The following is a 57,671-nucleotide window of genomic DNA, read 5'->3' on the forward strand; positions in this document are numbered from 1 at the left end:
AATTAAGAGATCAAATCGGTGATGAAATTACAGAATTCAACAGCCTCTCTACCAATGCAACTTATAGATTTCCTATTACTGCAAAGAAGTTCTTTATCGATTTTAGATATAGTTACAGAAAAGACAAAAGAGAGAACGAACGAAATACTTATGATATAGACCCTACAACGAATGATCAAACATTCAACACGGATCTTAGTACAGATTTCACATTCTTTAATACACGTTCTACACCAAGTATAGATCTTACGTATAGAAGAGACAAATGGTCGATGAGTTTTGAAACAGGATATGTATCTAGAACATTAGAAAACAGTGATGTCTTAAGACCTACTCAAAGTTTAAAAAGAAAATTTAATGCTATAGAGTTAAGCGGAAATTTCAATTATCGTTTTAGTCCAAAAACATCAATGTATTCTGGATATAGTTTATCTAACAGACCTCCACAATTATCTCAATTGAGACCTTTTACAGACATTTCCAATCCTTTAAATACCATTACAGGAAACCCTGCTTTGAAGCCCTCAAATCAGAATCGTTTATATTTTGGTTTTAATAACTTTAATTTTCAAAAAGGAACAGGAATCTACAGTTACTTTAGTGGTACACTAACCAATAATCAAGTGGTTTCTAAATCTACCATTAATGATGATTTAATTCGTAACACAACCTATGAAAATGTAAATGGAAACTATAACATTTATGCAAACGTAAATTATAGTAAAGAGATTAAACTAGACACTGTCAGAAAAATTAAGTTTAGACTAAGCTTTGGATCTGGAGTTAACAAAGCTGTAAACTTCTTTAACGATGTAAAATACACTTCACTAAACACCTCTTTCACTCCAGGTTTAGGGTTAAAATTCACTTGGAAAGATGTGTTTGAAATAGATCCTAGATATACAATTTCAATAACCAAATCTAATTTCAATATTGATCAATTTACTGATCAGAATTTTACAAGACATCAATTGCGAATTAGAACCAAAACATTTGCTCCAAAAAAACTAGAATGGCGAAACGACATTCGTTTCCAATACAATCCTAATGTAGCAGATGGTTTTCAAAAAAGCTCTTGGTTCTGGAATTCAACACTTGCTTATAGCTTGTTGAAAGACAAAGCAACACTATCTTTAAAGGCTTATGATTTATTAAATCAAAACACCAATGCAAGAAGAAGAGCAACAGCCAACTACATTGAAGACACCCAAAGTACTGTACTTACTCAGTATTTCATGTTGAGTTTTAGTTGGAAATTTAACACCCTTGGAACCAAGCGTAAAAGATCGCATACCAACTTCGTTATTTTTGATTGATTTGAAAGCTTAAAACACAAAATCCGACCAACTGGTTACAATTTTGTAAATTTGCAGTCTAATTGTTAGACTTTAAATCGTCTAACCTATTTGATTATGAGAATAGTAAAATCAACAATGGATGAAAATGCTGAGTTGCCTTTGCAACTCTTCGTTTCCTTTGAGAAGGTGTTTTCCTTATTTGAAAAATATGCAAGTAAAGAATACAAAGAACACCCTTATCATAAATCTGCCAAAGATATGGTTGAGGAATTTCGTAAGTATCCTGAGTTGATTGAAGGGTTTTCTGATCTTTCTCTGCTTGAGAAATATCAAGAACAGATAGACTTTTTAATGGAACCTTTGTTTCCAGAGCCTTTATTGTTAAATGAAATTAAGGCTGCAAGTATTCCGTTTTCGTTTACTTCTTTCAAGTTTACAGATCGTTTTGAAAACATTATAGATAATGCAGGTGATGATTTTGAACTCAATGTTCGAAACTTTGAAGACGATATGATGTACATCATGTCATGCACCTATATCCTAAGTTATAAATACGGTTACAATATTGACCTAAAACGTCCTTTCTTCTTTGATATCCCCGATAAGCAAGCTGGAATCACAAGACATTATAGAGCTGCTTTTAATGGCGATTTTACTGACGTTATTGCCACAGAAAATGCTCCAGAAATTACTGAAGAAGATTACAAAGAATTACTTGATAATTTTGACAATATAGATGTTTGGAAAGAAAAATTTCCACCTAATAGTTACATCTTAAAAGGTTTTGGATTGATGAATCTTTTTGATGTAACTGCCGATGAAACTATCGCATCAATTAGAACCAACCTATTAAAAAGTGGTGACAATCTAGTTGAAGAGCTTCAACACAATCTTCGAGAATTTTTCAACATTAAAGACTTGATGTTAGGATTTTCACTTTTTTGTATTGAAGAAGATCAAGATCTTTCACAAATTAAAATGTCTCAAAGCTTAGTGTTTTCTGAAGCTAATGATTTTGCTTGTTCAGATTTCTTTTGTAGTCACATTACCGATCAGGTTTTTAAACAAAATGAAACCATTGCTATTTCGGATGTAGAAAAATATGGGAAAGCAACTCACGGAAATTCCTTTTACAAAGCTCTTAATAAAAGAGATATAGGTAGCATTATCTTAATACCAATTAAAGCTTCAGATGATGAAACTTTAGCTGTTCTTGAAATTGCTTCACCAAGACCTTACGAGTTAAATTCTATCAATCAGAATAAACTTAAAGATATTTTACCTGCTTTTGAAGCAGCAGTAGACAGAGCTTCAGAAGAACAAAAAAACATCATTGAAGCAACCATTCAAGAACATTATACTTCCTTACACGAATCGGTAAAATGGAGGTTTATTGACGCTGCCGAGAAATATCAAAATGAATTGCAATCAGGTGTAGAAGATGCTAAACCTGATCAGATTGTATTTGAAGATGTATTTCCTTTATATGGGCAAGCAGATATTAAAGGTTCTTCTACTGCTAGAAATGAAGCCATTAAAGAAGATCTTACCACACAACTTTCTCTAGCAATTACTGTTTTAGACAAGGCTTGTAATACAGAGAAACTGCCCATCTACGATGAATTAAAGTTTAGAGTAGAAGAATATTTATCAAATGTAAAAGAAGGACTTAATGCAGGTGATGAAATAGGAATTCTAGACTTTCTAAAACGTGATATTTATCCTGTATTTAAACATATCAGAGACTTAGGAAAAGGACTTTCAAAAGAAGTAGATATTTACATGAGCAGATTGGATGAAAATCTTCATGTGGTTTATGAAAAACGAAAAGCTTATGAAGACAGTGTTTCTATGCTGAATGACAAGCTAGCTAAGTTCATCGACAAAAAACAAGTAGAAGCTCAAGAGATGTTCCCACATTACTTCGAGCGTTATAAAACAGATGGTGTTGAGCACGATATGTATATTGGTCAGTCTTTAGTAAAGAATAAAAAGTTTGACCCTATCTACCTTTTCAACTTACGTTTATGGCAATTGCAATTGATGTGTGAAATGGAAAATGTTGCTAATTCTATGAGGCAATGTATGCCGCATGATTTGAGAGTTGCTTCCTTAATTCTAGTACACAGTAACTCGTTAGCAATTAAGTTTAGAATGGATGAAAAGCAGTTTGATGTAGATGGTGCATATAACATTCGTTATGAGATTATCAAAAAACGAATTGACAAAGCTCATATCAAAGGCACTGATGAGCGCCTTACGGTTCCTGATAAAATTTCTATTGTCTACTCTCAAGATAAAGATGCTAAAGAATACATAAAGTATATCAAGTATTTGCAATCCAAGAATTTCCTCGGGAAAGTAGAAACTTTAGAATTAGAAGATTTACAAGGAGTTTCAGGATTGAAAGCTTTACGTGCAGAAGTAATCTATCAAAAAGATTTTGATGAGAAAAATACGATTACATTCCAAGATCTAATAGAGGAAATTAAATCGTAAAACATTTCATTACTTAAATCAAGTCCCTTGCATCTTAAAAGACAAAGCAAAGGCAATTACAGAGATTACAATTCCAACAATAAACACAGTATACGTAGTACGTAACAAACTATACTTTCTATTCAATACCAATCCTAAAAAATAAAGGTCCTTGGTCATAGAACTGTATAAATAGTCTTTGTCTTTCATCATCTCACTCATCGCCCATTCAAAATCATCAAGCTTCATTTTATGAAAATTCCCAAAGAATAATAAATTCACTTTCTTTTGTCGAACATCTTCTTTTGTAAACTTACCACTAGTAACATTAGGACGAGTAGCTAAAACTGAAAGAATCATTGAAGCAATTGTAAACAAAACAAAAATAATGGTCGGAACAATCAAATAACCATTCGAAGGGTTGTCTAGCTTCGGCAATAAATTAGAAAGCGCAAGAGACACAATAATAGCATTTACAGACAGTAAAATATTGGCTTTTGTATCTGCGATGTCGCTTAACGTAATATGATTTCTTAACGTAACACGAAACATGGTTTCTATACCACGTTCTGGCAATCTTGCTTTGTCTTTTTTTAAGGCTAGCTCTTCAGCTTTCTTTTCGCTTTTCTTCTTCTCTTTTTCAAGTTTATTTAAACTTTTAAATAACGAAGCTAGGTTCTTATCTTTTCCTCCTTGCCAGTTCTCCAAAGCAAAATCTGTATAGTATCTATGATGCTTGGTAAAAAAAGAAATATTCTCTTCTATCCATTGAATATCATCGTAGGTTTTATCCTGACTTAATTCCCATTCATGTCTTAACAACTCGCTTACTTGTGAATAATCTTTGTCTTTAAAATGAGCACAATCTGCATCTCTAATCACTTTTTCTAAATGATTCAATGGTTCATACCCCATTTTGGTCGCCATAATCAAGTGAGAAACTCCATCAACAAAATCGTCTGAAGCTTTATGCTCTTTTAAAAAAGCTTTGGCAATCTCAACACTCATTTCTTCATGATTGTTGATAGACTTTGTATATCCTGCATCATGAAACCAAGCGGCAATAATCAGTTTGTTAGCATCCTCTTCTCCTATTTGTTCTCCTTCAATAATTTCTTTGGTAGCCGCAACCACACGTTGTGTATGCCCTAAATTATGATACACAAAATGATGTTTCAACTCATTGTTCAATAAAGAAGAAACATGTTTCTCAGCTTCTAAAAGTAAAGTCTCCATACAACGATTATTTGTTACGAATTTAGGAATAAAATTAACGTCTCACAGAAATTGTAAGATTCGCCTTTCCAAAACGTCTAATCAGTCGTACTTATTGCTAGATTATTTCAGTAAATTTATAACACAAAAAAATCGACATGATTACATGGAAAGATGTCATTCATTTTGCCGTGAATGGAAACCCTACTCCTGACAAAAGAGTAGAAAAAACAGATGAGGAATGGAGTCAAATTTTAACTCCAGAACAATTTAGAATTACTCGCCATAAAGGAACAGAACGTCCTTTTTCCGGAGAGTTGTGCTCTATTTTCGAAGAAGGCACTTATAGTTGTGTTTGTTGCAACACACCTTTATTTGATTCTACAATTAAATTTAATTCTAGTTCTGGATGGCCAAGTTTTACCCAACCCATCAAAGAGAACGCAATTAAATATGAAAGAGATACTTCTCACGGAATGGTTCGTGTAGAAGTGATGTGCAATACCTGCGATGGTCATTTAGGGCATGTCTTTCCTGACGGACCAGAACCTAGTGGTTTACGATATTGCATCAATTCAGAATCAATGAAATTAAATAATTGAAAGGAGAAAGGAGTAAAGAGTAAAGAGAAAAGAATCAAGAGTAAAGAGTAAAGAGAATGGGAAAAAATAACATACAAGTAGCCACATTTGGTGGAGGATGTTTTTGGTGTACAGAAGCCGTTTTTTTAGAAGTAAAAGGAATCGAAAAAGTGGTTTCTGGGTATTCTGGTGGAAATGCTCCAGGAAAACCCACCTATCGTGAAGTTTGTTCAGGATTAACTGGACATGCAGAAGTGGTGCAAGTAACTTTTGATGCCGATATCATTTCATATGAAGATGTCTTGATTATTTTTATGACCACTCATGATCCTACTCAGTTAAACAGACAAGGTGCTGATGTAGGCACACAGTATCGTTCTGTCATTTTTTATCATAATAATGAGCAAAAGAAAATCGCAGAAGTAGTGATTCAACAATTGGCTGATTATTTCGATCAAAAAATTGTAACTGAAGTAAGTCCTCTTGACATTTTTTACGATGCTGAAGATTATCATCAAGACTATTATAACAACAATCAAGAAAAAGGATACTGTAGCTTTGTAATTACACCTAAATTGCAAAAGCTCCGAAAGTTACATGCTGATAAATTAAAATAATGATTATCAAACTATATGGCGCAGATAGATGTCATAAAACGCAATATTACATGCGCTTCTTCGAGGTGCATGAGTTGGGTTTTGAATTCTTAGATGTAGAAAAAAACGAAGAATATGCAGAAGAATTACGAAATTTATACACCAATCGCAGATTGAATTTCCCAACGATAACTCTCAATTCAAAAAAATTGAGAAATCCTTCTGATACTGAATTATTGAAATGGATTGATAAATTGAAATGAATGCTAAAATCTAAACTAACAAATACATTTACAGAAATTCTACCTGGCGACCCAAACCTAGAAAATTCAAGGCGTCAGGTTTTGGAAGCTGTCTATTCTTTTGTAAATCCAATTCAAACTTCTAATCCAAGTTTGCTACATGTCTCAAAAGAAATGCAAGAAGAGCTGGATTTTTCAGATAATGATATTCGTTCCAAAGAGTTTTTAGATTTCGTTACCGGTAATGTTGTTTTCCCAAATTCAAAACCTTATGCAATGTGCTATGGCGGTCATCAATTTGGAAATTGGGCAGGACAATTAGGAGACGGAAGAGCGATTAATTTAGGAGAAATCAATCATTGGGCGGTGCAATTAAAAGGAGCTGGGTCAACACCCTATTCCAGATCTGCCGACGGACTGGCTGTATTACGATCTTCCATCAGAGAATATCTCTGTAGTGAAGCCATGCACCATTTAGGAGTTCCAACAACACGTGCTTTGTCATTAAGTTTAACCGGTGATGAGGTTTTACGCGACATGTTGTACGATGGCAATTCAGCCTATGAAAAAGGAGCCATTGTATCTCGTGTTTCGCCTTCTTTTTTACGCTTTGGAAATTACGAGATTTTTGCCGCTAGAAACGATATTAAGAATTTAAAGACACTTGTTGATTACACGCTGAAAACTCATTTTCCAGAACTAGGAAAGCCCAGTAAAGACACCTATATCAGCTTCTTTCAAGAAGTTACAAACAGAACTCTAGATATGATTATTCATTGGCAACGAGTTGGCTTTGTTCATGGAGTTATGAATACCGATAACATGTCTATCTTAGGATTAACTATTGATTATGGCCCTTATGGCTGGCTAGAAGGCTTTGATTTTGGATGGACGCCAAACACCACAGACCGTCAACACAAAAGATATCGATATGGAAATCAGCCAAACATCGGATTGTGGAATCTATATCAATTGGCCAATGCCTTATATCCTTTAATTGAAGATGCAAAACCATTAGAAACCATCTTAGAAAGCTATAAAACAAACTTTGAGACAAAATCTCAAAACATGATGCGATTAAAATTAGGTTTAGCCAAAGAATTAGATTCTGATATTGATTTAATCATGGCTTTAGAACATAATTTACATGCTTCTGAAACCGATATGACTATTTTCTTCAGAAAATTGAGCGAGTTTCAAAAAGAACATCCAGAAGATGGAATTCAATTAATTCAAGATGCCTTTTACGTTCCTTCAGAAATCAAAGACACCATTTTAAGTCAGTGGAACCAATGGTTTTTAGATTATGCAACTCGATTGAAAGATGAAGACACTTCTTACGACCAACGAAGAGAACAAATGAATAAAGTCAATCCAAAATATGTGTTAAGAAATTACATGGCACAGATGGCAATTGACAAAGCAGACAGTGGCGACTATACTTTGATTGACGAGTTGTACCAACTCCTAAAAAAACCATATGAAGAGCAACCCAATTCTGCACAATGGTTTGCAAAAAGACCCGAATGGGCCAGACACAAAGTAGGCTGTTCTATGCTGTCTTGTAGTTCATAAAAAGTAAAACATTTTGTCATTCCGACTGCAAAGGAGGAATCTCTAAAACACATGTCGGTTCATTGAGATTTCTCGACAAGCTCGAAATGACATTTAACTAAACAAAGATGAAAGCAATTTGGAATAACCAAGTCATTGCCGAAAGTGATGAAACTATTGTTGTAGAAAACAATCATTATTTCCCAGCAAGTAGCATTAAGAAAGAATATTTTCAATCCAGTGATTTACATTCTGTTTGTCCGTGGAAAGGAGAAGCATCGTATTACCATGTAAATGTAGAAGGAAATCAAAACGATAACGCCGCTTGGTATTATCCTAAAACTTCTGAACATGCAAAACACATTGAAGGTTATGTAGCTTTCTGGAGAGGAGTGAAAGTTGAACAATAAACTTCAAAAAATTGGCTTCGGAGGAGGTTGTCATTGGTGTACAGAAGCTGTATTTCAATCAATTATTGGTGTTGTAGAAGTAGCTCAAGGATTTATTGCATCCTCGAACAAAGAGGCTTCTTTTTCAGAAGCTGTTATTGTCCACTTTAATCCTTCGCAAATTTCACTAAAAGAGTTAGTAGAAATCCACTTGTATACTCATAAGAGTAGCAGCGATCATTCAATGAGAAAAAAATATCGTTCTGCTATCTATTTTTTTGACAAGGATCAGCAAATGATGGTCAATCAAATTTTGAATTCGGTTCAGAAAGATTTTAAAAAGAAAATCATTACCAAAGTACTTCCTTTTCATGAATTTAAATTTTCAGATGAGCTATTTCATAATTACTATTATACCAATCCTGAAAAGCCTTTTTGCGAAACCTACATTAATCCTAAACTTTCATTATTAATGCAAAAGTTTAGCAAACATGTAGATAAAAATAAAATAACAAAAAACGAGTTAGTCTCATGAAAACTATCAAACTCAAAATACCTAACAGAAAGGGAATTGTTTTAAATGCTGTATTGGAGCTACCTGTAAATCAACGCCCAAATTACTATGCCATTTTCGCACATTGCTTTACTTGTAGTTCTAGTTTAATGGCCGTAAGAAATGTAAGTCGTTCCTTAGCCAAAGATGGTTTTGGTGTTATACGATTTGATTTTACAGGTTTAGGAAGAAGCGAAGGAGAATTTGCAGATAGTCATTTCTCTGCAAACGTAGAAGACCTAATAGACGTTCATAAATTCATCAAAAAAGAATACGAAGCTCCAAGCTTGTTAGTTGGACATTCTCTAGGTGGCGCAGCGGTTCTTGTAGCAGCTTCTCAATTAGATGACGTAAAAGCAGTCGCTACCATTGGTGCTCCTGCTAACGTGAGTCATGTAAAACACTTATTCTCTCATGATACTGATTCGATTCCTGAAAAAGGAAACATCAAAGTGAATATTGGCGGAAGACCTTTCAATATCAACAAAGAATTTGTAGAAAATTTTGACAAAACAGATCTCCCTAGTATTGTAAAAAACCTACGAAAGCCTTTACTAATAATGCATGCTCCTTTCGACAAGATTGTAGGTATAGAAAATGCCCAACAACTGTATCTCAGTGCACACCATCCAAAAAGTTTTGTAACCTTAGACGACGCAGATCATTTGTTAACTGATGCAAAAGACAGTCAATATGTAGGTACTGTTATTGGAACTTGGGCTCAACGTTATTTTCCAGCAAAGGAGAATGTTTTACTAGATACAGAAGGTGAAAAATTAGTAGGTCATTTGAATTTGGTGGAAGATAATTTTACCACTTTCTTACAAACAAAAAATCATTCGCTGGTTGCTGATGAACCAGAATCTGTTGGAGGTGATAATTTTGGACCATCCCCTTATGATTTGCTAAATGCATCTGTGGCGGCTTGTACGGTAATGACTCTTAAAATGTATGTACAACGCAAAAATTGGGATCTGAAAGAAGTCTTCGTATACATTACCAATTCAAAAAAACATAGTGATGATCTTGGACTTGATACTGAAAACCCAGGTTATTTAGATCACATGAGTAAAAAATTAAAATTTGTTGGTAACTTAGATGCAAAACAAAAACAACGATTAAAAGAAATTGCATCTCGTTGTCCAGTTCACAGAACTTTAGAAAAAGGAGTTGTATTTGACACTGCTGTTTTAGAATAAAGACCTCAACAATTTTGAAAAACCAAACTTTACTCGACAGATTTTTGTCGATTCGAAAACATACTGAAGATATTTGTGCTGAATTGAATAACGAAGATTATTCGGTTCAACCTGAGATATTCGTTTCTCCTATCAAATGGCATTTGGCGCATAGCACATGGTTTTTTGAGCAATTTGTCCTGACAGATTTTGCCAGTGATTATTCTGTTTATGACCTAGATTTTGCTTTTCTCTTCAATAGCTATTACAACAATGTAGGCAAACGTGTACTACGCCCCAATCGTGGTCTTATGACTCGTCCATCAGTTCAAAAAGTCTATGAATATAGAGCCTTTGTAAATGAAAAAATGGAGACTTTTTTGAGTAACGATCTTTCAAAAGAGGTTGTAAACATTATTGAAATCGGCTTGCAACACGAGCAGCAACATCAAGAGTTGATGCATTATGATATCAAGTATATTTTAGGAAACCAAGCTACATTTCCTACACTCAAGAACTCCTTCAATTTTAATCAAGAAAACACCGCCTTAAACTTTTTAACTTTTAATGAAGGAGTTTATGAAATTGGCCATCAAGGAGACGGTTTTTGTTTCGATAATGAATTGGGAAAACACAAAGTGTATGTTCATCAATTTGAGATCTCAGACAGATTGGTAACCAACAAAGAATATTTAGAATTTATAAATGCTGGCGGCTATCAAGATTTCAATCTTTGGCATGCTGAAGGCTGGGATTTCATCCAAGAGAACAACCTTAAAGCACCTCTTTATTGGCATCAAGTTGATGGAGAATGGCATCATTACAATCTACATGCATTTGAAAAAATAAACCCTAACGAATTAGTAAAACATCTCAGTTTTTATGAAGCAAGTGCGTTTGCAGCTTGGAAAGGAATGCGTTTACCCACCGAATTTGAATGGGAAATAGCTGCAGACCAAATGAATTGGGGGAAACTTTGGGAATGGACTAATAGTGCCTATTTACCCTATCCAAATTTTCAAAAAGCAGAAGGAGCCTTAGGGGAATACAATGGAAAATTTATGGTCAATCAAATGGTGTTGAGAGGCGCCTCTTTAGCAACATCACCAAACCACAGTAGAAAAACTTACCGAAACTTCTTTCATCCGGATATGCGATGGTTGTATTCGGGTATACGATTAGTAAAACATGGATAAAACATTTGCACAAGATGTGCTCAAAGGCTTAACCACTAAAAATAAATACCTATCCTCAAAGTATTTTTATGATGACAATGGCAGCAGAATCTTTCAAGAGATTATGCATATGCCAGAGTATTACTTGACCGATAGTGAGTTTGAAATTCTATCTCTACAAGCCCAACAGATTATTGAAGCCGTTCATTTCAATCGTCCTTTTAATATTATAGAATTAGGAGCAGGTGATGGATTTAAAACTTTCAAGTTGCTAGAGTACCTCATTAATAAGAATATCGAATTTCATTATGTCCCAATCGATATTTCACAAGAAGCCATAGACACTTTATCAAACAAACTGTTAGAACGACTTCCCAATTTATCTATACAACCCAAAGTGGGTGATTATTTTGAAATGCTTAAAGACTTCAAGCTAACCGAAACACCCAGTTTGTTGTTATTTTTAGGAAGCAATATTGGCAACTACCTCGAAAATCAAGTAAACAAATTATTACAACTTTTTAATGAAAGCATGAAAGTTGGTGATAAACTTTTGATTGGAGTTGATCTGAAAAAAAATCCATTAATCATTCAAAAAGCATATTTGGATGACCAAGGAATTACTAAAAAATTCAATTTAAACCTATTGCTACGAATCAATAGAGAATTGGATGCCGACTTTAAAATCGATGATTTTGATTTTTACAGTTATTACAATCCAGATACTGGAGATGTAAAGAGTTATATCGTGAGTTTGCGTAATCAGAAAGTAACAATAAAAAAGCTAAACGCAACCATTGATTTTAGATACGACGAACTTATTTGGACCGAACTTTCTAAAAAGTATGCTCTAGAAGAAATTGAAAACATGGCAATATCCAACGGATTTAAAGTGCAACAGAATTTTCTAGATTGTAAGCATTACTTTGTAGATAGCCTTTGGGTCAAATAACAATTCGCTATTTTTGTTAGAACACCAATTAATTTTCCAATCTTATGAGAGTTTTTAAAACCATTTCCATTTTTGCTAGCCTCTCACTTTTTGTTGCCTGCGCTACTTATCAAGCTCAGTTTAATACAAAGAGCAGAAGCACTATTTCTTCCAAAGAAATAGCACATACGTTTTATTTAATTGGTGATGCTGGTAATGCAGCTATGAATGAATCTACACCAGCTTTAAACACATTGAAAATTGAATTAAGCAAAGCGGATAGAAATGGAACGCTTTTGTTCTTGGGAGATAATATATATCCTCATGGTTTGGAAAAGAACAATCTTTCCAAACATCGCTTACAAACACAGATTGACGCTGCAAAAAACTTTCAAGGAAATACCATTTTTATTCCCGGAAATCATGATTGGTATAGCGGCTTAGATGCTTTGAAGGATCAAGAAAAGATGGTTGAAAAAGCATTAGGCAAAAACACTTTTTTACCTGAAAATGGATGCCCCATAGAGAAAGTGAACATTTCTAAAGATATTGTTTTAATTGTTGTAGACACGCACTGGTATCTAACCAATTGGGACAACCACCCAAAAATGAATGACGATTGCGAAATCAAAACCCGAGCAAAATTCTTTGATGAATTTAAAAGCCTACTTAAAAAAGCGCAAGGGAAAACTGCAATTGTTGCCATGCATCACCCAATGTTTACATCAGGACCACATGGTGGAAATTACTCTTTTGGAAGCCACATGAGTCCTCTTCCTATATTAGGAAGCCTTAAAAACATCTTGAGAAAAACAACAGGTGTTTCTAATGCCGATCTTCAAAACAAAAAATACAACGAGTTAAAAAAACAGATTGTTACTTTGGCACAGCAAAATGAAAAAACCATTTTCGTGTCTGGTCACGAACATAGTTTGCAATACATCGTTCAAGATAATATTCCACAAATTGTAAGTGGTTCTGGCTCTAAAGAAAGTGCTACGAAATTAGGTAGCACTGGTTTGTATTCAGAAGGAAAACAAGGATACGCCAAGCTAATTATCTATAAAGACGGTTCTTCTCACGTACAGTTTTTTACAACAGACAAAAAAGAACCTAGTTTTGAGACCACAGTCATTAATCCAAACAAACCCGTTCAATTAATCAATTATCCAGATCAGTTTCCGAATACTCAAAAAGCTTCGGTATATACCCAAAAAGAAGTAACCAAAGGAGGTACTTATAAATTCTTTTGGGGAGATCGTTATCGAAAATATTATGGCACTCAAGTCAATGCTCCAACCGTAAACTTAGATACTCTGTTTGGCGGATTAAAACCCACTAGAAAAGGAGGCGGAAATCAATCAAAGTCTTTACGTTTAGAAGATAAAGACGGTCGTGAGTTTGTCATGAGAGCTTTGCGTAAAAACGCACTTCAATATTTACAAGCCGTGGCTTTTAGAGATCAATATATAGAAGGACAGTTTAATGACACCTATACCGAAGGACTCTTGCAAGATGCTTTTACTGGGGCACATCCGTATGCACCTTTTGTGATTGGAACCTTAGCAGACGCTATTGGAGTATACCATACCAATCCTGTGTTGTATTACATACCCAAACAAAACGCTTTAGGAAAATACAATGCAGATTTTGGAAATGAATTGTATATGATAGAAGAACGAGCCGCTGATGGTCATGGAAACCAAAAGAGTTTTGGGTATTCTAATAAACTCATCAGTACAGATGATTTACTAAAAGAACTTCACAAAGACGAAGACAATACTGTGGACGAAAAAGCCTATATCAAAGCACGTTTGTTTGATATGTTGATTGGCGATTGGGACCGACATGAAGATCAATGGCGTTGGGCTAAATTCAAAGAAGGAAAAAAGACAGTCTACAGACCTGTTCCTCGTGATAGAGACCAAGCATTTTCCATCATGGCAGATGGTTTATTATTAAGTTTTGCGACCAAAGTGATGACAACCTTGTCTTTGATGCAATCTTATGACGAAGAACTCAAAAATGTTCCTGGATTTAATCTAGAGCCTTATCCTTTAGACATGGCTTTGATTAATGAAGCTACAAAAGCCGATTGGGATGCGCAGGTAAATACTATTGTAAATGGCATTACCGATGATGTGATTGAAAAAGCTTTTGCCTTCTTCCCTACTGAAGTTCAAGATGAAACGATTCAAGAAATCAAAAGAAAATTAAAAGGACGCAAAGCCAATCTGCAAAAGATTTCAGACACTTACTTCAAACACATGAGTAAGTTTCAAGTAGTGAAAGGAACCGATAAAGACGATTGGTTTGATATCGAACGTATGCCTAACGGACAAACCAAAGTAAATGGGTATCGAATTAAAAAAGGTGAGAAAGCAGACATCATTCATCAAAAAACTTACAGTAGAGAGCATACCAGAGAAATTTGGGTATACGGTTTAGATGATGACGATCAGTTTGTGGTGAGCGGAAAAGGCAATAACTACATCAAAGTTCGCATTATTGGAGGGCAAAATAAAGACACGTACGACATACAGAACGGAGCAAAAGTTGTTGTGTATGATTACAAATCAAAGAAAAGCGAATTCAAAACCAACAAAGGGAAAAAGCGCTTAACAGACGATTATGAAACCAATGTATACAACCACAAAAAACTGAAACTAAACTCACGTCAGTTTTTACCAAGTATAGGCAGCAATCCTGATGATGGTTTAAAAATTGGATTTGCGCATACTTATATTGCCAATGGTTTTGAACGAAATCCGTTTACCTACAAACACAGTATTAATGGTGCAGTGTATTTGGCAACCAGTGGTTTTGAATTGAACTATAATGGAGAAATTGCCAATGTGGTAGGACGCGCCAATTTGGGAATAAACGCCTCTTTTACCAGTCCGAATTTTGCAACCAATTTCTTCGGATTTGGAAATCAGTCTGTGAATTTAGATCCAGATGATGATGCTATAGACAGAGATTTCAATCGAGTGAAAATGCGTCAGCTTCGCTTTGGAACTTCCTTAAATTGGAAAGGAGATTTAGGTTCTTTGGTAAAGCTATCTGCAACTTACGAAGCCATTGAAGTAGAAAGAACCACAGGTAGATTTATAGAAACTGCTTTTGCTGTTAACAATCCTGTTTTTAACAATCAAAACTTTATTGGCGCAGAACTCAGTTACCATTTTGCCAATACAGACAATGCTGCATTTCCTACTTTAGGAATGGCTATTAATTTGGCAACGGGTTACAAGTCTAACATAGATGAATCTACAGGTTTTGGATATCTAAAACCATCCATTGCTTTCGATTATAAACTCACCAACAATGGACGCATCGTATTTGCAACCAAGTTAGCAGGTCAGTTGAATTTTGGTGACGATTTCGAGTTCTATCAAGGAGCAAGATTGGGCGCAAGAAATGGATTGAGAGGATATCGTTTTGACCGTTTTATTGGAAAAAGTTCTTTTTACCAAAGCTCAGATATCCGTTTTAATGTGAAGAAATTTAAAACAGGATTGATTCCCTTAACCATTGGTTTGTACGGTGGATTTGATTACGGAAAAGTATGGGCGCCAAACTTACCTACAGGTGATTGGAACACTTCTGTAGGAGGCGGATTTATCTTTGATGCCGCTGATATGATGTCGGCAAGTATTGCTGCTTTTTCAAGTGATGATGGCATGCGTATTGCCTTTGCACTTGGGTTTGGATTTTAAAAACTAGAGCCATGGCAAAAAATATTGTTTCAGAGTTTGATGACTTTTCAAAGAACTACACTCAAGACATGGTTGGGTGTGTACCTCATTACCTTGAACTCATCTCTAGTTTTGCCAAACATCTTCCTGATCATTTCAATCCAAAAAGAATCTTAGACCTTGGCTGTGGCAATGGAAATGTTACAGCGCAATTGGTGTCTCGTTTTCCAAATGCTGTCTACACTTTATTAGACGCCTCTTCTGAAATGATAGAATTGTGCAGCCAACGATTTAAAGACTATCATGTGAATTATGAGCAAAAGTTTTTTCACGAGTTTTCATTTGAAGAAAACAGTTATGATTTGGTTGTTGCAGGGTTTAGCATTCACCATTGCAATGAAAAAGAGAAGCAAGAATTATTTCAAAAAATTCATCATTCATTAGAAGAAGGCGGTTTCTTTTTGTGCAGCGATTTAATGATGAGCAAAAGCAATCCAAATCATCCTAGCTTACTGAAAGAATGGGAAGCTTTTGTGAAAACAACGTTCTCAGACGGCCAAAAATGGACTTGGTTGATGGACCATTATGAAGATTTTGACAAACCTACAGATTACACCAAGCAAATAGCATGGTTGCAAGATGTTGGATTTACAAGCATTCAACTTCCTTTTCAAGAAGAATGTTGGGTACATTTTCAGGCTAGAAAATAACCCTTGTAAAAATAAGTACATTTTACTATCTTCGGAATGTAAGTCAACGTGTTACGTCCCCAATGTAACGAATGGTTGTTCTAAATTGTCATACTGAGCTTGCCGAAGTATCTCAAGAACCACAAATTGCTATTCTTATTTTTTCTGGTTTGGCTTTACATCAAGAAACTAACGATAAACTGCGATGGTGTATAGCTGTTGGTTTGAGAAATAATTAAAAATTAGTCAATGGAAGTTAAATTTTGGATTCCGATAACCCTTTCAATTATTCTTGCTCTATGGAATTTTTACCAGCAAATACATCTTCAACAACTCAAGAAAATTGCGGATAAAAAATTACATATTCATCGTCTGCAATTCGATAAAGAGTTCCAAATCTACTCCGAGGTATGGGCAGAATTAGTGAACTTGAGAAATATCGTTGCAAAACTTAGACCTTCAGGAGATATGATGGATGACCCTAATCTATCTTATGACGAAAACATAAATAGGCGTATGAATACTGCGATTGAAGTTGGCAATTCAGTTATTGGCAAAGTTTACAATAACAAACCCTTTTATTCTAAAGAAATCTATGAAAGTTTGCATGAAATAATTAAGTTAGTAGGAAATGAGATCTCTGATGTTCATTTAAGAGACCGAAAAAGCCGTGAATATTGGGAAAAGGGCGAAAAAACAAGAGAAAAGCTATTTAGACTCTCAGAAGAAGTCTGTGAGAAAATAAGAGATAGAATTGGAATTCTCGAAAAATAATTACTTCTCACTACAATGACTATAATTCATTGGGGCTTAACCGCACCAAAATAAAAGTATTAATCAATGGTTGATTTCTCAACGGAATAATCCTGTAAATGATTCCACAACTAAATCATAACCGAGACCATTATTAGGTAATAGAAGAGCATGGCAAAAAAGAAAATAATCACAGCAAGTAGATTTGTTACATTCATCGACATATTAGGTTTTAAGAATCTGGTAGATAATAATACTCATGGGTTCGTTCTAAAAAAACTAGATGAGTTAAAAATTGCTTTGGATGAAATCGAAAAAGATGGTTATGTGAATTTAAGAACCTGGATCTTCTCGGACTCCATTTTAATTGTTTCAGATGACGACACCTATGAATCTGCTGATTCAATAATGTTTAATACATCCAAACTAGTTGGCGCAGCACTCAAAATTGGGTTAATGGTAAAAGGCACTATAGCTCACGGCAAATTTACTGCGGACTATGAGAAATCTATTTTCTTTGGTAAACCATTAATAGATGCCTACATTATGGAAGAAGAAATTAAACTGTCATCAATTCTTCTTCATCATACCTTTGAAAAGAAAATTAAATCTTATAGGAGGGTAGTTAAGTTGCACGAAGGCTCTAGATGTATTGAATATTTAACTCCTATGCAAAAAGGAGCAGTTAATCATTTACATCTTAACTGGATGGAGTATTATCATGTTTATGACCTTGAAGGAGTAAAAAATAAAAATAAGGCCATCGATGATTACTCAAAAAAATTGAAAAAACTTTACCTATCTGTGTCTGGGCAACCGAGAGTATATATAGACAACACTCTAAAGTTTATTGAAAAATGTCGAGAGTGTTGTATTCGAGGCGTCGGCACGAAAACATAGCCCAGCCCGCTCGCGCGGAACTTGCCAGATGGCAGTCAGATATGATATCCGTGCACAACAACTACTATTAATTGCCTTTTACAAGTAATTGAATCTAATTCCGTAACTTTCAGCAATGAACAAAATACTTGTCCTATTTGTATTTGCTGTTTTGTTGTCTTCTTGTAACAACGACACATATAGATTTGACCCAAATTCTTCTGGTGAGCGACTGGTTGTGACAAGTGCCAGTGGCGTAGAATATCCAGATTTGGATCCATCAATTATCTACTGCGGCCCAGGTTGGGGAAGAAAAATGTGTCATTTTTTAACCAAATATGATGAGACTATCTGGACAGATGCAGATAATTATTACAGTAACTTTTCAGATATAAAATTTTCAAATTTCGCTCATAATGAATATTTCATATCCTTCTTTACCCTTGACAGTGTTACGTCGCATTGCAAAGCATGGAAATTAGGTGAAACAACTGAAAACGGGTTAAAATGGAATATAAAACTCAAAAAAGATCGAGCAGATGTTTTGTGGTTTGATTATGAATATTACGGGTCTAGTGAGGAAATTGAATACACAATAACCTATAAATATGAAGTAATTGATGGTTTACTTCATTTTTCAAGTAGTGATGGTCAAGCATTTATTTTCAGTCCTTCTCAAAGAACTTATTCTGTAAATTCTCTAGACACAGACGAAATAATTAGAGCTGAAGGATGTCTCTTCTAAGAACTTTGCCAGCTAGCACGGATACCAAATCAAGCTTGTAAAGAACTACAAACCTTGAAGTTTTTTAGAAATACTGTCTTTATAGGTTCTACTCGAAAGAATCACATCATCGTTTTCCATAGTAATCATAAACGTACTGTTGTTTAGGTATTTTACCTTCTTCACAAAAGACGTATTTACAATATAAGAACGATGTACTCTTATAAAATTGGAAGGCAACTGCTGTTCCAATAAATGTAAGGCAGCTCTGTACAAATCTTTCCCACTATTTTGATGCAACACTGCATAAATGGTGCTGGCTTCTATATACAAAACATTGTTGGTGTGAATTACACGCTCTACTCCTTTTTCTTTGATTACAAATTCGGTAAGATGAGGCGTGAGCGATTGATTGTATTCTTTATATAACTCGTGAATTTTTCACCAAACTTTGCCTGCTGAAAACGCTCTACTGTTGATTTTGCTCTTTGCAAGACATCCGTAAATCGTTTTTGATCGTAGGGTTTTAGCAAATAATCAAAGGCTTCTACTTCAAACGCTTTTAAAGCATATTGGTCATAGGCCGTAGAGAAAATAATTAACGAACCCGTAGATTTAATTTTAGCAGCCACTTCTACTCCTGTGAGTCCAGGCATATTGATATCCAAGAAAATAATACTAGGAACCTTATTCTTTAAAAAGTTCAAGACTTCCTGACCGTTTTTACATTCATACACAATCTCAACATCCTTGTCTTCAGACAACAACTCTTTGATATAGCGTCTTGCATGTGGCTCGTCATCGGCAATTAAAACAGAGAGTCTCATGATTCTATTTTTATGGTTAACCTCGCCTCAAAAACTCCTTCTTTTTTCTGAGTAGAAAACTCGTAATCCTCTCCAAAAATTTGCTGCAATCTATTTCTTAGATTATTCAATCCTACTTTAGTAGACACTACAGAAAGTTGCCCTAACCTTGGCAATGTGTTGGATAAAACTATCACTAAATTTTCATCTTGAATGTACGCCGACAATTTAATCTCGCCTTTGCCTTCAATTAATGAAATGCCATGTTTAAACGCATTTTCTATAAGTGGTTGTAAAATCAATGCAGGAACCACAATGGGTTTTGTGGCTTCGTCAATTTCTAGTTGCACGTCTAACCTATCGTGAAAACGTTCTTCCTCTATTTCCAGATAACTTCTAAAATAGTCTAACTCTTCTTCGAAAGTAATAAGGTGTTTGCCTTTCTGATCTAACATTTTACGCAGCAGATGCGTAACCTTGATGACCATCGATTTTGCTTTATCGTTATTGTAACCAATCAACGTGTGCAAAGTATGCAGTGTATTGAACAAGAAATGAGGATCTAACTGAGAACGCAAGGCTTCTAATTGAGATAGATGCAATTCGTTCTCTAAAGAAACCATTTTAAGCTTTTGTTTCTGAATGGTCCAGTATGCATCTATGGCCTTCATCAATACAATAATAATGATGAGATCTAAACCTCTACTCAGAATAGATTTGAGTATAAAAGGTTTAAAATCATGAAGGGCTTCATCGAATGTCATGCCATGAACTCCCATCAAATACGCATAGTAAATAAGATTGGTTATCAGTAAGTGAAAAACCAGTAATATGAACAAAGAAAGAATGGCTTCAATTACAATTTTGAATTGATTCTGCTCTTTGTTGATGGGTTTGATTGCTCCGTAGATATAGTCCGCCAGAAAAATCCAAGTAAAATAATTGACTAAGAAAAATACTGTATAACGAAGCACTCCATAAATACTGCTTACTCCATTTGTATTGCTCACTTGTAAAATGAGAATACAACTAAAGACCAAAGCAGCCAAATACAAATAGCTTCTTCGAATACTAAGCGGATGTTTTCTTAAAATTTGCACAGGGTAAATGTAACGAATATTTAAACCCCCTGTTTACTTCTGCATTGTCATTCAAATCTTTAAATGTTACTCACAACAAAAAGCTAGTAAGTCTCTTAGTGCTCTTCTAATTTTGAATCAGAATTTGAAATTTAAATAGTATGAAAAAATTATTCTTATTAACTGCTATCTTACTAATCTCAGTAAGCGCTAGCAACGCACAAAAAAAATACGCTTCTAAAGAAACTCAAGAAGTTGTAGAAAAAATGATACAAGCTCACGGTGGGTATGAAAAATGGAAAAGCCTAAAAACTCTAACATTTACAACCGCCATGCATAGTAAATCTCTCGGATTTTTGAGATTCTGGATCAAAACACAAACTACTGACATGAAAACCAGACGCTCTTATCAAGATTGGCCATTGGTGGGTTCTAAAATGTCTTTTGATGGGAAGAAAGCATGGTCTGTAGATTGGCGAGTTGGAAATCCACCCAATCATCAACACTCAGTTTTCTTTTACTACGTGAATTTGCCTTGGCTTACACAAGACCCAAATGTAAAATTGGGCAAAGCAGAAAAAATTAAGCATCCTGCATTTAAAACAGAGGTATACAAAGTAAAGATGAGTTTTACGAAATCTCCCACATTAGGAAAATCTAAATTAGACACATATACACTTTACATTAATGCGAACACTTATATTTTAGATGGCTATGAATATACTGTAGGATATGGTCCGTTGTTAGACATCTTAAATGTGCCAAAAGATCAAAAAGTTTTTGGTCCTGTGTTACGAATTAACAATTATACTGGGGATGTAAATGGATTAAAATTCCCAATGCTGTTTACTACCAACAGTCTTGATTTAAAACAACAATATGGCGATCATGCGATTTATGATTTTAAATTAGATGGTACGTTTGATGAACAACGAATGGTCATGCCAAAAAATGCTGTAATAGATACTTCAAAAGATGTAAGAAAATAGTTGGTTTTTGGAAATTTGTTTTGTGAGAAGTCGTTGCTTTGAAAGCAACGGCTTTTTTGTTACTGCTTGTGCTGAAACTAAACCAAATTCAACACATATTTTAAATCGAATTAAACATTTGCTACTTAATTAGAATTTTATTCAGAGTTCAAACCTCACTTATACTAAAATTAAGGAGACTTTTTTATCTTAGCTGTAAAATTGACAATCTTCTTTGTTTAGGAGACTTAACACAAAATTGCTTACTTATGTTTAAAAAAATTTTATTAGCTGTCTTTCTTTTAGCATTCTTTCAAATAGAAGCTCAAACAATAGATGAAAAAATAGAAGAACTACTTATTGTTGACGGAACAGTTAACGATATTGAAAAGTTGCTTAGAGAAACCATAAATTATCAAAAACAAAGTCATAATGAAATTACTGATAACTTTTGGGAAAACTTAGAAGAAAAAGTGAAAAACAAATCGCTTCCCGAGTTTATCTCTATTATGAAACCTATGTACCTTGAAATCTATAGTGAATCAGAAATCGATAATCTACTTGCTTTTTTTAAGTCAAATACTGGGGAAAAATTAGTTAACAGCAAACATAAATTAATTGAAAAGCTTACACTTCCTATCACACAATGGACTCAGAATGTAAATTCACATATTATTCAACAAATAGAAAATCTTAGCAAAGGTACTTCTTCATCTGATGAAATTGAGAGTTTTAAAACTCAGTTTATGGAAAAGCATGGGTTACAAATCCTCAATTTTGAAGACTTGTCTATTGATCAAGAGCACAATGTTGGAACAATCTTACTTGACTTCGGAAAAACAGATGGAAAAACTGATGTTACAAAAATCATTACAGTAAAAAACAATTCAGGAAAGGAGCTTTTATTTGAAAAACCTTTCTTCCCTAACGAAGTTATCAATTTTGATTGGGGGAATACACCTATCAAACCTAAAGAAATTAGGAAGTTAAAATTTACGTTAAACTCTAAAAAGGCAGAACATGAAAGTTATTCTTCTCTTCACCTTAGAACAAATACGAAAAGAAATATAACGGTAGGTGTTAAATATAATGCACCGCGTAAAAAAATTAGTTTTGAAGTTTCAAAGAAGAAATTAAAATTTAAGAAACTAAAGCTCAATTTTTCTAAACCTTATGTTTTCAAGATAAAAAATACTGGTGAAAAAGATTTTTTTATTTCCGGAATAAAAATAAATCACCCTATTGTTTATTTAAATTATTCCAAAGAATCTATAGAGTCTAATGAAGAGTCAGAAATCAGAGTTATCTTTTCAAAGGACTTAATCAAAAATCAAGATTTAAAAGAAGTAAAACTTAAATTGTCTGTAGATTTGGTAAAAGGAAATTCAAATAATCATTTCAACACTTTTGCTGATGAGACAATAGAGTTGATGATTGAGTAATTAGGGTTCTATGGTAATTCTATGTATCAAGCCAGTTAAATCGAACATCAAATCATGTTGAACACAGGTTCTAAATCCTTGTATAACAACTACTCTTTTATCTCCAACTGGTATAAATTCCTTCCTTCCATTCCGTTTTCTTCATCAGCAATAAAAAGTGAAGTCTTGTTTTGAAAGGTGATGGATTCTTTTTGAGATTCATACTCAAAAGGATATTCTTTGACACTTCCAGAGAAAAAATTATCGCCTGTAAAACCCGTAAAGACCCATGCAGATTTGTGATTTATTAAGACCACTTTTTTTCCATCTTTAGAAATATCGGCTGCGGTAATCCAGCAATACTGATCTGGACAGGTTGTAAAATCAGCAATAAGCTCAGCTTCAAAAACTCCATAAGTTTCCGAAGATTTGTAATTCTGTATGTTGTTTACTCTGTATAAAAAAGTTCTTCCTATTTCATTTTTTACACGGCTCTTGGTAAAAATGTAAAAGCTTCCTTTCCACTCAAAAAAAGCTTCCACATCGTAATACTTTTTCTTCTTTTTAGGCGGAAACTTTTTTTGCTCGGGAAATGAAAAATAGATTTTTTCTACTTTGATTTTCCCTTTATTATCAAGGTCTTCTTTCTTAACCTTTAAGATGTGTAAATCCTTTCGTTTGTTTTCATTATTTCCAAAATCACCCACATACAAATTACCTTCAGCGTCCATCGTAATGTCTTCCCAATCGTTGTTTTGAGCATCTATTTTGAGTTCGCGTACTATCTTTCCTTGTTTAGAAACTAGATACACAGATGGTTTATTTCCACTATCATTAAGCATCCAAAAAGCATCTTCTTTAGCATCATACTGAATGCCTGAAACTTCTTCTAAAACACTAGGCAAGTCTGCTTGTAATTTAAGATTTCCGAAGTTGGAACAACTGGTTAAAAAGAGTAAAGAGCAAAGAGAAAGGAGTAAAAACTTGTATGTGAAATGTTTTTTCATAGCAACATCAATAAGTAGATTCAGCACTTATAGCTGATTCTTAATCTTAATCAATTCCGCTTTTACAGATTCCAATCTACTAATGATTTCGTGATTGTTCACAATGCCTTCGGGATTGTTCTTTAGTTTTTGTTTCGCTCCTTCTAAGGTAAAACCTCGCTCTTTTACCAGATTGTAAATGAGTTTAAAATTGGAAATATCATCCGGAGTAAACAATCGGTTTCCTTTGGCGTTCTTTTTAGGCTTGATGATATCAAACTCCTTTTCCCAAAAACGTATCAACGAAGTATTTACAGAGAAGGCTTTGGCCACCTCACCTATCTTGTAGTATCTTTTTTCAGGTAAATCTATATGCATCGCAAAGAATTAATCAAAAGACTGCCCTTCTTTCTCTGCAGCAATTTGCATGGCTAAGAATTCTTCAGGGGTTAAATCTCCGTAATAGAAGTTAATTGGATTTAAAGCACGTCCGTTTTTATGCACTTCATAATGCAAGTGAGAAGCTACAGATCTTCCTGTGTTTCCAACATATCCAATAATATCTCCTCTTTTAACTTTTCTACCTCTTCTTGTAGCAATTTTACTCATGTGTGCATAAATAGTTCTATAACCATAACCATGATCTATATATACTACTTTTCCAAAAGTTGCGCTTCGTTGTGCCAACACCACTTTTCCATTTCCAGAAGCATAAATAGGTGTTCCTTTAGGTGCTTTAAAATCCATTCCTTTATGAAACTTACGAATCTTTAGAATAGGATGCATTCTCCATTTGTAGCCAGAAGCTACATAGGAAAGATCTTCTTTCTTGATAGGCATAATGGCAGGAATAGACGCCAACATATCTTCTTTTTCTTTTGCTAGAGAGACAATTTCATCTAAAGATTTCGACTGAACCACCATTTGTTTTGATAAAACATCAATTTTTTTGGTAGCGCTTTTAATCATGTCAGAATTATCAAACCCATCTAAATATTGATATCTGTTCACACCTCCAAATCCAGCTTTGCGTTGTTCTTCCGGAATTGGGTTGGCTTCAAAATAAGTTCTGTAAATATTATTATCTCGTTCTTGAAGTTGCGATAATATTTGAGAACTCTCATCCAAACGCTTGTTCAATACTTTGTAGTTTAGTTTCAAATTTTCCAATTCTCTTTCCTGAGCCAACTGATCAGGTGTTTTTAAGAACTGACTTAACACTATAAAGCCTAAAAACATTACCAATAGAACACTTAATGTAATCAAAAGAACCATCTTGGATATATATCCTTTATTGGCTTCAATCTTTCGATAGCTAAGCGTCTCAGAATCGTAATAATATTTTACTTTCGCCATACGACTAAATGTGCTACTTTTGTGAGCTGTAGAGCGTTTGAAAATTTGGATAGCTCTACACTAATAACTGACAAATTTACAAAATGTTTTAGGAATCGGTTTTCTATCATATTTTTTAAAGAAAAGTTAACACAAAATAACAAGACGCTAGATTCATGAAATCTCAAGAAATACGTTCTAAATTCTTAGACTTTTTTAAGGAAAAATCGCACGAGATTGTTCCTTCTTCACCTATGGTTTTAAAAGATGATCCAACCCTGATGTTTACCAACTCTGGAATGGCCCCTTTTAAAGAGTTTTTCTTGGGAAATGCAGTTCCTAAAAACAATCGTATTGCAGACACACAAAAATGTTTGCGTGTTTCAGGAAAGCACAACGATTTGGAAGAAGTTGGTTATGATACCTACCACCATACCATGTTTGAAATGCTTGGAAACTGGAGTTTTGGCGATTATTTTAAAAAGGAAGCAATTGCTTGGGCTTGGGAGTTGTTAACCGAAGTGTATAAAATTCCTAAAGATATCTTGTATGTAACTGTTTTTGAAGGAAGTTCAGACAATGATAACTTACCGATGGATAAGGAAGCCTATGACTTTTGGAAAGAAATCATTCCAGAAGATCGAATCCTGATGGGAAATAAAAAAGATAATTTCTGGGAAATGGGAGATCAAGGTCCTTGTGGTCCTTGTTCAGAAATTCATGTCGACATCCGTTCTGAAGAGGAGAAATCGAAAGTAGACGGTAAAGAACTGGTAAACATGGATCACCCAGAAGTTGTAGAGATATGGAACTTGGTTTTCATGCAATACAATCGCAGAGCTTCAGGCGATTTAGAGGATTTACCTGCAAAACACATCGATACCGGAATGGGATTTGAGCGTTTGTGTATGGTATTGCAAGGAGTAAGTTCTAGTTATGATACCGATGTTTTTACGCCATTAATTAGAGAAATTGAAGCGATTTCTTCTCTAAAATACAACAAAACTCAAGAGACCGATATTGCCATGCGCGTGATTGCAGATCATGTAAGGGCTGTAGCTTTTTCTATTGCTGACGGACAATTACCTAGTAATACAGGTGCTGGTTATGTCATTAGAAGAATCTTACGTAGAGCTGTGCGTTACGGGTTTACTTTCTTGAATAAAAAAGAGCCTTTCATTTACAGATTGGTTGATATTCTTTCTAAAAAGATGGGGAAAGCTTTCCCAGAAATGAAGGCGCAAAAACAACTCATTGAAAATGTAATTCGTGAAGAAGAAAGCTCTTTCTTACGAACTTTAGAGCAAGGATTGATTTTACTAAATCAAATGATTTCTAATGCTTCATCCAAAACAATTTCCGGAGAAAAAGCATTCGAATTGTATGATACTTATGGTTTTCCAATCGATTTAACTTCTTTAATTCTCCGTGAAAAAGGATTGAATCTTGATGAAAAAGGTTTTCATCAAGAAATGGCTAAGCAAAAGGAACGCTCTCGTTCTGCAAGTGAAAGTTCTACAGGAGATTGGACCGTTTTAATGGATGATTCTGAAGAAGAATTTGTAGGTTACGATACTTTAGAAGCAAAAGTAAAAATTACTCGATACAGAAAAGTTACCTCTAAAAAAGACGGTGAACTTTATCAGTTGGTCTTTAATTTAACTCCTTTCTATCCAGAAGGTGGAGGTCAGGTTGGAGACAAAGGATATCTAGAAGATATGCATGGTGATGTGATTTATGTACTAGACACCAAGAAAGAAAACAATCTGATTATTCATTTCACCAAGAACCTTCCAAAGCATTTAAAGGAAACTTTTAATGCTGTTGTAGATCAAAAACAACGTGAAAGAACTGCAGCTAACCATACTGCTACTCACTTATTACATCAAGCCTTACGTGAAGTTTTAGGAACACATGTAGAACAAAAAGGGAGTGCTGTACACTCTAAATATTTACGTTTTGACTTCTCTCATTTTTCTAAGATGACAGTAGATGAATTACGTGATGTAGAGAATTTTGTGAATGCACGAATTGAAGGAAAATTACCTTTAGAAGAAAAAAGAAATATTCCTAAAGAACAAGCATTGGCTGACGGAGCAATGAGCTTGTTTGGAGAAAAATACGGAGATACTGTACGTTCTATTCGATTTGGAAACTCTATCGAATTGTGTGGTGGAACTCACGTACAAAATACTGCCGATTTATGGCATTTTAAAATCAAATCTGAAGGAGCGGTTGCTTCTGGAATTAGAAGAATTGAAGCAATTACCACAGATGCTGTTAAAGACTTCTACTTTGACAATAACAGACAGTTCTTTGAAATGAAGGACTTACTAAATAATTCGAAAGAACCCGTTAAAGCTTTACAGTCTTTGCAAGATGAAAACTCTTCATTAAAGAAACAGATTGAACAATTGTTAAAAGATAAGGCTAAGAATGTAAAAGGTGATTTAAAGAATCAACTTGAAGACATAAACGGAATTCAGTTCTTAGCAACACAAGTAGATTTAGATGCTGGTGGAATTAAGAACCTGGCTTTTGAATTAGGAAATGAATTCAAGAACCTCTTCTTGTTATTTGGAGCCAATGTAAATGGAAAAGCTATTCTTACTTGCTATATCTCTAAAGAAATAGTTTCCGATACATTGAATGCGGGAAGTATCGTTCGTGAACTTGGAAAATTCATCCAAGGTGGCGGTGGTGGCCAACCTTTCTTTGCAACTGCTGGTGGTAAAAATCCAGATGGAATTAAAGAAGCCTTGAGCAAAGCGAAAGATTATTTAGCTTAAAAAGATTATGAAAAAAATAAAACAATATAGAAGTGAAGTAATTCTTATCACTCTCATTGTTTTATATCTCTATTTCGATATTCCAAGAATCATTCCTTATTTCGCAGAAATAATAATTTCTCTTTGGATTATAGTTATTCTATATTCGATTTTTGCAGTCAAACGATCTTTTAACAATGAAGGGATTTATTTAACTACAAGAAATGATGATGCAGCTAAAAATACGAGTAGAATACTAGGAACTTTTATGTTAGTTTTTGGTACTATTTATATTTTAACTTTCGAAGAAGAATTATTATTAATTATTCTTATTTGTATTTTATCAGCTTTAATGATTGGAACTTCTTTCTCAAAAAAGAAAATTAAAGGACTATTTATAAAAGTCTCTAACGACAAGTTAATTTATGATGTATATAGGACACATAATGAAATTCCATTAAATGAAGTCAACAAAATTGATATTAAATCTGACCAAATAATTATAGATAGAGAAAACAGCAAAAAAAATTACATCTCTTTTTTATTATTAGATCAGAATCAGAAAAAAAAAGCATTTGATTTCTTAAAAAAGCACTTAAATAGTAATACCACTATTTTGATTGAAAAATGAAACTACAAACCCACATACCACTTTCCAAAGAAACTCGACATCCAATCGATTATGATTCAAAAACACTCTTGTTAGGTTCTTGTTTTTCTGAGAATATTGGTAACAAACTTGAGTATTTTAAATTTCAATCTACTCAAAATCCGTTTGGAATTCTCTTTCATCCAAAAGCTATTGAAACTTTTATTGAAAACGCAATCAATCTTAAGGAGTATGATGAGAATGATGTTTTCTATTTAAATGAACGCTATCATTGTTTTGATTCACATTCGAAATTGAGTACTGCTTCCAAAGAAGAATTACTAATCAATTTAAATGCTGCCGTCCAACAAATACATAAGCGCTTAACCGAATCAACTCACATTATCATTACTCTAGGAACTGCTTGGGCATATCGTTTGATTGAATCGGATACTATTGTTGCCAATTGTCATAAAGTTCCTCAGAAAAAGTTTTTAAAGGAACTTTTATCGGTTGATGAAATTGCTGAAAGTTTAGAAGCTATTGTTTCTTTGGTGAGAAGTATAAATCCTGATGTGAATTTTATGTTTACGGTATCTCCTGTTCGACATTTAAAAGATGGTTTTGTGCAAAATCAGCAAAGCAAAGCGCATTTGATTTCGGCAATTCACCATGTTGTAGAACCGAGAAAACGAATCTTTTATTTTCCTAGTTATGAAATTATGATGGACGAGTTACGTGATTATCGATTTTATGCTGAAGATATGATTCACCCAAGTAAAACTGCTATTGATTACATCTGGAGTAAGTTTACAGAAAGTTGGGTCTCTGAAAGTGCTTTTAAAACAATGAAAGAGGTTGCTTCTATTCAAAAGAGAATGCTACACAAACCATTTAATGCTACTTCTGAAGAGCATCAACAGTTTTTAGAAAAGCTTTCAAACGATGTAAGTGCTTTACAAAAATCAAACCCTAATATTATTTTTTAAAATACGTCAAATGGCGTATTGAATCTTCACTCTAGGTTCCTGAATTTTGAAACATCATTAAAATTCATACAACCATGAGAAAACTCATCTATCTATTCGTCTTTTTTCTATCTATAAGTTTTAGTTCATGCAATACTTACGGAAAGAAAGAAGAGTTTTACGGAACAGAGGTCTATTATAAAAAGCCAATCACAAAAGAAGAAGTTAAAAAACTCGGAGAGTTTTTGGTTCGATCTGAATTTGCAGATGGAAAGTCAAAATCAGTTCAGTTAATGAAAAATGATGAGACCGGAAATTATGTGTTTCGCATGGTAACCCAAGAGAAAGCACAAAAAGAGAAAATGTATGAGGTGCTTTTCAAAGCTTTAGCAATGCAAATATCAGATTCGGTTTTTAGTAGTCAACCTGTAGATTTTGATGTTTGTAACAATCGTTTTGAAACCATTAAAACAATTTCTTTCAAATCAAAATAATTATTCCCTCAGAAAAAGGAGAAGTTCATTGAATGGGCTTTATTCATTCTTGATTAAAATACGCCAAATGGCGTATTTTTTTCCTTCGCTTTCTTCATGAGATTTGTGATATCACAAAAACTAAAAAAATATGAAATCTTTAAAAACAATTATTTTCTTATCATTAGTTACACTTATTCTTTCGTGTACAGAAAATGAAGATACATCTAGTAACTGTGCAACAACTTGCGATTATACATTAGTTGCTGGAGAAACTGCTGGTACGGTTCCTGCATCTTTAGACGGAACGTATAATTTAATCTATGGTTTTGCTCAACCTGGATCTCCCTTTACCGATGGAACTCGTGCAACATTTACCATTAGTAATAATGAACTAACCGTAGAAATTGATGGAATGGAATGTATCACACTTAAAAATCCTGTACTGATAGGTACAAACAACTATAAGTTTAAGGATGATTGTAGAGATAATATTGGGTATAATGTTTCCCCCAATAACAATGGTGAGTTTAATGAAATTAATGTAGAACCTTTAGGTCAAGGTTGGCTAGGTCAATTCTTTCAACAATAATCGTTAAAACCATCATTAAGAGGTTGGTTTTGTTTAGCCAACCTCTTTAATCCTCCAACAATTATGTTTCAATCTTATTCAAATATCATTTTACTTTCAAGTATTTTCATCTTAACAATTTTAATTTTTTCTTTTCACCATAAATTAATGAAGAGTTTGATAAGAGAATCTCAAAAAAAGATAGCTCAAATAGAAGCTAATATTCAAAATGAAAAATATCTTTTAAGAAAGAACAGAGAGAATATTTTTGAATTGAATTCAGAGGAAACTAGAATTCAACAAAAGTTCTTAAAAATCAAGCTAGAAATTTTAGACATTCATTTTACTTTAAAAGAAATTTGTAAGTTTATCTAATTAAGCGGCTATAAAACAACTACTAACAATGAAAAAAAATTTCCTTTTTCTCTTTTTATGTTTAAGTCTAACATCTTACTCACAAATACAAAAGGAAATTGACAGTTTATACAAACTGTACAATTCTTCTTCAAAAGAATTAAAAAAACATACAGTGCTGTATGACATAGCAAGAAAATATTCCACTGTTAATTTAGATTCTTCAATCTCGATTTTTAGGAGAGTTATTCCTGAAGCTAAAAGCTTTAAAAATGACACTTTAATTATCAAGTCTCAACTTGGAATTGCACTTTCTTTTTCTAGAATGAGCAAATACGATTCTGCTCACTACTACTATAAAGCATCTGAAAAAATACTTAAGAATTATAAGCATTCAGAGTTAGAAAAGATGTTGTACATCAATAGAGGAATTCTATATTTCTATCAACGAGAGTATAGCAAAGCTGGTGATGAATTTCAAAAAGCGCTGGATATTGCTTTAGAGGAAAATCATTACGAAGACATGGGCAGATGTTACAATAATATTGCCTTATGTAGAGCCTATGCGGGAGAGTATGAAAAAGCCTTAGAAATGCATATTCAATCGGCAAATTTAGCAGAAAAATTAGGCAACAAACTAAGTCTAGCCCAATCGTACAATAATATTGGTTTGGTTTATAGCGACCTAAAAAGCTTTGAAAAAGCGAACGAGTATTTAGTCAAGTCTTTAGAACTAAAAAAAGAGGTAGGTAGCACATTAGATATTATAGGAAGCTATATCAATTTAGGAAATGTAAACAGAAAAGTAGGCAGCACCAACAAAGATGAATCTCTTTTAACTAAAGCTAGAGGATATTACAATGAGGCATTAAAACTTTGCAAAGAATCTAGTTATATCAAAGGTTTAAATGACGTTTATGTAAGCTTAGCATATATTGAAGTTAGCTTAGAGAACTATGATAAAGCTATAGATCTTGGAAAAAAAGCTGTTGAATTTAGTTTAGAAAACAAGAATACTCCCAATGAGATGACAGCTCGAATTAATTTGGGAGATGCTTACCGATATAAGAAACTTTATCGCCAAGCAAAAAATCAACTTCTGATTGCTTTGAAAATGGCTAAAAAGAGTAATAACTTATTTCATCAAAAAGAGATCATGCTTATTCTTAGTGAAGTTTATAATGCTACAGGGGAATATAAAAAAGCTTATGATTCTCATAGCAAATATTTTCAACTAAATGATTCTATTGCTTCATCTGATATACAAAATAAGGTTAATGAATTAGAGACCAAGTACCAAACCTCTCAAAAAGAAAAAGAAATTGCCATTCAGAAACAAGAGATTTTAGATAATGAGTTAAAACTAAAAAACAGAAACTTTTATATTGTTTTAATTTCTTCTGCTCTAATTATCATTATAATTTTAGCAATAGGTTTTTTTAAAAGACAACAGTTTAAAAGACAGCAACTTCAAAAAGAGTTGGATTTAAAAGATGCTCTGGCAAAAATTAGAACTCAAAATAAACTACAAGAACAGAGACTAGAAATATCTAGAGATCTTCATGATAATATTGGATCTCAATTAACTTTTATCATTTCTTCCATAGACAACCTTAAGTATTTATCTAAAGAGATGAACGATCAGATAAAAGGTAAACTATCTAATATTAGTTCATTTACATTTGACACTATTCATCAGCTAAGAGATACTATTTGGGCAATGAATAAAAATCAAATTACTATTGATGAGTTTCAAAGTCGTATCATGTCTTATATTGAGAAAGCTAAAGCTGCAAAACCTGATTTACAGTTCAACTTTCAAAACAAAATAGGTTCATCAATAGTTCTATCATCTGTAGTTGGCATGAATCTTTTTAGAGTTGTTCAAGAAGCTATTAATAATACCATCAAACATGCTGAGGCTTCAAAAGTAGAAATCTCTTTTGATGAGAAATCCGATTTCCTTTTAATTACTGTTAAAGACAACGGAAAAGGATTTGATAAAGAAAACTTTACTTCTGGAAACGGATTGTCTAACATAGAAAATAGAATTTCGTCAATAAAAGGGGAAGTTTTCATCAACTCTAAGATAAATAAAGGAACAGTAGTTCAGGTAAACATTCATAAGAACAGCTAATGAAGTTAAGAGTAGCCATAGCAGAAGACAATCATTTCTTAGCAAAAGCCATTAAAGAAAAACTCTCTTTCTTTGAAGATATTACAGTAAAATTTATCTCAAAGAATGGTGCAGAATTGATAGGAAAACTTGCTGAAGACCATCTTGTTGATGTCATTCTTATGGACATTCAAATGCCTGAAATGAATGGGATAAAAGCTACTGAGATTATTAAAAATCAACATCCACAGATAAAAATCATAATGCTTACGGTTTATGATGATGACGAATATGTTTTTAAAGCGATTAAAGCCGGTGCTAATGGGTATCTTTTAAAAGAAATTGAAGCAGAAAAACTATACAATAGTATTTTAGAAGTTCTCAACAATGGTGCGCCAATGACTCCTAGTATTGCATTAAAAACTTTAAAATTGTTGCGAAACCCATCTTTTGAAGTCAAAAATTTGGAGGAATTAGAAGATATCAAACTCTCTAAAAGAGAAACAGAAATTCTTACGCAACTAAGCAAAGGACTTAACTATAATGAGATTGCTCAAAACCTAACAATCTCTCCTTCAACAGTTAGAAAACACATAGAAAATATTTACAAAAAACTACAAGTACATAACAAAATGGAAGCTGTTTTAAAAGCTCAAAAAAGAAATCTCATTTAATTCATAAAAAAAATTGTACTTTTAGAATCTAGACATCGCTAACAATCACATGATTCAGAAAATTATCATAGGGGTTATTGCCGGAGCTGTTATTGGTCTTTTTATGACTTCATTTTTTCTCCCACCCGCTACACCTTTAAAGGAGTTATTCTTAACTAAAATCACAGCTACCGCTATGATAACTGGTTTTTTATGCTCTATTTATGCTTCTTTTTCTAAATCTAAATTGCAGGTATTTATGATCTCAATATTGATTGGAATTGCTGTTTTCTTTATCAAATATTGGATAACAGGTCATCACTTTGACCCAGGAATTATGGGAGCTTTCACTGGAGCTTTAGTTGGAGGAACTTTTGCGGTAGTTAGAAAACTTACACACTCTTTCAAAGTTTACAGAAGGCTTGAAACTTTAAGAAAAAAAGGGTTTAACAATTACGGTTAACCAATCAGTTGATCAACATTTTGCCAAGGACCACCATTGATAACGTCTACGCCATTTTGGCTTAAAAAATCTGTTGCACTTTGGCTTCTTCCTCCACTTTTACAAACTGCTATTACAGGTTTTCCTAGAGATTTGATTTCTTCTAAATGATTCGGAATTGTATTTAGTACAATATGTTTAGCACCATCAGTATGACCTTCATCCCATTCCGCTTGAGTTCTTACATCAAGAATAACAGCACCATTGTTCAAATACTCTTGGATTTTGTTTACACTATCTTTTTGACTAAAAATTCCAAATAATCCCATGTTCTAATTTTTAAAAGCGGTAAAATTACATATTTTGTCTCTTTGGTTCAAACATTCCTGCTGAAAAGAGCTCTTTTAGTATCTTAGCTTGATTTAAATAAAAAACAGTTTGAAAAATTCACTCACTTTTTTCATTTTAGTTCTTGTTACTATTGGTTGTAATTCTAAAGAAACTATAACCATTGATGTTTCAGAAGAAGTTGTAACTCCTAAAACCTATGTTGTTTACAAAACAAATCAGCCAATCATTGTTGATGGCAAAGCTGATGAAGAAGATTGGAAAAATTCAAAATTCACTGCTAATTTTATTGATATTGAAGGAGTAAAGGTTCCTAATCAAACTACGCAAGTAAAAATGCTTTGGGACAGTGATTTCTTATATGTCTACGCTAAATTAAATGAAAAGCATATTTGGGGAAACATTACAAAAAGAGATGCAGTAATTTTTTATAATAATGATTTTGAAGTTTTTATAAGCCCTTCTAATGATACTCACAACTACGGAGAAATAGAAATAAACGCTTTAGGAACTGTTTGGGATTTGGTCTTAAACAAACCATATAATGTAGGCGGAAAACCCAAAAACAGATGGAATTTAAACGATTTAAAATCTGCTATACATATTGAAGGAACTTTGAACAACCCAAAAGATATAGATGAATATTGGTCGGTTGAAATGGCTATCCCTCTAAGTGCTTTTGCCGAACTCAAAAACAGACCTAAAGTGAACCCTAAAGATGGTGAACAATGGCGAATAAATTTCTCTAGAGTTCAGTGGGATTTTGATCTACAAAACAACAAATACTCTAGAAAAAAGGAGAACGGAAAATTCTTGCCAGAATACAATTGGGTTTGGTCTAATCAAGGAGTTGTTAATATGCACTTACCAGAGAATTGGGGTTATATTCACTTCTCAAATAACAATCCTAAAAGCAAGATCGAATTTAAACACAAAACAGATGCTTTTACAGAACAGGTTACTTATGCAATCTTTCGAAAAATTGCTTTCAAAGATTTCAAGTATTTGAAAAAAGAAGAAACTGGGTTTCAATTAGATTTTGAACCCATAGTTTTAAATGATCAAACCATAAAAGCATCATTTTTAAAGACCCATACAGGCTTTACCATCCAAACCCAAAATACAAGTAAAAACATTATCTATACCATTAGTGAAAATGGTTTGATTCACAGAAAACTAATCCACAAATTATGAGAACAAACCTTTTCAAAAATATTATTCTTATCACTTTCATAACCTTTCTTATTTCCTGTGATAAAGAAAAGAAGCAAGAAATACCTAAATCAAAATTCACATTTAGTTCTTGGGCTAATGCAGGAGGGAAATTTAAAGAAGATGTGTGGAGAAAAAGAATTCGTTATTATGATTCATTAGGAATTAGCGAAATTCTTGTTGGCGGTTCTCCTAATGTTTTAGAGAAGATAATTACCATTGCTAAAGAAAAGAATATCAAAGTTCATGGTTGGATGTGGACATTAAACAGACCAGGTGATACTATTGCAAAAAAACATCCTGAATGGTACGCGGTAAATAGAAACGGACAAAATTCATTAGAATACAGAGCCTATGTAAATTATTATCAATGGCTCAGTCCTTTTCATCCTGAAGCTAGACAACACATTATTAACAATGCAAAAAAATTGATGGAAGTAGAAGGTTTGGCTTCTGTTCATTTAGACTATGTACGTTACCCAGACGTGATTTTAGGAGCAGATTTACAACCTAAATACAACATTGTTCAGGAAACAGAAATGCCCGAGTACGACTATGATTATCATCCTATTGCTAGAGAAGGTTTTAAAAAAATATTTGAGAAAGACCCGATGGATTTCAAACATCCTGAGCTTTCAACCGAATGGAGGCAATATAGATTAAATGCCGTTACAAGTTTGGTAAATGAGATTATAGATATTGCACATTCTAAGAACAAAAAAGTAACAGCAGCGGTGTTTCCATTTCCAGAAATGTCTAGACAAATGGTTCGGCAAGCATGGAATGATTGGAATTTAGACCAAGCTTACCCTATGTTGTATCAGAATTTTTATCGTGAAAATATCAATTGGATCGGATTTGCTACAAAACAAGGTGTTTCAGATGTTGATTTTCCAATTATCTCTGGATTGTATGCTCCTGCATTAAGAGATCCAAAAGACTTAGAGAGAGCAATTACAATTGCTAAAGAAAATGGAGCTAGAGGAATCTCAATTTTTACGGCAGATGGATTAACGAAAGAACAGCAAGCTGTCTTTGTAAAGTTTAAAAATAAATGGAGATAAGCCTATTTGGCAGTTTGTATAGCCCATTTCGTATATACCTTCATCGTTTCCATCTTTTTTAATTCATCTTGAACCTGTTTATCAGTCATTCCAGATTTTTTCATAAGATTAACCATCTCCATATCTCTCTTATATTTCTGCTTCATAATTCCTGTGGTTCCTATGATAGCTACCCATCCATTGGCTTTATCATTAACAAGAAAAACTCCAGGAGGATCTGTCATAGAAGGTCCCTGTTGATATATCGACTTAATTTGAGCAAAAACATGACCTCTAATCGTTGTAATAAAACCAGCATCAGCCCAATGCTGCATTTCTATAGTGCTTCCATCTTTTGGGTTCTTAAACTTCAATATCCACCCTACTCTAATTGGATTCCCATTTTGAACATATGATATAAGTACTTTTAAATCACCAGAAACTACCTTTCCTTTCTTATCAATTTCACACACAATTTTGTAAGTGTTTTGAGCTTTGCCACTACATATTCCTATAACACTAGTAAAAAAAATAAAAGTGATTATTTTAAAATGTTTCATTCGAATTACTTTTTTGATTTGTCTAAATTTATAAAACGAATAAAGCCTATTCTTAAAAATTCAACAAACGACCTATTATTTTAAACGAATAAAAAATGAAGGTTCTTTATTTCTTTTTATTATTGATCAATGAAAAATAAAACCATCAAATTCTTCAACAAACCACTGATAAGACATCTCTGCTTTTGGGTGTCCTTTTGGTTCTTACAATCCTTTTTAATGAGTGGGGCTAGCGGATTTGATTTTTATTTAATCAAGAACATTGCAATTGTAAGCTTGCAAGCAATAGTTGTGTATGCAAATACAAATATTCTATTTCCCTTTCTGTTTGACAGGAAAAGATATCTACTATATACCTTGTCATCTGTTATTTTGATTTATTTGATTTTTTCAATTTCTTTTACTTGTATTGATTTAGCATTTTCTACTTTTACATCACTTCAGTCCGAGTTTTTAGGCCCTTATTTTTCAACAGATTTTTGGAGGATTCTATCTGGATCTTCTTTTTACTCATTGGCATTGGTTTGTAGTACGATTTATATTCTTTTCAAAAGAAATCAAACCTTAGAAAAAGACTTTGCTAAAGGAATTACTGATGAGATTATAGAAATCAAAGAAGGAAAAAAGACTCACTTTGTTAAATTAAGTGACATCTACTTTATAAAAGGTCTTCGTGAGTATGTGCTTTGGAATACAAAAAACAAAAACATTATTTCTCTTCAAAGTTTAAAGGAGATTGAATCTTCATTGAAAGAAAAAGGTTTTATAAGAATTCATAAATCCTATATTGTAAACACTGAACATATAGATAGCATTCAAAGCAATTCAGTTACTATCTCGAAAGAAGAACTTCCTATTGGAAGAGCATATAAAAACAATTTACAGATGTAACATTTATATATAAATCTGTACTAATAAACATATAACTATAAATTATTTGCTATGAGTTTTGGTGGAGCAGTAGGAGCGATGATAACGTCTCTCAAAAACAACAAAAGAGATCGAAAAAGTGCTCTTAAAAAATTAAAAGATAGTGGAGTAGAATACTCCGATAAAACAGAACTACATTTTGAAAATGAAGCTTCTCCTATGGAGCTTAAAAAGATTCGAGAAAAGGTAAAAGAAGAGAATCGCAAAATTATAATTAGAAATATCATCATAATGACTGTAATTATGTTAATTGCTATTTACTTTATCGGTTTCGCAAAATTTTAAAAATCACCTGTAAATCTTTCTTACTTTTACCATTCAATTTCAAATGAGAATGAATAAAAAAGTAATCTTGATGATATTAGATGGCTGGGGAATTACGCAAGACCCTAAAGTATCGGCCATTTATAATGCGAAAACTCCATTTATCAATTCACTATATGACAAATTTCCTCATGCCGAATTACGAACGGATGGTGAGTTTGTAGGTTTACCAGAAGGTCAAATGGGAAATTCTGAAGTAGGACACATGAACTTAGGCGCAGGAAGAATAGTTTATCAGAATCTAGCAAAGATTAATATCGCTGTTCGTGAAGGAAATTTATCTAAAGAGCAAGAATTGGTTCGTGCTTTTGATTATGCAAAAACTCATGGTAAAAATGTCCATTTTCTTGGCTTGGTTTCCAATGGAGGAATTCATTCACATATCAATCATTTGAAAGGATTACTTGATGCTGCTAACAATGTTGGTTTGAGTAATGTTTACTTACATGCTTTTACCGATGGTAGAGATTGTGACCCAAAATCTGGAAAATATTTTATAAATGACATTCAAGAACACATGAAAAAAACTACTGGTGAATTGGCAACAATTACTGGTAGATATTATGCAATGGACAGAGACAAACGTTGGGAGCGAGTAAAGCTAGCTTACGATGCTTTGGTAAATGGAATAGGCGCAACATCTAACAATGCAGAACAAAGTATTTTAGAAAGTTATGAAAACAATGTTACCGACGAGTTTATAAAACCTGTGGTTATGGTTGATGAAGAAGGTAATCCTAAAGCAACAATTCAAAACGATGATGTTGTCATTTTCTTTAATTTTAGAACAGATCGTGGGAGGCAGTTAACAGAAGTGTTAAGTCAAAAAGACAATCATGAATACAATATGCACAAGCTTTCTTTGTATTATGTTACCATGACAAACTATGATGAAACCTTTCAAAACATCAATGTCATTTACAAGAACGATAATATAGAAAATACTTTAGGCGAGGTCTTAGAAAATGCGGGAAAGAAACAGATAAGAATTGCAGAAACAGAAAAATACCCACATGTAACTTTCTTCTTTTCTGGAGGAAGAGAACAAGAATTTGACGGAGAAAAAAGACTCTTATGTCCTTCTCCAAAAGTAGCAACCTACGACTTAAAACCCCAAATGAGTGCCTATGAAATTAGAGATGCTATTGTTCCTGAACTAGAAAAAGGAGAAGTAGATTTTGTCTGTTTAAATTTTGCCAATGGAGACATGGTAGGACATACAGGTGTTTTTGAAGCTGCAGTTAAAGCTTGTGAAGCAGTAGATCATTGTACGAAAGACGTAATTAATGCAGGTTTAGAAAACGAGTATACCACCTTACTAATTGCAGATCATGGGAATTGTGAAACCATGATAAATCCTGACGGAACTCCGCATACTGCTCACACAACAAATCCTGTACCTATTATTTTAATAGATAAAGAGCTTAAATCCATAAAAAATGGTATCTTGGGAGACATCGCTCCCACCATTTTAGATTTGATGGGAGTCAAACAACCCAAAGAAATGACACAAAATTCATTAGTATAGTTATGAAAAAAATCCTCTTTTTATTTGTTTTTACAGCATCTATATTCACTGTGAATTCACAAGCCAAAGTAGACAAAACAGGTCACCTTATTGGTTATGCAGAAAAATCTGATTTTTCGAATCAAAAATTTAGTACCTGGTTTGACAGAAATTATAATGCTTATACACCTAACGGAGATGTTGTAAAAAAGATCAAGAAAAAATTGAAAGGTGTTTCTGTTGTGTGCTTTATGGGAACATGGTGTGGAGATAGTAAGCGAGAAACTCCTAGGTTTTATAAAGTAATGGAAGCTGCAGATTTCAACTTTAAAAAGAAGTTTAAGCTAGTTGCTGTAAACAGAACTAAAAAAACTCCAGACAACCTTCAAAAAGGGTTAAATATTATAAGAGTACCTACTTTTATCTTTTATAAAAAAGGAAAAGAAATAGGTCGTTATGTAGAATACCCAAGAGAATCTATGGAAAAAGATTTTTTAAAAATCTTATCAGGAGAATCTTACAAACATTCTTACGAAAAGTAAATGCTACCTCATAATCATTTAATCATTGCTATAGACTTTGACGGAACTATCGTTGAAGATGCCTATCCTAAAATTGGGCCTCCAATGATTTTTGCTTTTGAAACCATGAAAAAACTTCAAGAGAATGGTCATCGTCTCATTTTATGGACCTATAGAAATGGAAGGAAATTAAACGAAGCTGTTGAATTTTGTAGAAAAAATGGCATTGAGTTTTATGCCGTAAACAAAAATTATCCAGAAGAAGAGTTTGATGGGAAAATAAGTAGAAAAATCCATGCAGATTTATTTATCGATGACAGAAATGTTGGTGGATTTGTTGGATGGACAGAGATCTACAAGCTTATTTTCAATTACGAGCCCGAAATAAAAAGAAAAAAAGGACTTTTCTCTTTTTTCAAGTAAGTTGAAAACCTTTCCAAATCTGTAAATTAAGAGTATCTTTGCACTTTGATTACAAATTATGATCGTAGTAAAAACCAAAGAAGAAATTGAGTTAATGCGCGAAAGTGCGTTAGTGGTATCAAGAACTCTAGGAATGCTTGCCAAAGAAGTAAAACCTGGAATTACTACATTGTTTTTAGATAAATTAGCTGAAGAACACATTCGGTCTCAAGGGGCTATTCCTGGTTTTTTAGGATTGTATGATTTTCCAAATACTTTATGCATGAGCCCAAACGCTCAAGTAGTTCATGGAATTCCAAATGACAAACCTTTACAAGAAGGTGATATTATTTCTATTGATTGTGGTGCTATTAAAAATGGCTTTTATGGAGATCACGCCTATACTTTTGCTGTAGGAGAGATTGAACCTGAGGTTGAAAAACTACTGCAAGTAACCAAAGAAAGTTTGTATGTTGGAATTCGCGAATTTAAAGCGGGTAATAGAGTTGGAGATGTAGGATATGCAATTCAAGATTACTGCGAAAAACACGGTTATGGTGTTGTTCGCGAATTGGTAGGACATGGACTAGGAAGAAAGATGCATGAAGATCCAGAAATGCCAAATTACGGTAGACGCGGTAGAGGAAAGAAATTTGTAGAAGGAATGGTAGTTGCTATAGAACCTATGATTAATTTAGGAACGCATAGAATTAATCATTTAAGTGACGGCTGGACTATCTTAACAAAAGATGGTAAACCTAGTGCTCATTTTGAACATGATGTTGCTATTGTGGATGGAAAACCAGAATTACTTTCTACATTTCAGTACATTTATGAAGCTCTCGGAATTGAAAGTGATGAAGAGAATGAATTTAGGCAAAATCAACTCGTTCTATAATTGTTTACTAAAGAACTTCATCAAATAACACAAAAAGAAATCATTCAAGGTTTCAAAGCTCGTTTTGTTCATACAAAAAACACAACAATTGCTTATTGGGAAGTTGAAAAGGGAGCAGAATTACCTTCACATTCACATGTTCATGAGCAAATTGCTATTGTAACAAAAGGATTGTTTGAAATGACCATAGGTGGGAAAACTGAAACATACGAGCCTGGTAAAATTGCAGTTATTCCTTCCAATGTAGAACACTCTGGAAAAGCGTTAACGTATTGCGAGATTACTGATGTTTTCTCACCAACTAGAGAAGATTACAAATAAGGTTCGTGAAGTTATTTAAAGTCATATTAAACACCATTCCAAGACCATTATTAATCAAATTAAGTTATGTGGCTCGCCCTTTTATAGCGTTCTATTTAAGAGGCAAAACCTATACTGATCCAATTGACGGCAAAAGCTTCAGAAAATTTCTTCCTTACGGCTACGGAATACAAAGACCAAATGTTCTTTCACCAAGTACACTTTCTTTAGAAAGACACCGATTGCTTTGGCTGTATTTACTAAATGAAACCAACTTCTTTAAGAGTAAGAAAAAGGTTTTACACATGGCACCAGAACAATGTTTTTTAAAACGTTTTAAAAAATTGAATCACGATTATATTACCGCTGATTTATATTCGCCAATAGCTGATGTTAAAGCTGATATTACCAATTTACCTTTTGAAGATGATTCTTTTGATGTCATCTTTTGCAATCATGTTTTAGAACATATTCCTGATGACACAAAAGCCATGCAAGAATTGTTTCGTGTGCTTAAAAAAGGAGGTATGGGAATTTTTCAGATTCCACAAGACTTGAATAGAGAAACTACTTTTGAAGATGACTCTATTACCGATCCTAAAGAACGTGCTAAAATCTTTGGACAGTACGATCATGTTCGTGTATATGGGAGAGACTATTTTGACAAACTTCGTTCTATTGGTTTTAGTGTTGAAGAGGTTGATTACACAAAAAGCATCTCTCCAGAATTAGCAGATAAATATCGATTGATGAAGGGAGAAATATTACCTGTAGTTTTCAAAAATTAATTTCTAAATTCTTGTAATTCTCCTTTATCATTAGCATAAATAAGAATCACTTTCAATTCAGGTTTCGTTTGTAAAAACACTTTTGTCTTTTCCAATCCCATTGCCATAAAAGCTGTTGCATAAGCATCCACATCAGCACAATCTAAATCAGCAATTACAGAGGCAGATAACAGATTACTTTCCTTTGCATATCCTGTTTTTGGGTTGATGGTATGCACAAATTTTTCACCATTATCTGCAATTCTAAACTTTCTATAATTCCCTGAACTTGCCATGGATTGATTCTTTAATCTCAAGTATGTAAATGCACTACGAGAACCATCAGTGTTAGGGTTGTCTAACTGAACTTTCCATTCTTTCCCATCAGGTTTTACACCACGTGTTCTAATTTCTCCACCTATTTCAACCAAGTAGTTTTTTATTCCTTTAGATTCTAAAAATCTCGCTACTACATCAATTCCGTATCCTTTAGCTACAGAGTTGAAATCGAAATAAGTTTCTGGAAATTGTTTGAATACTTCATCATTTTCAATTTTCACTTTGTCAAACCCAACGAATTGCATTAAAGATTTCACTTTGGTAGAGTCTAAATTGTTCAAGGGTTTTTCAGGTCCAAAACCCCAAGCATTCACAAGGTTTCCAACAGTAGGATCAAAAAAACCATCAGTTTCTTTGAAGATTCTTTCCGATTTTGAAAAGACTTCTTTGAAATAAGCATCTACTTTGACTCCTTTTTCCCCTTGATTGATTTTAGAAATATCTGAGGTAGGCATATATGTGGAAAGCGATTTATTAATACTTGCATACAATGCATCAATTTCTTTTTCAAAGTTGGTATCTATATCGTAGTAAATGATATTGTAGCTAGTGCCAAAAACATTTCCATAAAGCTGAATCGGTTCATTGCTCTTAGGTTTTTCTTTGCAAGAAACAAACCCTAAAGCAACGATAAATAAGGCAAGAAAAAAGGTTCTTTTCATGATTAGAATTTTGTTCTACAAAGATAGCCTATAAAGTTCTCATAAATCGTTCATAAATTATTGTTAATCGAAGTTTTTTTCAATTCAATATTTTTAACTTTGTGTAATTCTTAAAATCAATCATTCATAAAATGAGAAAACTAGTACTATTGTTAGTAAGTGCTGTTCTGGTAACATCATGTATTTCTAAAAAAGACTACGCAGCCTTGCAAGCACAGCATAAGAAGACCAAAGATGAGTTGGTCGCTGTAAAAAACAGTTTGACAAAATGTTTAATCGAAAAGGAAAAATGTGAGTCAGAAACTGTAAGTCTAAAAAATAACATTGAAGAGCTTAAAAAAGACAAGCAGAAAACATTAGAATATGTTGATAACTTGACTGTTTTAACGAAAGGAGCCAATGATAACATTAAGGAAACTTTAGCTCAATTAAGTAAAAAAGACAAATACATTAACAGAATTCGCTCAGCTGCATCTAAAAAAGATTCTTTGAATTTAGTTGTTGCTTTTCACTTGAAAAAAGAGTTGAAAGACGGAATTGATGATGAAGACATTGAAATTAATGTAGAAAAAACAGTAGTATTCATTTCTATCTCTGATAAGTTATTGTTTAAAAGCGGAAGTTATAATGTAACAGAAAAAGCTTATAAAGTGTTAGAAAAAGTAGCAACTGTTGTAAACGGGCAACCTGAAATGGATGTAATGATAGAAGGTCATACAGATGATACTCCAATCAAAGCAGACAACAAAGTTTTACAAGATAACTGGGATTTATCTGCAAAAAGAGCAACAGCTATTACACGAATCTTACAATACAAATACGGTGTAAAACCTAGTAGGTTAATTGCTGCTGGTAGAAGTAGTTATGTACCTCTAGCACCAAACGATTCCCCGGCTAATAAATCTAAAAATAGAAGAACAAAAATTATCATCTTACCTAAGATTGGTCAATTCTTCGACTTATTAGAGCAAAAAGCTGAGTAATTAAGTTTCTTTATATCGCAAGAGCACCTTTTTTAAGGTGCTTTTTTTATTCTAAGATTTTTATAAAATCTTCAAAAGCTATGTAGTGGGGTTGGTCTTTAAAAACGGGAAGTTCTACACTTTCAGCATTGGCAATTCCTACTCCAGCAAACCAAACTTTAGCATTTTGTTTTTTAGCATGTTCTTTAAAAGTTTCCATCCATAGAACATCATATTTTTCTGGATCTTGAATATTGTTTGTTGCTTTAACCAACACAAAAATGGTAGGCTCGCCTTTCTTATACAAAACAAATTGTGGATGCTTTTTTAATTGACTATTTACAGCAACAAATTCGTAACCCATTTGCTGTAACTTCTTCCCTACAATATTCATCGCAAGGTTGTGTAACTCTTGCTCTGTTAACGCATGCATTATTTCTTCTTGTTTCTTCTGTTATAATTTTTATCTCCTCTAGTTTTTGGCTTTTTATACTTCTTAGCAATTTCTCTTCGATAAGAACCTCCTTGGTTAGTTTTTTTATTTTTCTCCTTTTTCTCATGAAACGCAGGTCCAGGAATGTATTCTTGTGAGGTTCTGTTTTTAGAAATCTCCCTATCTTCTTTGGGGCGCTCTTCTTCGGTTAATTGTTTTGAAATTTCAACTTCTTCCGGCATTTCCAAAAGTGGAATATGATAGTCCATTAACTTTTCTATTCGTTCTTTTGCTTCTTGTTCTTTTTGCGTTGAAAAAAGAATTGTTTTTCCTTGATGCTCTGCACGTCCTGTTCTACCAATTCTGTGCATATAATTTTCTGGAAAATGAGGCGTATCAAAATTAACAACGTGTGTAATTTCATCTAAGTCTAAACCACGAGCCATTACATCAGTAGCAACTAAAATTCGATTGCTACCTTCATCAAATTGTTTGATAGAACGAATTCTATAATTCTGAGTTTTATTAGAATGAATCACACAAGTTTCGGAGCCATATACCTCTTCAACAGCAGCAAATAATAAGTCTGCTCTTCTTTTGTTTGCAACAAACACCAATACTTTGCTAAATTCATTCTTATCTCCAAGCAAATGATTCAACAGATTCACCTTGGTATAAAAGTTTACCACATTATAGGATGTCTGCTGAATATTATCTAGTGGAGTTCCACTAACAGCGATAGACACTTTCTCTGGTGATTTAAAAAATTGATTGATCAAAGCGTCAACATCTTCAGTCATCGTAGCAGAAAACATAATATTTTGTCTCCTTTGAGGTAATAGATCGAAAATATTCAACAATTGAAATCTAAATCCAAGATCTAACATCACATCAACCTCATCAATGACTAGTTTTTGAATCGATTTTAACTTTAACACATTGCTCAACGCTAAGTCATACAGCCTTCCCGGTGTAGCTACAATGATATCTTGACCCTGAGCTACTGCTTGTTTTTGAGTGTTTATATTGGTTCCACCGTAAACTCCCAAAACTCTTACATTGATATAGGCAGCTAGCTTTTCAATTTCTTCTACTACTTGCAAAACCAACTCACGTGTGGGCACTAATACCAATACTCTTGGTGTATCTTGTTTTGAAAATTTTAGGTCTCGAAGAATAGGCATCATATACGCAAAGGTTTTTCCTGTTCCTGTTTGCGCAATTCCTACCACATCTTTTCCTGAACGAACTATAGAAAACGATTGTTCTTGAATAGGAGTAGGATGTGTAAACCCCATCTCTTGAATACTATTTCTAAGTTGGTTGGATAAATCTAAATCATCAAAGGTGGTCATTGCCTAAAAATTTTGACAAAGGTAGGTTTTCTAATCTTTAAACCGAATAAACTTTGACTTGTTAAAGTAGTACCCTGGAACTTCTATATAAGAATTCAACTCTAACTTATACCATGGGTTGAATTTAGGGTCGTTTGGATTCTTTAACATGTGTACGCTTTGTGCGGGAGTATTTCCTTGTGCTAGAATAAACCGTTTTTCTCCGTTTTCGCTTTTTACTTCATCAACAATCATCACTATATGTCCAGGTGTCCCAGGATATACCAGCATATCTCCTACTTGCAATTTTTTAGAGGAAGTTACTTTTGGCGACTCATTATACAAAGACAGAGTTCCTGAATACATGTATATTAAGTTGAGGTATCGGTAAAAATTACTCTTTGAGAAATCTTTAGTTGATGTTTGATGGAATGACACTTTGTTCCCTTTTATTTTAGGCCTGTATCCCTCAGCATATTTTTTCCACGAACAATAATGACCGCTCGTAAATTCAAAACCAATCTTAGATTGCTGATTGGTTTTCCATAAATATTCTGCACGCAAACGAATTAATGCATCGGCACATTGTTGCAATCCATTTTTGGGAACAGAAAGATCCAATACACCTACATGTCCTGATTGGTAAAAATATTCTGATCCATCATAGTTGATTACTTTAGAACCATATGATTTTAATGGGTAACTCTGAATAAACTCTTGAAAACTTCCTTTAGGATAGTAAACTTTAGAAAATCCTTTGGGGGTTTTGACTCTAGCAGAAACAGAATCTCCTTTTTTGTTAATCAAATTGGGTTGAACAAAAACTGTTTTAATCGCTGTGACTGTTGGACGTACTTCTTTAACTTGAGATATGACTATAATAGCAACCAAAATAACGGAAAGGAATAGCAATTTCTTTTTCATATAAACACAACGTAAAAAAGGTCAATCTATTATCAGTTCGAATGTTTTGCATAGCAAAACGCCAGCCTGTTCGGCAGACAGCTATCGAGAAGTAACATTTTATTCTAGAATTTTAGCAAGCTCTGATTTGTACAAATCAAACTCTTTTAAATTATGGTGTGTTCCTTTTGAAATAGCAACAAACTTTTTTTGTTGTGATGTAACCAATTGAAACAATTCTTTGGATTCTATAAACGACGTTGTTTTGTCTTCATCACCATGAAAAAAGGTAATAGGTGAGACAACTTTTGGAATGTCTAAATCGGTTCTGAATTGATATTTCAAAATAAAGGTAGGTGTGAGTTTCGAATAAAAACGTGCTCCTTTTTTCATATTGTAAAACGGTGCTTCTAAGATTAGATGCTTAGGATTTTTATGAAGAGCTACTCTCGTAGCAAAGGTACATCCTAGCGATCTCCCATAAACAACAATCTGATCTTCTTGGAATTTTTGTTTGACATATTCATAAGCCAACAAACCATCTTTGTACATTGCTTCTTCGTTATAGCTACCTGTACTCTTTCCATAGTTTCTATAATCTATCACAAAAACATCATATTGGTAAGCTTCAAAGTAAGAAACTAGATTTCCCCATCTGCTCAGATTTCCTTTATTTCCATGGAAAAACAAAATGATTCCCTTGGGGTTTTTCACTTTAAAATGCAATGCATTGATCGTTTCTCCGTCATTAGTTTTCAGATTTACCTCTTCAAATTCTTGAGCGAATGAATAGGTATAATCTTTATCTAGTTTTTCGGATTGAAAAATAATTTTTTCTTGAAACATATACAGTGCTATCAAAACTACACAACCAACAATCAAAAGTGCAGTTGCAATTCTTTTGATCATTTTTTCTTTTTTTTGGTTCTGATAAAATCGATACTTGTTTTCTCTCTATCTACTTCTGTTCTTCCTTTAGAGTTTAGAATTTCACCCAAAGCTCTATGATAACTTTCAAAGTTATGTAAGTCTTTGTGTCCGCCACCAATAATCGGATACAATTTTGTAGAATCAGGCTTCAATTTTGACAATCGTAAACTTGATCCAAAGCGAATGACTTTATCATTGGTTCCATGAATAATATTGATAGAACAGTCTACATATTTCATCCATTTATAGGTTGGCATTCTGTATCTCATTACCAATCCTAATGGAATTAATGGTAGGTATCGTTTTGCATTCTTAGACATACTGAAATACGGACAAGCTAAGATTAGTGTTTTAGGATTGTTCATAGAGGCTACCTTGGTTGCCAAACCAGTTCCTAAAGAACGACCATATACAATGATACGATGTTCTTTTACCTTTTCTTTTATCTTATCGTAAACATATAAAGCATCGCGTTTCATACTTTCTTGACTTAGTTTTCCAGTACTTTTTCCAAAACCACGATAATCGATCATAATCACATCATAATTGTGTAAGGTAAAATCAACTGCAAACTTTCCCCAACCTTTGATACTTTTTGAATTTCCCTTTAAGTAGTAGACAACCCCTTTTGGGTTTTCTGACTTAAAATGCAATCCATTAATAATAGCACCATCCTCTAGTTCTAGATTGTATTCTTCTACTTTTTGATTCTCGTATTGAAATTGAAAGTCTTTAGGTAATTTCTCGGGATGAAATAAGAATCTTTCTTGAAAGAAGTAGAGAAAAATACTCACTACCGCCACAACAATAATTAAAATGATTAGATAAGATATCCAGCCCATGTAGTTAGTTTAGCAAAACGAATCTAAGGATTTTAAGTTGCTGACGCAAATTAGGTAGAACAGGAAAAATTTGTAACTTTAACAAAGTCAGTCTTTTGTAACAAATCCCTACTTCGTTATACTTATAATTAAACTAACCTAACCAGACTTATGATCAAACTCTTTAGACGTACTCGTCAAAAATTGCTATCAGAAAACAAAATCTCAAAGTACTTACTCTATGCCATTGGTGAAATTATTTTGGTAGTGATTGGGATTTTGATTGCTTTGCAAATCAATAATGCCAACGAGAATCGCAAAACAAGAGCCATTGAAACCAGTTATCTAGAGCGTTTAATGGTAGACTTAAAAGAGAACAAAACGCTTTGGAAAGAAACCTCAGATCGCAAACAAAAACAACTGGAAGCGGCCCATGTATTCTTGAACTTTCGATTTAGCAAAAATCAAGATACTGTGATGAAAATCCTACCTCATTTTACGGCTCTGGGTTCTTGGGAAGATATCAACATCAATCAGGTGACTTTTAACGAAATGGTAAGTAGCGGAACATTAAATATCATTACTAATGATTCAATCAAAATCAAGTTACTTAGTCTCGATAAATTATACAAAGCCATTCTAAATCGACAAGAATTGCTCCAAGAAGAATATCGTACTCTAATGCACACTCCAGTTATGACGATTCTAAATACGAGCAATATTTTACCTCTCGATCCTATACAAAGGAAAATCATCAAACATGGATTTTCTCAAGAGGAAGTAGGTCAATATGCCAAAAAATTCCAAAAAGAGATGATTACTTTGGTCAATGACAAATCTTTTATGAATGGAGTGGTTGGGATTACCTACAATGCTCCTCCTCAATTTAAAGAGTTTAATCAAGCTCAAAAAGAGGTAACAGATTTAATTCAGCTAATTAATAAAGAACTAGGAAATGATTAAATTCTTTCGAAAAATACGAGAAGACTTATTGGGCAAAAGTAAGTTCTCTAAATACCTCATTTATGCCATTGGTGAGATCTTTTTAGTGGTCATTGGTATTCTTTTAGCGTTGCAATTCAATAATTGGAATATTGAAAGAGAAAACAGCAAGAAAGAGCGTTGGTATCTAATTAATATTGTTGAAGATATCGAATATCAGAAAGGTGATCTTAAAGAGTTAAAAGAGAATTATGAATGGTGTCTTAAAACTGCAAAATCTATATTAGCAGACTATCAACGTCTACAAAGTTTTTCTGCTATTGATAGTTTTAACTACAAACTGAATTCATTAATGTTGGTTGACAACTTTCCCAACATTAATAATACCTATCAAGAATTGGTTTCTTCGGGTCAACAAACCTTAATTAGTAATAAAGATTTGAGTATTGACATGATTGATTATTATCTGTTTTGTGACGATAACTATATTGATGTAAAGAACAATAACGACAATATTTACTATAAAGACATTCATCCTATATTTAGCAGACTTAGTCAGACTATTCTAGAAGGAACAGATCTTTCTGAAGAACAACAATCATTGCTTGAATATGATGCTAAAACAGACGCTTTTTTAAGGAAAGAGTTAGAAAAACCAGAGAATATTTTACTTTTATTAAATGCTTTAAGGACGCATATTTTATTGAATACTTCTCATTTAGAAATGGTAGAAGAAACACTAGAAATTGGTAAATTATTAGTTCAAAAAATAGATAATTATCTAGGTTTAACTCCAGACATGGTAAATCATTATGATTAGATTTTTTAGAAACAACCGTACAACTATGGCTCAGAAAAAAAAGTTTTCAAGTTACCTCCTTTATGCTTTAGGAGAAATATTGCTCATTGTACTAGGAATTGTTATTGCTCTGCAATTGCAAAACTGGAATGAAGCTAACAAAACAGCAGAAGCTACTCAGCTAACTTTAGACCGAATTAAAAAGGAAATCGTTACCAACCAACAAAAAATTAAACGTGTACATGAGTATCATAAAATGGTGAAGGATACTTTGCAAAAAATTAAAACTCCTAAGACAGAGGATGAAGTAAAGAAAGCCTTGAGTTTTTGGAGAGGTTTACAAATACCTCGAATGCAAGAATCTGCATTTCAGACTGCTATTCAAACCGGAGTAAGTAAAGATGTGAATGTAAATTTACTAGAATCTTTAAATGCTTTATACACTTCTCAAAGTTCCTATAACGAGTTTTCAAAAACGGCTTCGCAAGGACTTTATAACAAAGACTTCTCAGATGTTCAGAATTTTAAAAAGATTGCCATTTTCTTAAATATGACCATGGTAGACTTGTATTATTTTGAAACAGAACTGAATTATCAATTTCAAAAGTGCTTGCAAGAAATAGATTCGTTATCTAACTAATTTCTTTTGTATATTTAAGAAGTTTAAAAAGATAGATGATGAAGATTCCGCAACGATTAGAACAAGCTTTAATTAAATTATACAATGCCTATCATAACAATACTCTAGATCCTGAAGATTGTACTGCATGTGCTGTTGGAAATATCTTAGACAATCATGATTCTTGGAAACACCTTTCTAATGAGCACGGATCTTTACAACTTAATTATATTGGAACTGTTCATCAACGTTTGGGAAGAAAATTTAACGGATACTCACCACAAGAAATCTTAGAAATTGAAAAAGTTTTTCTTGAAGCTTGTGGATTTAAAACTCCTCTTTGTCATTACAATCCTAAACCTCAAAATCCTAGAGATAAAGATGTCTTATTTGTTGGTTTGTTTGCTGTTGTAAGTCTTTTATGCGAATTAGACAATATGCAAAATGTAATGGATTATTCTAAACTATTTGAACAAGAAAATAATCTTCCTAAATATTCTTTAGAAGCAATTTTGAATTAGTTTTACTTATGACGTAAAAATTAAAACACAAAAAAACCAGCCTTAAAAGCTGGTTTTTTCTTTGATCACTTAAATTGGGGGACAAGTTATCAAACTCAATTACCATAATTGTCTTTAAAAGACAACCTTAATCTCGAACTTTTCTTTGATTAAATCTTCCCTTTTTCATTAAAATGTTTAAGTCAAATAAAGCAATCCACAAATAAATTGCACTACAATCATAACATAAGTAATTATTACATTTTAACATAAACTTGATTAAAGATGCGTTTCTTATTCGTACTCTAGAACCTGATTTACAATTAGGGCAAATTTTCACAATGAAACTTTTGGCTAAAGTAGAAGAAGTTTCTAATTAAAGAACAAAAAAACAGGTGGCAAAAAGTGGCAAACCTAATATTTACAAGCCTTGGATGAAGCTTTCTAATTCTATGCTTTTAGGAATCTCTAGTTTTTTTCTCAGTCTGTAACGTATTGATTTAATAGAATCTACAGTTGTATTTCTTACAGACGCCATTTCTTTAATAGACAAATTAACTCGTAATAAGACACAAACTTCTCTTTCTGATTTTGTTAAACTTGGGAATTGACTAATAATTTTTGATTCAAACCCTCTATTCACATCTTCAATCTTACTTTGGATAGAAGTTAACTTTTCTTCTGTTGTTATTTGTTGTTGTAATCTAATCATCAAACTACGTATATACGTGTTTGTTTCTTTCAATCCGCTACTCTCGTAATCAAGCTTTAACTGATCATAAAACTGCTGTAAGTAAGTTAACCTCATTTTATTGTCAGCAACCAACCATTTAAGTTCAGCTTCCGAAACTTTTACCTTCTCATCCAACAACTCTTTTTTAAGTTTTTCTTTTTCTAATTTGGTAGCAACATACTTTATTTTGCCTTTGTAATTTCTCTTCATTAAATAGGCAATGAACGTTCCAAGAATTAAAAGTGAACCTAAGAGTAAAATGTACAATTGGTTTTTTGACCTTTGAGCTTCAGCTCTAATTTCTATTTCTCTTCTCTCTAAGTCAAATTCTCTTTTTAACTCAAACTCTTTTAATTTCTTCTCAGATTCTACATTAAATATAGAGTCTGATAAAGCATGAAATATGTTAGTGTATTTTAATGCTTCCTTATATTCTCCTTGTCTAGCTTTTATTTTCCCCTTGAGTTCGGCAGCTTTAGCTATTCTGAATTTATATCCTAGTTTTTTAGAGATCGCATAGGAAGAGTCGGCATATTGCAATGCAATTGCATTTTTCTTTGTTTTTAAATAATCCATAGCAATATTAAAATACCCTATAGAAATAGACATTGTGTTATTAACTCTCTTATTATATTCAAGATTGCTTAATAATAATGGCAAAGATCTTTCAAAATCACGTTGACTACTGTAGAAGATTGCCAAATTATTTTTTACGCCTACAATCATATCTATTTCATCTAAAGCTTGAAATATCTGCATGGCTTTATGATAACTAATTAACGCAGAATCTCGTTTCTTAAGTCTCCTGTATGAAATTCCCATCATATTATAGCTCTGACCTAATAGGGATGAGTCTTTTACTATCTTGCTTAATTCTATAGCTTTATGATAATACTTAATAGATTGTGTGTTTTCATCTCTATACCTTCCTGTAATTCCAAGGCTTATTAAAGATCTTATAATTCCTAAGGTATCTTTAATTTTTTCAAAAGACATTTTTGCATTCAACCCATACTGAACTGCCATTGAATAATTACCCTTCTTTCTATTAAGGTTGACATATTGCTCATATAAATCTGATAGATGTACAAAGTCATTTTTACCTATAAGTTGATTGGCTTCACCAAAATACTTTTCAGAAAGCGTTAAGTTATTGTTCAAACAATATTTCCCTGCTTCTAAAAGAAACTCTATACGTTCTTGTTTCTTAGTAGCGGTTTCTATTTTATGTTGAAGCTGTATTAAAACAGAATCTTTTTCTTGAGCATAAGTAACTAAGGAAAGTATAGAAATAAAGAGTGATAGGATTATTGCTTTCATTGTTTATAAATCTAACAAAAAAAAGCCAGCTCGAATGAGCTGGCTTTTTTATGATTATATAAGGGATTATCCTCCAAAGTCATCAAATCGAATATTCTCATCTGGGATTCCAAAATCTTCACCCATTTTCTGAACAGCTTTGTTCATTAATGGTGGTCCACAGAAATACAATTCTATATCTTCTGGTGCATCATGATGATTTAAATAGTTTTCAATTACACAATTGTGAATGAATCCTACGAAACCGTCTCCTTCACCGTCTATTCCATCTTTTACTTTCCAGTTGTCTTCTTCTAAAGGTTCAGACAATGCTAAATAGAATTTAAAGTTTGGAAATTCTTTCTCTAAGTCATAGAAGTGCTCTAAGTAGAATAATTCTCTTTTAGAACGACCTCCGTACCAATAAGTAACTTTACGTCCTGTTTTTAATGTCTTGAATAAGTGGTATAAGTGAGAACGCATTGGCGCCATTCCAGCTCCTCCTCCTACATACAACATTTCTGCTTCAGATTCATTGATGAAGAACTCTCCATAAGGTCCAGAAATAGTTACTTTATCTCCTTTCTTCTGATTGAAGATATAAGATGAAGCAATTCCTGGGTTTACATCCATCCATCCGTTTTTAGCTCTATCCCATGGTGGAGTAGCAATACGAACGTTTAACATAATTTCTCTTCCTTCTGCTGGGTAAGAAGCCATTGAGTATGCTCTTTCTACTGTCTCAGTATTTTTCATAACCAAAGGCCATAAACCAAACTTATCCCATTCTGCTTGAAACTTATCAGGTGTATCGTGCTCTTCTGGGTGGGCAGTAATATCTATATCTGAGTATTTTATTTCGCATGGAGGGATTTCAATTTGAATATATCCTCCAGCTTTATATCCCATATCTTCAGGAATTTCAACAACAAATTCTTTAATGAAAGAGGCTACGTTATAATTACGAACAACCGTAGCTTCCCATTTCTTAATTCCGAAGATTTCTTCAGGAATAGAAATATCCATGTCTTGTTTAACTTTTACCTGACAAGCTAAACGAATTCCTTCTTTTAACTCTTTACGAGTAAAGTGAGGTGTTTCTGTTGGTAAAGCTTCTCCTCCTCCTGAATTAACGTGACACTCGCACTGAACACATGATCCACCACCACCACAAGCTGACGGTAAGAAGATTTTTTCGTTTCCTAGTGTTGTTAATAAAGTGCTTCCAGAAGCTACTTCTACTTTCTTTTCTCCATTGATGGTAATTGTTACCGGTCCTGATGGAGATAATTTTTGTTTTACAAATAATAGTAATGCTACTAAAAGCAATGTAATCAGTAAAAAAGCTGCTACAGTTGCTATAATAGTTCCTATTGTACTTGCTGCTAATGTGATCATCTTACTATTCTGTTTCTTTTGTGATTTCTGCTATTTTTTCTTCCTCTTCTTTGGCAACATCTTTCTTCTCTTCTTCAGAAGAAACTACTACTTCAGTAGGTTCTTTCTTTTCTTCTTCACCTCCTGTTAACATTCCTCCGAAACTCATAAATCCGATAGCCATTAAACCTGTTACAATAAAAGTAATACCTAATCCACGTAATGCTGGTGGCACACTTGAGTAACGGATTTTTTCTCGAATTGCTGCAATGGCTAAAATTGCCAAGAACCATCCAATTCCAGATCCAATTCCGTAGTTTAATGCTAATCCTAAACTTGCAATTTCACGAGATTGCATAAATAAAGAACCTCCTAAGATTGCGCAGTTTACTGCAATTAATGGTAAGAAAATTCCTAATGAGTTGTATAAAGAAGGTGAAAACTTCTCAACAATAATTTCTACTAATTGTACCATGGTTGCAATGGTAGCAATAAACATAATAAATGATAAAAAGCTAAGGTCGTACTCTGCATATTCAGGTCCTAACCAAACTAAAGCTCCTTCTTTTAATATGTATTGATCTAACAACCAGTTTAACGGAACTGTTACTGCTAATACAAAGATTACAGCAGCTCCTAATCCAACAGCTGTTGATACTTTTTTAGATACCGCTAGGTAAGAACACATTCCTAAGAATGTAGCAAATACCATGTTATCTATAAAAATCGATTTAAAAAATAATTCTAAGTGTTCCATGATATTCTAGTGTTCTTCTATTAATGCTTTATTTCTACTACGCTGAACCCAGATAATGATTCCAACAACAATTAATGCCATAGGTGCTAATAACATAAACCCGTTATTCTCGTAATTATAGGCATATACTCCTGTTTTAGCAATTGGGTCTCCTAATACTTTGAAACCTAATAAAGTTCCTGATCCTAACAATTCTCTAAAGAATCCTACAATGATTAAAATCACTCCGTAACCCAATGCGTTTCCAATTCCATCTAAAAAGGATCTCCAAGGTCCGTTTCCTAAAGCAAAAGCTTCAAAACGCCCCATGATAATACAGTTGGTAATAATTAATCCAATAAAAGCTCCTAAGGTTTTACTGAGCTCATAAGCAAAAGCTTTTAAGACCAAGTCTACAATAATTACCAAAGTAGCTACTACGATTAATTGTACAATAATTCTAATCTTAGAAGGAATGATATTTCTCATTAAAGAAATCACTACATTTCCAACTCCCATTACAAAGAGTACAGAAATAGACATCACGATAGAAGCCTTTAACTCTGCAGTAATTGCTAGGGCAGAACAAATACCTAATACCTGAATGGTAATTGGATTATTATCTGCAAATGGGTCAGTAATAAGTTTTGCGTCTTTCTTAGATAAAAGTCCCATATAATTATTGTTTTAAAGTTTTAAAATAAGGCACATACAACTTCAACTCTGTTCTCAACATTGCCGAAACACCGTCTCCAGTAATTGTAGCTCCTGCAATTGCATCTACCTCATTGTCATTTTTATCTTTATTTAAAGGATCTCCGTTACTTTTAGAAATTGCAATTCCTACAAAGTTTCCAGAATCATCTTTTAAATTTTCTCCTGTAAAATCATCCATAAAGAAGCGTAGTTTGATATTAGCTCCTAAACCAGCGGTTTCTCCTTTGTGATCGAAATATACTCCCTGAACAACCATATTGGCATCCATTGCAACGTATCCCCAGATTGCAT

At 33.3% G+C, this 57,671-nt stretch carries 63 protein-coding genes (2 of these 63 running past the window's edge); 43 read left to right on the forward strand and 20 right to left on the reverse strand.

The genetic code is table 11. The features are described from left to right. Positions 1-1,316: the end of an outer membrane beta-barrel protein gene (locus tag AAON49_RS05230; RefSeq protein ID WP_349553141.1), read on the forward strand. It extends 1,465 nt beyond the left edge of the window; only the last 1,316 of its 2,781 coding nucleotides appear in the window; its start codon lies beyond the left edge, outside the window; the stop codon is at positions 1,314-1,316. Between the two features lie 96 nt (positions 1,317-1,412). Beyond that, positions 1,413-3,797 carry a GAF domain-containing protein gene (locus tag AAON49_RS05235; RefSeq protein ID WP_349553142.1) on the forward strand — a complete coding sequence of 795 codons (2,385 nt, stop codon included), beginning with the start codon at positions 1,413-1,415 and terminating at the stop codon, positions 3,795-3,797. 18 nt (positions 3,798-3,815) lie between these two features. On the opposite strand, the gene AAON49_RS05240 is transcribed toward AAON49_RS05235, so the two are convergent. Further along, the gene (locus tag AAON49_RS05240) at positions 3,816-5,012 is read right to left on the reverse strand and encodes a Pycsar system effector family protein (protein WP_349553143.1); all 1,197 of its coding nucleotides are present in this window, start codon (positions 5,010-5,012) and stop codon (positions 3,816-3,818) included. A 137-nt stretch (positions 5,013-5,149) separates the two neighbouring features. On the opposite strand from AAON49_RS05240, the gene msrB reads away from it, so the two are divergent. The 15 genes from msrB to AAON49_RS05315 all read left to right on the forward strand — a co-directional run bounded on the left by msrB (position 5,150) and on the right by AAON49_RS05315 (position 18,954). Continuing rightward, positions 5,150-5,593: a peptide-methionine (R)-S-oxide reductase MsrB gene (gene msrB, locus AAON49_RS05245; protein WP_349553144.1), complete on the forward strand. Its 444-nt coding sequence runs from the start codon at positions 5,150-5,152 to the stop codon at positions 5,591-5,593. 56 nt (positions 5,594-5,649) lie between these two features. Further along, positions 5,650-6,189 carry a peptide-methionine (S)-S-oxide reductase MsrA gene (gene msrA, locus AAON49_RS05250; protein WP_349553145.1) on the forward strand — a complete coding sequence of 180 codons (540 nt, stop codon included), beginning with the start codon at positions 5,650-5,652 and terminating at the stop codon, positions 6,187-6,189. Next, a complete protein-coding gene (locus tag AAON49_RS05255) occupies positions 6,189-6,431 on the forward strand; it encodes a glutaredoxin family protein (RefSeq protein ID WP_349553147.1) in 243 nt (80 codons plus the stop codon). Before msrA ends, AAON49_RS05255 begins: the two co-directional genes overlap by 1 nt. Then, positions 6,432-7,985, forward strand: a complete 1,554-nt coding sequence (locus tag AAON49_RS05260) for a protein adenylyltransferase SelO (RefSeq protein ID WP_349553148.1) — start codon at positions 6,432-6,434, stop codon at positions 7,983-7,985. 107 nt (positions 7,986-8,092) lie between these two features. Then, on the forward strand, positions 8,093-8,374 hold the full coding sequence (locus tag AAON49_RS05265; protein WP_349553150.1) for a DUF427 domain-containing protein: 282 nt from the start codon (positions 8,093-8,095) through the stop codon (positions 8,372-8,374). Next, complete coding sequence (locus AAON49_RS05270; protein WP_349553152.1) at positions 8,364-8,888, forward strand: peptide-methionine (S)-S-oxide reductase; 525 nt, start codon at positions 8,364-8,366, stop codon at positions 8,886-8,888. The genes AAON49_RS05265 and AAON49_RS05270 overlap by 11 nt, the downstream gene beginning before the upstream one ends. Continuing rightward, positions 8,885-10,105 carry a bifunctional alpha/beta hydrolase/OsmC family protein gene (locus AAON49_RS05275; RefSeq protein ID WP_349553154.1) on the forward strand — a complete coding sequence of 407 codons (1,221 nt, stop codon included), beginning with the start codon at positions 8,885-8,887 and terminating at the stop codon, positions 10,103-10,105. Before AAON49_RS05270 ends, AAON49_RS05275 begins: the two co-directional genes overlap by 4 nt. Positions 10,106-10,149: 44 nt before the next feature. Then, positions 10,150-11,280: an ergothioneine biosynthesis protein EgtB gene (egtB, locus tag AAON49_RS05280; RefSeq protein WP_349553155.1), complete on the forward strand. Its 1,131-nt coding sequence runs from the start codon at positions 10,150-10,152 to the stop codon at positions 11,278-11,280. After that, a complete protein-coding gene (locus tag AAON49_RS05285) occupies positions 11,273-12,211 on the forward strand; it encodes an L-histidine N(alpha)-methyltransferase (RefSeq protein WP_349553156.1) in 939 nt (312 codons plus the stop codon). The genes egtB and AAON49_RS05285 overlap by 8 nt, the downstream gene beginning before the upstream one ends. A 44-nt stretch (positions 12,212-12,255) precedes the next feature. Next, the gene (locus tag AAON49_RS05290) at positions 12,256-15,909 is read left to right on the forward strand and encodes a metallophosphoesterase (protein WP_349553157.1); all 3,654 of its coding nucleotides are present in this window, start codon (positions 12,256-12,258) and stop codon (positions 15,907-15,909) included. 11 nt (positions 15,910-15,920) lie between these two features. Continuing rightward, on the forward strand, positions 15,921-16,598 hold the full coding sequence (locus AAON49_RS05295; protein WP_349553158.1) for a class I SAM-dependent methyltransferase: 678 nt from the start codon (positions 15,921-15,923) through the stop codon (positions 16,596-16,598). A gap of 71 nt (positions 16,599-16,669) precedes the next feature. Next, positions 16,670-16,816 (forward strand): hypothetical protein, encoded by a 147-nt coding sequence (locus tag AAON49_RS05300; RefSeq protein WP_349553159.1) that lies wholly within the window; start codon positions 16,670-16,672, stop codon positions 16,814-16,816. 10 nt (positions 16,817-16,826) lie between these two features. Continuing rightward, positions 16,827-17,351 carry a hypothetical protein gene (locus AAON49_RS05305; RefSeq protein ID WP_349553161.1) on the forward strand — a complete coding sequence of 175 codons (525 nt, stop codon included), beginning with the start codon at positions 16,827-16,829 and terminating at the stop codon, positions 17,349-17,351. A gap of 150 nt (positions 17,352-17,501) precedes the next feature. After that, a complete protein-coding gene (locus AAON49_RS05310) occupies positions 17,502-18,230 on the forward strand; it encodes a hypothetical protein (RefSeq protein WP_349553162.1) in 729 nt (242 codons plus the stop codon). 115 nt (positions 18,231-18,345) lie between these two features. Further along, entirely contained in the window at positions 18,346-18,954 is a 609-nt protein-coding gene (locus AAON49_RS05315) for a hypothetical protein (RefSeq protein ID WP_349553163.1), read from the forward strand. 45 nt (positions 18,955-18,999) lie between these two features. Here the strand turns inward: AAON49_RS05315 and AAON49_RS05320 are convergent, their stop codons facing one another. The 3 genes from AAON49_RS05320 to AAON49_RS05330 are packed head-to-tail and all read right to left on the reverse strand — an operon-like array spanning position 19,000 to position 20,839. Beyond that, positions 19,000-19,371 (reverse strand): LytR/AlgR family response regulator transcription factor, encoded by a 372-nt coding sequence (locus tag AAON49_RS05320; RefSeq protein WP_349553480.1) that lies wholly within the window; start codon positions 19,369-19,371, stop codon positions 19,000-19,002. Then, positions 19,311-19,760 (reverse strand): LytR/AlgR family response regulator transcription factor, encoded by a 450-nt coding sequence (locus tag AAON49_RS05325; protein ID WP_349553164.1) that lies wholly within the window; start codon positions 19,758-19,760, stop codon positions 19,311-19,313. Before AAON49_RS05325 ends, AAON49_RS05320 begins: the two co-directional genes overlap by 61 nt. Beyond that, complete coding sequence (locus AAON49_RS05330) at positions 19,757-20,839, reverse strand: sensor histidine kinase (RefSeq protein WP_349553165.1); 1,083 nt, start codon at positions 20,837-20,839, stop codon at positions 19,757-19,759. Before AAON49_RS05330 ends, AAON49_RS05325 begins: the two co-directional genes overlap by 4 nt. Positions 20,840-20,979: 140 nt before the next feature. Here AAON49_RS05330 and AAON49_RS05335 point away from each other — a divergent pair, with 140 nt between their 5' ends. Further along, positions 20,980-21,807, forward strand: coding sequence for a hypothetical protein (locus AAON49_RS05335; RefSeq protein WP_349553166.1), 828 nt, complete (start codon positions 20,980-20,982; stop codon positions 21,805-21,807). Between the two features lie 248 nt (positions 21,808-22,055). Then, complete coding sequence (locus AAON49_RS05340) at positions 22,056-23,228, forward strand: DUF2059 domain-containing protein (RefSeq protein ID WP_349553167.1); 1,173 nt, start codon at positions 22,056-22,058, stop codon at positions 23,226-23,228. A gap of 89 nt (positions 23,229-23,317) precedes the next feature. Here AAON49_RS05340 and AAON49_RS05345 read toward each other — a convergent pair whose 3' ends face one another. Genes AAON49_RS05345 through AAON49_RS05355 form a run of 3 tightly spaced genes read right to left on the reverse strand, consistent with a single transcriptional unit; the run spans position 23,318 to position 25,549 of the window. Continuing rightward, entirely contained in the window at positions 23,318-24,214 is an 897-nt protein-coding gene (locus AAON49_RS05345) for an SdiA-regulated domain-containing protein (protein ID WP_349553168.1), read from the reverse strand. A gap of 27 nt (positions 24,215-24,241) precedes the next feature. Further along, on the reverse strand, positions 24,242-24,571 hold the full coding sequence (locus AAON49_RS05350) for a MerR family transcriptional regulator (RefSeq protein WP_349553169.1): 330 nt from the start codon (positions 24,569-24,571) through the stop codon (positions 24,242-24,244). A 9-nt stretch (positions 24,572-24,580) separates the two neighbouring features. After that, positions 24,581-25,549, reverse strand: a complete 969-nt coding sequence (locus AAON49_RS05355) for a M23 family metallopeptidase (protein WP_349553170.1) — start codon at positions 25,547-25,549, stop codon at positions 24,581-24,583. Between the two features lie 155 nt (positions 25,550-25,704). On the opposite strand from AAON49_RS05355, the gene alaS reads away from it, so the two are divergent. The 9 genes from alaS (at position 25,705) to AAON49_RS05400 (ending at position 34,483) form a co-directional block, all read left to right on the forward strand. Next, positions 25,705-28,317, forward strand: a complete 2,613-nt coding sequence (gene alaS, locus AAON49_RS05360) for an alanine--tRNA ligase (RefSeq protein WP_349553171.1) — start codon at positions 25,705-25,707, stop codon at positions 28,315-28,317. A 7-nt stretch (positions 28,318-28,324) separates the two neighbouring features. Continuing rightward, positions 28,325-28,927: a hypothetical protein gene (locus AAON49_RS05365; RefSeq protein ID WP_349553172.1), complete on the forward strand. Its 603-nt coding sequence runs from the start codon at positions 28,325-28,327 to the stop codon at positions 28,925-28,927. Further along, positions 28,924-29,874 (forward strand): GSCFA domain-containing protein, encoded by a 951-nt coding sequence (locus AAON49_RS05370; protein ID WP_349553173.1) that lies wholly within the window; start codon positions 28,924-28,926, stop codon positions 29,872-29,874. The genes AAON49_RS05365 and AAON49_RS05370 overlap by 4 nt, the downstream gene beginning before the upstream one ends. A 74-nt stretch (positions 29,875-29,948) precedes the next feature. Then, complete coding sequence (locus tag AAON49_RS05375) at positions 29,949-30,347, forward strand: hypothetical protein (protein WP_349553174.1); 399 nt, start codon at positions 29,949-29,951, stop codon at positions 30,345-30,347. 130 nt (positions 30,348-30,477) lie between these two features. Further along, positions 30,478-30,918, forward strand: coding sequence for a hypothetical protein (locus AAON49_RS05380; protein ID WP_349553176.1), 441 nt, complete (start codon positions 30,478-30,480; stop codon positions 30,916-30,918). Between the two features lie 147 nt (positions 30,919-31,065). Continuing rightward, on the forward strand, positions 31,066-31,272 hold the full coding sequence (locus tag AAON49_RS05385) for a hypothetical protein (RefSeq protein WP_349553178.1): 207 nt from the start codon (positions 31,066-31,068) through the stop codon (positions 31,270-31,272). 28 nt (positions 31,273-31,300) lie between these two features. Continuing rightward, positions 31,301-33,388, forward strand: a complete 2,088-nt coding sequence (locus AAON49_RS05390; RefSeq protein ID WP_349553179.1) for a tetratricopeptide repeat protein — start codon at positions 31,301-31,303, stop codon at positions 33,386-33,388. After that, on the forward strand, positions 33,388-34,041 hold the full coding sequence (locus AAON49_RS05395) for a response regulator (protein WP_349553180.1): 654 nt from the start codon (positions 33,388-33,390) through the stop codon (positions 34,039-34,041). The genes AAON49_RS05390 and AAON49_RS05395 overlap by 1 nt, the downstream gene beginning before the upstream one ends. A 49-nt stretch (positions 34,042-34,090) precedes the next feature. Then, complete coding sequence (locus AAON49_RS05400) at positions 34,091-34,483, forward strand: hypothetical protein (RefSeq protein WP_349553182.1); 393 nt, start codon at positions 34,091-34,093, stop codon at positions 34,481-34,483. Here the strand turns inward: AAON49_RS05400 and AAON49_RS05405 are convergent. Further along, positions 34,480-34,791 (reverse strand): rhodanese-like domain-containing protein, encoded by a 312-nt coding sequence (locus AAON49_RS05405; RefSeq protein ID WP_349553183.1) that lies wholly within the window; start codon positions 34,789-34,791, stop codon positions 34,480-34,482. The genes AAON49_RS05400 and AAON49_RS05405 overlap by 4 nt on opposite strands. Positions 34,792-34,900: 109 nt before the next feature. Here AAON49_RS05405 and AAON49_RS05410 point away from each other — a divergent pair, with 109 nt between their 5' ends. Further along, positions 34,901-36,004 carry a carbohydrate-binding family 9-like protein gene (locus AAON49_RS05410; RefSeq protein ID WP_349553185.1) on the forward strand — a complete coding sequence of 368 codons (1,104 nt, stop codon included), beginning with the start codon at positions 34,901-34,903 and terminating at the stop codon, positions 36,002-36,004. Further along, entirely contained in the window at positions 36,001-37,086 is a 1,086-nt protein-coding gene (locus AAON49_RS05415; protein ID WP_349553186.1) for a family 10 glycosylhydrolase, read from the forward strand. The genes AAON49_RS05410 and AAON49_RS05415 overlap by 4 nt, the downstream gene beginning before the upstream one ends. A gap of 2 nt (positions 37,087-37,088) precedes the next feature. On the opposite strand, the gene AAON49_RS05420 is transcribed toward AAON49_RS05415, so the two are convergent. Next, positions 37,089-37,625: a hypothetical protein gene (locus AAON49_RS05420; protein WP_349553188.1), complete on the reverse strand. Its 537-nt coding sequence runs from the start codon at positions 37,623-37,625 to the stop codon at positions 37,089-37,091. A gap of 219 nt (positions 37,626-37,844) precedes the next feature. On the opposite strand from AAON49_RS05420, the gene AAON49_RS05425 reads away from it, so the two are divergent. The 8 genes from AAON49_RS05425 to AAON49_RS05460 are packed head-to-tail and all read left to right on the forward strand — an operon-like array spanning position 37,845 to position 43,295. Continuing rightward, positions 37,845-38,516, forward strand: a complete 672-nt coding sequence (locus AAON49_RS05425) for a LytR/AlgR family response regulator transcription factor (protein ID WP_349553189.1) — start codon at positions 37,845-37,847, stop codon at positions 38,514-38,516. Positions 38,517-38,567: 51 nt separating this feature from the next. Beyond that, entirely contained in the window at positions 38,568-38,840 is a 273-nt protein-coding gene (locus tag AAON49_RS05430) for a hypothetical protein (RefSeq protein WP_349553190.1), read from the forward strand. A 49-nt stretch (positions 38,841-38,889) separates the two neighbouring features. Next, positions 38,890-40,407, forward strand: coding sequence for a 2,3-bisphosphoglycerate-independent phosphoglycerate mutase (gpmI, locus tag AAON49_RS05435; protein WP_349553191.1), 1,518 nt, complete (start codon positions 38,890-38,892; stop codon positions 40,405-40,407). 2 nt (positions 40,408-40,409) lie between these two features. After that, a complete protein-coding gene (locus AAON49_RS05440; protein WP_349553193.1) occupies positions 40,410-40,928 on the forward strand; it encodes a thioredoxin family protein in 519 nt (172 codons plus the stop codon). Then, positions 40,929-41,330, forward strand: a complete 402-nt coding sequence (locus tag AAON49_RS05445; protein ID WP_349553194.1) for a BT0820 family HAD-type phosphatase — start codon at positions 40,929-40,931, stop codon at positions 41,328-41,330. Positions 41,331-41,388: 58 nt separating this feature from the next. Next, positions 41,389-42,207 (forward strand): type I methionyl aminopeptidase, encoded by an 819-nt coding sequence (gene map / locus AAON49_RS05450; RefSeq protein WP_349553195.1) that lies wholly within the window; start codon positions 41,389-41,391, stop codon positions 42,205-42,207. After that, a complete protein-coding gene (locus tag AAON49_RS05455) occupies positions 42,208-42,528 on the forward strand; it encodes a cupin domain-containing protein (protein WP_349553196.1) in 321 nt (106 codons plus the stop codon). 5 nt (positions 42,529-42,533) lie between these two features. Then, complete coding sequence (locus AAON49_RS05460) at positions 42,534-43,295, forward strand: class I SAM-dependent methyltransferase (RefSeq protein WP_349553197.1); 762 nt, start codon at positions 42,534-42,536, stop codon at positions 43,293-43,295. Here the strand turns inward: AAON49_RS05460 and AAON49_RS05465 are convergent. Further along, positions 43,292-44,275, reverse strand: a complete 984-nt coding sequence (locus AAON49_RS05465; RefSeq protein WP_349553199.1) for an FAD:protein FMN transferase — start codon at positions 44,273-44,275, stop codon at positions 43,292-43,294. The two genes, AAON49_RS05460 and AAON49_RS05465, sit on opposite strands and share 4 nt — an antisense overlap. 131 nt (positions 44,276-44,406) lie before the next feature. Here AAON49_RS05465 and AAON49_RS05470 point away from each other — a divergent pair, with 131 nt between their 5' ends. Next, positions 44,407-45,258, forward strand: a complete 852-nt coding sequence (locus tag AAON49_RS05470) for an OmpA/MotB family protein (protein ID WP_349553201.1) — start codon at positions 44,407-44,409, stop codon at positions 45,256-45,258. Between the two features lie 46 nt (positions 45,259-45,304). Here the strand turns inward: AAON49_RS05470 and AAON49_RS05475 are convergent, their stop codons facing one another. The 5 genes from AAON49_RS05475 to AAON49_RS05495 all read right to left on the reverse strand — a co-directional run bounded on the left by AAON49_RS05475 (position 45,305) and on the right by AAON49_RS05495 (position 49,679). Further along, the gene (locus AAON49_RS05475) at positions 45,305-45,670 is read right to left on the reverse strand and encodes a DUF8840 domain-containing protein (protein WP_349553203.1); all 366 of its coding nucleotides are present in this window, start codon (positions 45,668-45,670) and stop codon (positions 45,305-45,307) included. Continuing rightward, positions 45,670-47,025, reverse strand: a complete 1,356-nt coding sequence (locus AAON49_RS05480) for a DEAD/DEAH box helicase (protein ID WP_349553205.1) — start codon at positions 47,023-47,025, stop codon at positions 45,670-45,672. Before AAON49_RS05480 ends, AAON49_RS05475 begins: the two co-directional genes overlap by 1 nt. Before the next feature lie 30 nt (positions 47,026-47,055). Next, positions 47,056-47,928, reverse strand: a complete 873-nt coding sequence (locus AAON49_RS05485) for a DUF4846 domain-containing protein (RefSeq protein ID WP_349553207.1) — start codon at positions 47,926-47,928, stop codon at positions 47,056-47,058. Between the two features lie 99 nt (positions 47,929-48,027). Further along, positions 48,028-48,816 (reverse strand): alpha/beta hydrolase, encoded by a 789-nt coding sequence (locus AAON49_RS05490; protein ID WP_349553209.1) that lies wholly within the window; start codon positions 48,814-48,816, stop codon positions 48,028-48,030. Beyond that, positions 48,813-49,679, reverse strand: coding sequence for an alpha/beta hydrolase (locus AAON49_RS05495; protein WP_349553211.1), 867 nt, complete (start codon positions 49,677-49,679; stop codon positions 48,813-48,815). The genes AAON49_RS05490 and AAON49_RS05495 overlap by 4 nt, the downstream gene beginning before the upstream one ends. Positions 49,680-49,829: 150 nt before the next feature. On the opposite strand from AAON49_RS05495, the gene AAON49_RS05500 reads away from it, so the two are divergent. Genes AAON49_RS05500 through AAON49_RS05515 form a run of 4 tightly spaced genes read left to right on the forward strand, consistent with a single transcriptional unit; the run spans position 49,830 to position 52,539 of the window. Then, positions 49,830-50,621 (forward strand): DUF6090 family protein, encoded by a 792-nt coding sequence (locus AAON49_RS05500; RefSeq protein ID WP_349553213.1) that lies wholly within the window; start codon positions 49,830-49,832, stop codon positions 50,619-50,621. Continuing rightward, the gene (locus AAON49_RS05505; RefSeq protein WP_349553214.1) at positions 50,614-51,420 is read left to right on the forward strand and encodes a DUF6090 family protein; all 807 of its coding nucleotides are present in this window, start codon (positions 50,614-50,616) and stop codon (positions 51,418-51,420) included. Before AAON49_RS05500 ends, AAON49_RS05505 begins: the two co-directional genes overlap by 8 nt. Positions 51,421-51,445: 25 nt before the next feature. After that, the gene (locus AAON49_RS05510; protein ID WP_349553216.1) at positions 51,446-52,039 is read left to right on the forward strand and encodes a hypothetical protein; all 594 of its coding nucleotides are present in this window, start codon (positions 51,446-51,448) and stop codon (positions 52,037-52,039) included. A 38-nt stretch (positions 52,040-52,077) separates the two neighbouring features. Continuing rightward, positions 52,078-52,539 carry a Na(+)-translocating NADH-quinone reductase subunit F gene (locus AAON49_RS05515; protein WP_349553217.1) on the forward strand — a complete coding sequence of 154 codons (462 nt, stop codon included), beginning with the start codon at positions 52,078-52,080 and terminating at the stop codon, positions 52,537-52,539. A 400-nt stretch (positions 52,540-52,939) separates the two neighbouring features. Here the strand turns inward: AAON49_RS05515 and AAON49_RS05520 are convergent, their stop codons facing one another. The 5 genes from AAON49_RS05520 to AAON49_RS05540 all read right to left on the reverse strand — a co-directional run. Beyond that, positions 52,940-54,571, reverse strand: a complete 1,632-nt coding sequence (locus AAON49_RS05520; protein ID WP_349553219.1) for a tetratricopeptide repeat protein — start codon at positions 54,569-54,571, stop codon at positions 52,940-52,942. Between the two features lie 66 nt (positions 54,572-54,637). After that, on the reverse strand, positions 54,638-55,945 hold the full coding sequence (nqrF, locus tag AAON49_RS05525) for an NADH:ubiquinone reductase (Na(+)-transporting) subunit F (RefSeq protein WP_349553481.1): 1,308 nt from the start codon (positions 55,943-55,945) through the stop codon (positions 54,638-54,640). Positions 55,946-55,952: 7 nt separating this feature from the next. Beyond that, positions 55,953-56,684 carry an NADH:ubiquinone reductase (Na(+)-transporting) subunit E gene (gene nqrE / locus AAON49_RS05530; protein WP_349553220.1) on the reverse strand — a complete coding sequence of 244 codons (732 nt, stop codon included), beginning with the start codon at positions 56,682-56,684 and terminating at the stop codon, positions 55,953-55,955. A gap of 6 nt (positions 56,685-56,690) precedes the next feature. Further along, a complete protein-coding gene (locus AAON49_RS05535; protein ID WP_349553222.1) occupies positions 56,691-57,338 on the reverse strand; it encodes an NADH:ubiquinone reductase (Na(+)-transporting) subunit D in 648 nt (215 codons plus the stop codon). Between the two features lie 4 nt (positions 57,339-57,342). Then, positions 57,343-57,671 carry the final stretch of a Na(+)-translocating NADH-quinone reductase subunit C gene (locus AAON49_RS05540; protein ID WP_349553223.1) on the reverse strand. The gene runs 421 nt beyond the window's last position, so 329 of the gene's 750 nt are visible here — the last part of the coding sequence; its start codon lies off the right edge, out of view — the gene reads right to left on this strand; the stop codon is at positions 57,343-57,345.

This window comes from Pseudotenacibaculum sp. MALMAid0570, from assembly GCF_040151415.1.
In the GTDB taxonomy this organism is placed as follows: Bacteria; Bacteroidota; Bacteroidia; order Flavobacteriales; family Flavobacteriaceae; genus Polaribacter.

Bases quoted from the DNA above. Each gene is read 5' to 3' on its own strand.
- AAON49_RS05295 (WP_349553158.1), top strand. From the start codon at position 15,921: ATGGCAAAAAATATTGTTTCAGAGTTTGATGACTTTTCAAAGAACTAC.
- AAON49_RS05445 (WP_349553194.1), top strand. From the start codon at position 40,929: ATGCTACCTCATAATCATTTAATCATTGCTATAGACTTTGACGGAACT.
- AAON49_RS05255 (WP_349553147.1), top strand. From the start codon at position 6,189: ATGATTATCAAACTATATGGCGCAGATAGATGTCATAAAACGCAATAT.
- AAON49_RS05480 (WP_349553205.1), bottom strand. From the start codon at position 47,025: ATGACCACCTTTGATGATTTAGATTTATCCAACCAACTTAGAAATAGT.
- AAON49_RS05315 (WP_349553163.1), top strand. From the start codon at position 18,346: ATGAACAAAATACTTGTCCTATTTGTATTTGCTGTTTTGTTGTCTTCT.
- AAON49_RS05510 (WP_349553216.1), top strand. From the start codon at position 51,446: ATGGCTCAGAAAAAAAAGTTTTCAAGTTACCTCCTTTATGCTTTAGGA.
- AAON49_RS05265 (WP_349553150.1), top strand. From the start codon at position 8,093: ATGAAAGCAATTTGGAATAACCAAGTCATTGCCGAAAGTGATGAAACT.
- AAON49_RS05505 (WP_349553214.1), top strand. From the start codon at position 50,614: ATGATTAAATTCTTTCGAAAAATACGAGAAGACTTATTGGGCAAAAGT.
- AAON49_RS05420 (WP_349553188.1), bottom strand. From the start codon at position 37,625: ATGAAACATTTTAAAATAATCACTTTTATTTTTTTTACTAGTGTTATA.
- AAON49_RS05285 (WP_349553156.1), top strand. From the start codon at position 11,273: ATGGATAAAACATTTGCACAAGATGTGCTCAAAGGCTTAACCACTAAA.
- AAON49_RS05290 (WP_349553157.1), top strand. From the start codon at position 12,256: ATGAGAGTTTTTAAAACCATTTCCATTTTTGCTAGCCTCTCACTTTTT.
- AAON49_RS05355 (WP_349553170.1), bottom strand. From the start codon at position 25,549: ATGGCGAAAGTAAAATATTATTACGATTCTGAGACGCTTAGCTATCGA.
- AAON49_RS05350 (WP_349553169.1), bottom strand. From the start codon at position 24,571: ATGCATATAGATTTACCTGAAAAAAGATACTACAAGATAGGTGAGGTG.
- AAON49_RS05520 (WP_349553219.1), bottom strand. From the start codon at position 54,571: ATGAAAGCAATAATCCTATCACTCTTTATTTCTATACTTTCCTTAGTT.
- gpmI (WP_349553191.1), top strand. From the start codon at position 38,890: ATGAATAAAAAAGTAATCTTGATGATATTAGATGGCTGGGGAATTACG.
- AAON49_RS05235 (WP_349553142.1), top strand. From the start codon at position 1,413: ATGAGAATAGTAAAATCAACAATGGATGAAAATGCTGAGTTGCCTTTG.
- nqrE (WP_349553220.1), bottom strand. From the start codon at position 56,684: ATGGAACACTTAGAATTATTTTTTAAATCGATTTTTATAGATAACATG.
- AAON49_RS05515 (WP_349553217.1), top strand. From the start codon at position 52,078: ATGAAGATTCCGCAACGATTAGAACAAGCTTTAATTAAATTATACAAT.
- AAON49_RS05370 (WP_349553173.1), top strand. From the start codon at position 28,924: ATGAAACTACAAACCCACATACCACTTTCCAAAGAAACTCGACATCCA.
- map (WP_349553195.1), top strand. From the start codon at position 41,389: ATGATCGTAGTAAAAACCAAAGAAGAAATTGAGTTAATGCGCGAAAGT.
- AAON49_RS05415 (WP_349553186.1), top strand. From the start codon at position 36,001: ATGAGAACAAACCTTTTCAAAAATATTATTCTTATCACTTTCATAACC.
- AAON49_RS05340 (WP_349553167.1), top strand. From the start codon at position 22,056: ATGTTTAAAAAAATTTTATTAGCTGTCTTTCTTTTAGCATTCTTTCAA.
- AAON49_RS05425 (WP_349553189.1), top strand. From the start codon at position 37,845: ATGAGTGGGGCTAGCGGATTTGATTTTTATTTAATCAAGAACATTGCA.
- AAON49_RS05395 (WP_349553180.1), top strand. From the start codon at position 33,388: ATGAAGTTAAGAGTAGCCATAGCAGAAGACAATCATTTCTTAGCAAAA.
- AAON49_RS05240 (WP_349553143.1), bottom strand. From the start codon at position 5,012: ATGGAGACTTTACTTTTAGAAGCTGAGAAACATGTTTCTTCTTTATTG.
- alaS (WP_349553171.1), top strand. From the start codon at position 25,705: ATGAAATCTCAAGAAATACGTTCTAAATTCTTAGACTTTTTTAAGGAA.
- AAON49_RS05275 (WP_349553154.1), top strand. From the start codon at position 8,885: ATGAAAACTATCAAACTCAAAATACCTAACAGAAAGGGAATTGTTTTA.
- AAON49_RS05310 (WP_349553162.1), top strand. From the start codon at position 17,502: ATGGCAAAAAAGAAAATAATCACAGCAAGTAGATTTGTTACATTCATC.
- AAON49_RS05475 (WP_349553203.1), bottom strand. From the start codon at position 45,670: ATGCATGCGTTAACAGAGCAAGAGTTACACAACCTTGCGATGAATATT.
- AAON49_RS05500 (WP_349553213.1), top strand. From the start codon at position 49,830: ATGATCAAACTCTTTAGACGTACTCGTCAAAAATTGCTATCAGAAAAC.
- AAON49_RS05400 (WP_349553182.1), top strand. From the start codon at position 34,091: ATGATTCAGAAAATTATCATAGGGGTTATTGCCGGAGCTGTTATTGGT.
- AAON49_RS05465 (WP_349553199.1), bottom strand. From the start codon at position 44,275: ATGAAAAGAACCTTTTTTCTTGCCTTATTTATCGTTGCTTTAGGGTTT.
- AAON49_RS05365 (WP_349553172.1), top strand. From the start codon at position 28,325: ATGAAAAAAATAAAACAATATAGAAGTGAAGTAATTCTTATCACTCTC.
- AAON49_RS05345 (WP_349553168.1), bottom strand. From the start codon at position 24,214: ATGAAAAAACATTTCACATACAAGTTTTTACTCCTTTCTCTTTGCTCT.
- AAON49_RS05440 (WP_349553193.1), top strand. From the start codon at position 40,410: ATGAAAAAAATCCTCTTTTTATTTGTTTTTACAGCATCTATATTCACT.
- AAON49_RS05375 (WP_349553174.1), top strand. From the start codon at position 29,949: ATGAGAAAACTCATCTATCTATTCGTCTTTTTTCTATCTATAAGTTTT.
- AAON49_RS05305 (WP_349553161.1), top strand. From the start codon at position 16,827: ATGGAAGTTAAATTTTGGATTCCGATAACCCTTTCAATTATTCTTGCT.
- msrB (WP_349553144.1), top strand. From the start codon at position 5,150: ATGATTACATGGAAAGATGTCATTCATTTTGCCGTGAATGGAAACCCT.
- AAON49_RS05490 (WP_349553209.1), bottom strand. From the start codon at position 48,816: ATGATCAAAAGAATTGCAACTGCACTTTTGATTGTTGGTTGTGTAGTT.
- AAON49_RS05390 (WP_349553179.1), top strand. From the start codon at position 31,301: ATGAAAAAAAATTTCCTTTTTCTCTTTTTATGTTTAAGTCTAACATCT.
- AAON49_RS05430 (WP_349553190.1), top strand. From the start codon at position 38,568: ATGAGTTTTGGTGGAGCAGTAGGAGCGATGATAACGTCTCTCAAAAAC.
- AAON49_RS05405 (WP_349553183.1), bottom strand. From the start codon at position 34,791: ATGGGATTATTTGGAATTTTTAGTCAAAAAGATAGTGTAAACAAAATC.
- AAON49_RS05385 (WP_349553178.1), top strand. From the start codon at position 31,066: ATGAAGAGTTTGATAAGAGAATCTCAAAAAAAGATAGCTCAAATAGAA.
- AAON49_RS05300 (WP_349553159.1), top strand. From the start codon at position 16,670: ATGGTTGTTCTAAATTGTCATACTGAGCTTGCCGAAGTATCTCAAGAA.
- AAON49_RS05535 (WP_349553222.1), bottom strand. From the start codon at position 57,338: ATGGGACTTTTATCTAAGAAAGACGCAAAACTTATTACTGACCCATTT.
- AAON49_RS05495 (WP_349553211.1), bottom strand. From the start codon at position 49,679: ATGGGCTGGATATCTTATCTAATCATTTTAATTATTGTTGTGGCGGTA.
- AAON49_RS05470 (WP_349553201.1), top strand. From the start codon at position 44,407: ATGAGAAAACTAGTACTATTGTTAGTAAGTGCTGTTCTGGTAACATCA.
- AAON49_RS05485 (WP_349553207.1), bottom strand. From the start codon at position 47,928: ATGAAAAAGAAATTGCTATTCCTTTCCGTTATTTTGGTTGCTATTATA.
- AAON49_RS05335 (WP_349553166.1), top strand. From the start codon at position 20,980: ATGAAAAAATTATTCTTATTAACTGCTATCTTACTAATCTCAGTAAGC.
- AAON49_RS05380 (WP_349553176.1), top strand. From the start codon at position 30,478: ATGAAATCTTTAAAAACAATTATTTTCTTATCATTAGTTACACTTATT.
- msrA (WP_349553145.1), top strand. From the start codon at position 5,650: ATGGGAAAAAATAACATACAAGTAGCCACATTTGGTGGAGGATGTTTT.
- AAON49_RS05325 (WP_349553164.1), bottom strand. From the start codon at position 19,760: ATGAGACTCTCTGTTTTAATTGCCGATGACGAGCCACATGCAAGACGC.
- AAON49_RS05260 (WP_349553148.1), top strand. From the start codon at position 6,432: ATGCTAAAATCTAAACTAACAAATACATTTACAGAAATTCTACCTGGC.